Source organism: Mycobacterium sp. 134 (assembly GCF_048282715.1).
Taxonomy (GTDB): Bacteria; Actinomycetota; Actinomycetes; order Mycobacteriales; family Mycobacteriaceae; genus Mycobacterium; species Mycobacterium septicum.
The window spans coordinates 2,322,758-2,380,428 of the sequence record NZ_JBLVUN010000008.1 but is presented as its reverse complement, the minus strand read 5'-3'; the positions used below and the strand labels follow the sequence as shown (position 1 = coordinate 2,380,428).

Below are 57,671 nucleotides of genomic sequence, written 5' to 3'. Positions count from 1 at the left end.
CGTTCGGTGAACGGCGTTGGGCACGGTTGAGCAAGGCCGGCTCCTCATGTCGGGCGTAGGCGTCGACGATCTCGGACACCAGGCGGTGGCGGACCACGTCGGCACTGGTGAGTTCGGCGAAATGGATGTCGTCGATACCGTCGAGGATGTTCATCGCCGCGCGCAGGCCCGAGGTATTGCCGCCGGGCAGGTCAACCTGCGTAATGTCGCCGGTGACAACGACTTTGGATCCGAACCCGAGACGGGTCAGGAACATCTTCATCTGTTCGGCGGTGGTGTTCTGCGCCTCGTCGAGGATGATGAATGCGTCATTCAAGGTCCGGCCGCGCATGTATGCCAGCGGCGCGACCTCGATCACCCCGGCGCTCATCAGTTTCGGAATGAGCTCGGGGTCCATCATGTCGTGCAGTGCGTCATAGAGCGGGCGAAGATACGGATCGATCTTCTCGCTCAACGTGCCGGGCAGGAAACCAAGGCGCTCACCGGCTTCCACCGCGGGGCGGGTCAGGATGATCCGGCTGACCTGCTTGGTCTGCAGGGCGCTCACCGCCTTGGCCATCGCCAGGTACGTCTTGCCGGTACCGGCAGAGCCGATGCCGAACACGATGGTGTGCGCATCGATGGCGTCGACGTAGCGCTTCTGGTTGAGCGTCTTGGGCCGGATGGTCTTGCCGCGGCGGCTCAGGATGTCGAGCGTCAGCACCTCGGCCGGCGACTCGTCTTCGGTGCCGGTGAGGATCGCGACGCTGTGCCGCGCGGCCTCGGGCGTCACCGCCTGTCCACTGGAGGCGACGGCGATCAGCTCGGCAACCACACGTTCGGCCAATGCCACGTCGGCAGGCTCGCCGGTGAAGGTGATCTCGTTGCCGCGGGCGTGAATGTCGGCGGTCAGAAGTCTTTCGAGTGCCCGTAGATTCTCATCAGCGGAGCCGAGCAGGCCCACGATTATGTCGGGCGGAACGGTGATGCTGCTGCGGACAGATTCCGATGCGGTGGCCGACGAGTCAGCGGTCGTGTCGCGGGGCGTCACGTGGAGTTTGTGCCTGCTTTCCGTGTTTTCAAGACGGCTGGCTGCCGTCGTACTGTTGCCAGTTTACCGCTGGTCAACGACACGCCCCAATGGTTAAGCAGGCTGATGGCGATCGGTGCCGCGCGGTGGACGGGCCGAACTGGCCGGCCGGGTGAACACACAGGTCAGCGCGATGGCGCGGCCAATCCGGGTGGCTCGCGAACCTTCCGGTGTTGTGACCTGCCAGACCCTGCGCCGAGTGTGTCGCCTGTTGCGACGTTTCCGCCGCGTCGGCACAAAAAGCTGCACTCTCGTCGCAGTGCGCGGAGGCGACATCAGAACCTGGATCGGCGTCGGATCAGCCCGCGAAGGCGCCCAACGAAGCCTGCACCGCATCGTCGTCGGGCCTGGCGTACATCTTCCGAGACCCGCGATCGTAGGTGGCGATGAAGGGGCAGCTTCCGGCGGTACCGGTCACTGTTCCCCCGCTCTTGACCACCTTGCCGGTCTTGGCCTCGCGGAAGGTGACCTCATATTCGACCGAGTAATAGTCGACCGTGGTGCGGTTCCCGTCGTCGTCGTCGACGCACGACGTGGATTTCACCTCGCTGCCCTTTTTTCGATCCAGGCAGGCAACGACATTGATCTTGGTGAACTCGTCGGACGAGCTCCATTTGTCGCCGGCGACCGGCAGCCAGATTTCGTCCACGATGCCGAGACCTTTGAAGAAGGCGACGACGTTGTACGGCTTGCCATAGTCCGCGGCGTTGCTGATCCGGTCGTTCTCGCACACAGATGAGAAATCAGATGCCGAACTGGCAACCCGGTCCTGCCCCTCACCGGCCACCTTGACGACCTCGTACCCCATGAACCCGACGAACGAGATGCCCACAACAGCGATGACGGCAACGATCGCGATGGCGAGCCCCGATTTCTTGGGCCGTATCGGTGGCCGCGCCGGGGACCACTGCGGCGGCTGACCGTACGGGGGCGGGGCGCCCGCCTGCCCGTGCCACGCTTGGCCCTGCCACGGCTGCCCCTGCGGCGGTGGCCAGTGCGGGGGCTGCTGCCCGTAAGGAGGCTGTCCATAGGGCGGCTGCGGGCCTTGCGGCGGGAAACTCACAAATGGAGCGTAATGCCTGGCCAGGCCCGCAGTTGGCGCTAAATCTCCCAGCGCGCCGTCAGCGCACCGATCGCTCCCAGCGCCACGGCCGCAGCCGTCGACGTGCGCAGCACTGTCGGGCCCAGCCGAACAGCCTTCGCGCCGGCCCCGGTCAGCGCTGCGATCTCCTCGTCGGCGATCCCGCCTTCCGGCCCGACGATGAGCATCAGTGAATCCGCTTGGGCCAGTGGCAGTTCGGCAAAGGGCTCGGTGGCCGACTCGTGGAGTGCCAGCACCACCGCGCCGCCGGCCACAGCGTCGGCGACGCGCTGGGTGAGCGCCGACGTCGAGACCACGCCCTCGACAGCGGGGACGTACGCCCGGCGCGACTGCCGGGCCGCCGAACGAACCACCGCCTCCCAGCGCCGCAGGCCCTTGTCCACCTTCGGGCCGTCCCAGCGGGCCACGCACCGAGTCGCCTGCCACGCGACAAAGCCGTCCGCACCTGCCTCGGTCGCCAGCTCGACGGCCAGCTCTGAACGATCGGATTTGGGCAGCGCCTGCACCACGGTGACCGTCGGGCGCGGGACCGCGATGGCGACCCGCTCGGTCACCCGCGCCGACAACCGGCCCTTGGCGGTCTCTTCGACGACACAGTGCGCCAGCACCCCGGTGCCGTCGCTGAGATCGATCTGTTCGCCGACGCGAATGCGCCGCACATTGGACGCGTGGAAGCCCTCGTCACCGTCGACGACAGCGAGCTCCCCCGCGCCCGGCAGCGCGTCGACGTAGAAAAGCGCTGTGCTCATGGGGTGGCCCGCGGCGTCAGCGGCCGGAGAACGTCTCGCGCAGCCGGCTGAACAGGCCGCCGGAACTCGCCGCGGCCTGCGTCGAGCGCACCTCCGCGGCGTCGCGGCTGCGGTTTTCCTTCAGCTTGCGCAGCAGGTCGGTATCGGTGCTGTCCAGCCGCGACGGCACCACCACGTCGATGTGGGCGTGCAGGTCACCGCGCACCCCGGAACGCAGATGCGGCATGCCGTGGCCCCGCAGTGTGGTCACCGAGCCGGGCTGGGTGCCCGCGGCGATGGTCAGTTCGGTGGGCCCGTCGAGAATGGCGTCGACGGTGACCGTGGTGCCCAGTGCGGCGTCGACCATCGGTACCGAGACGGTGCAGTGCAGATCGTCGCCGTCGCGGACGAAGATTTCGTGCTGCTTCTCGTGGACCTCGACGTAGAGGTCACCGGCGGGCCCGCCGCCGGGTCCGACCTCGCCTTGCGCGGCCAGCCGTACCCGCATGCCGTCGCCGACACCGGCCGGGATCTTGACGCTGATCTCGCGTCGGGCGCGCACCCTGCCGTCGCCGCCGCAGCGGTGGCACGGATCGGGAATGACCTCACCGATTCCCCCGCAGACCGGGCACGGACGGGTGGTCATCACCTGGCCGAGCAGCGAGCGCTGCACGGTCTGGATCTCACCGCGACCGTCACAGGTGTCGCAGGCGACGGGAGTGGAATTGCCGTTGGTGCCCTTGCCGTGGCACAGATCGCACAGCACCGCGGTGTCCACGGTCACCTGCTTGGTCACGCCGGTGGCGCACTCCGCCAGGTCCAGCCGCATCCGCAGCAGCGAATCGGCGCCGGGCCGCACCCGGCCGACCGGGCCGCGCGACGCGGTGCCACCACCAAAGAACGCCTCGAACACATCGCCCAGACCACCGAACCCGCTGAATCCGCCGGGCGCTCCGCCCACCGATTCCATCGGGTCGCCGCCCATGTCGACGATGCGGCGCTTCTCCGGATCCGAGAGCACCTCATAGGCGACCTGGATCTCGGTGAACCGGGCCTGCGCTTCCTCGTCGGGGTTGACGTCGGGGTGCAGCTCACGCGCCAGCCGCCGGTAGGCACGTTTGACCTCCGAATCGCTCGCGCCTTTGCTCACTCCGAGCAAGCCGTAATAATCGCGTGCCACGCTGACCTTGCCTGACCTTTCTATGCCGGACGAACCGGCTGATTTACCGGGTTCCTAGGACTTCGCCGATGTACAGAGCAACCGCCGCGACATTGGCGATGGTTCCCGGATAGTCCATTCGAGTGGGACCCACCACACCCATTCCGCCGTACACCTTGCCCGAACTGCCGTACGTCGTACTCACCACCGACGTTCCCAGCATCTGTTCGGCCTCGGTCTCATGACCGATCCGCACGGTTACCTTGCCCGCTTCCTGCTGGGCCGCCAACAACCTCAGCACCACCACCTGCTCCTCCAGCGCCTCCAACACCGACCGCAGCGATCCGCCGAAATCAGCGGTGTTGCGGGTCAGGTTGGCGGTTCCGCCGAGTAGCAGTCGTTCCTCGGTGTGCTCGACGAGCGTCTCGACCAGCACGGTCGCCGACCGGCCGACAGCATCGGCCAGCGCGCCATGACCGTTGAGGTGCGTGGCCAGATCGCTGACCGCGATCGATGCCGCGGTCAGCGGCTTGCCCTCGAGCGCCTGCCCCAGCATCTCGCGCAGTTTGGCCAGCTCATGCTCATCGATGGCGTCACCGAGCTCCACGATGCGCTGATCGACCCGGCCCGAATCGGTGATGACCACCAGCAGCAGCCGCGCCGGGGTCAGCGCGACCACCTCGAGGTGACGCACGGACGAGGTGGACAGTGTCGGGTACTGCACGATCGCGACCTGCCGGGTCAGCTGCGCGAGCAGCCGCACCGCGCGCCGCAGCACGTCGTCCAGGTCGACCCCGGACTCCAGGAACGACAGGATCGCGCGACGTTCCGACGAGGACAACGGCTTGACGTTGTCGATCCGGTCGACGAACTCGCGGTAGCCCTTCTCGGTGGGCACCCGGCCCGAGCTGGTGTGCGGCTGGGCAATGTAGCCCTCGGCTTCCAGCACCGCCATGTCGTTGCGGACCGTGGCGCTGGACACTCCGAGGTTGTGACGCTCCACCAGCGTCTTGGAGCCGATGGGCTCCTTGGTGGCCACGAAGTCGGCGACGATGGCGCGCAGCACCTCGAAACGACGTTCGTCGGCACTCCCCACCAGTTCACCTACCCTTCGCCACAGCGATGACTTTGTTTTGCTCGGTTCATTTTACTGATCAGCAGCGGGTTTACCGATTCGCAGCGGGCGCTGGGGATAATTACGCCGAGCGATACCGGCGCAGGCAACAACCCGAGAACGTATTAGCCTAGGCACCTATGCCGATGGCAACACCGCGCGACAGTGCGACGGACGCGGGCCGGCGATGATTTTCAAAGGCGTCCAGGAGGGCAAACCCTACCCGGAACACGGGCTGTCCTACCGGGACTGGTCCCGTATCCCGCCGCGCCAGTTGCGCCTCGACGAGCTCGTCACCACCACCACGGTGCTGGCCCTGGATCGGCTGCTGTCCGAGGACTCGACGTTCTACGGCGACCTCTTCCCGCACGCCGTGAAGTGGCGCGGTGACATCTACCTGGAAGACGGCCTGCACCGGGCCGTTCGCGCGGCGCTGCGGAACCGCACCATCCTGCACGCCCGGGTGTTCGACATGGACGCGCTCGCGCCCAGCCCGGCGTAACCGCCGTCGGCCGGCTGTCCCCTAGTTCGCCATCGCCTCACGCAGGCTGCCCGGCCGCAGATCCGTCCAGTTCGCCTCGACGTAGCTCAGGCACTCGTCGCGGCCGGCTTCACCGAAGACCACGCGCCAGCCGGCCGGCACATCGGCGAACGCCGGCCACAGGCTGTGCTGCTCCTCATCGTTGACCAGTACAAGGAACGTGCCGTTCTCGTCATCGAACGGATTGGAACTCATCGAGTCTCCTCATAGAGGGGTGGGCCAGGTCTGCACCCAGCACCCGGTCGGACAACAGGCCAAGGCAGCTCAGGTTCGGGAAGCCGGGGCCCTGGGTGAGCCCGGCCAGCCCCGGAAGGAACAACTTGGGGAAGACATCGGTCAGAGCCAGGTCGTGACCGATGTGCTCCTGCAGGGATTCTCCGCTCAGCGGACCGCCCAGGCCCAGCTCGAGCAGGTCCAGGGCGTCCTGGCTGAACAACGGGGCGAACCACAACGCGTCGGCGCCCGACCCGTCGATCACCAGATCGAAGCCGTGCACGGTTTCGACCGCCTCGCCCCCGGTGTTGGTGGACAGCGTCAGCCGGATCCGCTCGTCACGAGCCACCGCGTGGGCGACCCTGCCGCGGAGATGGCGGATCCGATCGTCGGCCAGCAATGCATCTTGAACACGCGCCGAGAACACGCCACGATCGGTGCGGGCCAACGCATCCCGGCGCTCGGCCAGGGTGAGCCCGGTCCACCCGGTCGGATCGGAGAACAAGGTGTTCTCGAAGAATCCCTCGCCGCGGGTGAACAGGGTGACCGTCGGCGAGATCACCGTGATTGTCGAAACCCGGTGGCGGAAAAGCTCGTTCAGCATCGACGCGGCGGTCTCACCACCGCCGATCACCGCCACCCGCTCGGCAGTGATCATCTCGTGCTTGCCGGCCTGATGCCAGAACTGCGCGATGGACATCACCCGGGGGTTGCCCGGAAGCACCGAGCGCTCGGCCTGACCGGGCCCGGTGACCATCAGACCGTCGGCACTGACGGTGTCATCGGCGGTGTGCAGAACCCACCGGTGCGCATCGGTCGAATTGCCGGCGCCGGCGTCGACCGAGATCCGTTCCACGTCACCGGAAACCACCGTCATGCCGATGTCATCGGCCACCCAGCCCAGATACTGGCTCCACCGCTTGTGGGTCGGTGCGGGCCTGCCGCGGTCCACCCATTCGGCGAACCCACCCGTGGCGATCAGGTACGCCTGCCAACTGTGCCGGGTCATCCGCTCGTCGAGTTCGGCGTTGCGCCGCGGCACCAGCGCGGACCGGTACGGGAAGCCGACGTCCTTCTCGGGTCCGGTACCGAGGCGATGGTTGCCGTCGGTCCAACCGCCGACGGCCTGCCAGTTGGCGGCCACCCCGGCACGTTCGACTACGACGACCTCGGGGGCCGGCACACCCATCGCCCGCAACTCGGCGGCTTTGGCGGCCACCGCGATGGCCTTGGGTCCGGCTCCGATGACGGCCAGGGTAGGGGCCGATGGGGCACTCATTGGGTCACCTCTCGCAACACCTCTCGCAATGCGTCCTGCCACGTCGCCTGCAGGGCGGCGATGTCATCGGCGGACAGGATGTCTGGCAGGGACCGCCACTGGGTGCCGAGCACGGCTGACCCGTCGCGGTCGATCACCGCGGCCATGATCGTCAGTTCATGGCGCACAGCGACATTCGGTTCTGGAACCGGGGTCACTCCGGTCTGCAATGACCGGTCCTGCAGAAGGGCGTGATCGGATGCGTCCAGCTCGATCCGGCCCAGATAGTTGAGCAGCACCTGCGGGTCCCGATGCGTTCCCAGTCGTTCGGCGGTGTCTGCGCGCAGGTAACGCAGCAGCCCGTAGTCGATGGCATCGCCGGGGATCGCTGCCACCTGCGCAGCCACACCTCGGGCGCCGTCGGCGTCCAAGCGCAACGGGTAGATCATGCTGAGCAGACCGGCCGTGTCGCCGGTGTCGACCTCGTCGTGGTCCGACACCACCGCATCCGACCTGCCGTGGGTCTCCAGCGCCAGCAACGGCGCCGGGGTCGGCTGGCCGCGGTGCCGACGCCAGTCGGTCAGGGCGCGAGCGGTCGCCGCGGCCAGCACCTCGGTCACCGGGACCGCGCCGGTCAACAACTGGGCGGTCAATTCGGGTTCGGCGAAGGCCATCGTGATCGTCACGTCGGCCATTCGGTCGGTGTCGGGGTCGATCCGGCGGGCACCGATGTCAGGGTCGTCGCCCTCGAACTGCTGCTCCCAGAAGCCGCAAGTCGCGAGCCCGGCCGCCCGTTCGGTGAGCAGACGTGACCACTGCCGCAGCGAGGTGTGTTCGCGGACCGGGAGCGGATCACGTCCGGAAGCCAGTGCATGCCAGGCATTTTCGAGCTCACCGACCAGGATCCGCCACGATGCCGGGTCCAGCGCCAGCACGTGGGCGGTCATGATCAGCAGGCCGCCTTCGGCCTGTGGGTGATGCAACCAGACCGCGTCGAGCATCGACCCATTCTCCGGATCCATGCGCTGCACCGAGAGCTCGGCCTGCTCGGCCACCGCGGCGTTGAGGTCACCCGACCCCGTCGCCTCCGAAAGCACCTCGCGGGGTGGGTGCGCGACCAAGGCCAGGGCCTCATGGTCCAGCCGGGTGCGCAGCACCTCGTGTCCGTCGATCACGTTGCGCAACAGCGTTTCCAGTTGCGCACCGGTGATGCCCGCAGGCAGTCGGAACACCTCGGTCTGGGCGAGCCGGCGGGGGTCACCGTACTGGTAGAGCCACCGCCCGTTGGGCAGCAGCGGGATCGGGCCCGATCCCCCCGCCCCTTCGTCGGCCGCATCGCCAGCGCGCTCGACGGCGACCGCATCGGCGTCGATCGCGGCCGCGAGTTCGCGAACGGTCGCGCAGTCCAGCATCAACCGGGCCCGCAGTGCCACACCGCGGCGCCGCACTGCTTGCACGACCGACAGCGCCACGATGCTGTCCAACCCGAGATCGAGGAAGTCGGCGGTCACGTCGACACCCGAACCCTTGGAGGTTCCCAGGACTTCGGCCAGTACCTCGGCGAGCACGCGCTCGGTCTCGGTGGCCGGATGCTCGGACCCCTCGGCAGAGCCACCCGTGCTGACCGCGGCCAGCGCGGCATCGTCCACCTTGCCGTTGGTGGTCAGCGGGATCTCGTCGACGACGACGATGTGGTGGGGCACCAGATGTCTCGGCAGGGTGGCGGTCAGCATCCGGCGCAGCTCGGCGACCGTACTGTCGGTGACCACGTACGCGACGAGTCGCGGCCCGCTGCGATGCTGACGTACCGCCACATGGGCATGCCGCACCCCGGGATGGGTGTGCAGCGTCGCGGCCACCTCTCCGGGTTCAACGCGGAAGCCGCGGATCTTGACCTGATCGTCGCTGCGGCCGAGAAACTCGATGGCACTCGATTTCGGATTCCGGCGCACCACGTCACCGGTGCGGTACATGCGGGCACCCGGCGTGAACGGATCGGCGACGAACCGGCCCGACGTCTCGCCCGGCCTGCCCAGATAACCGCGCGTCAATTGACCACCGGCCAAATACAGTTCGCCGAACACACCATCGGGAACCGGACGCAGCCAGCCGTCGAGCACATAGGCCGCGGTCGAATCCGTGGGATGGCCGATACACGGCTGCTCGTGGTCGGCGATCGCCGCGACGACGGCTTCCACCGTGGTCTCGGTGGGGCCGTAGCAGTTGTGCGCCGACATCCAGGTGCGCTCGCACTCGGCCTGGATCCCCTGCCAGGTGGCGGTGTCGATGGCCTCGCCGCCGAGCGCGAGCACCGCCAGCGGGACCCGGCTGAGCAGCCCCGCGGCGCGCAGCGAGGCGAACATCGACGGCGTGGTGTCGATCATGTCGATCGCGAACTGCCCGATGGTGTCCACCAGCGCCTCGGCGTCGCGCTGCACCTCGTCGGAGACGATGTGCACGGTGTGCCCGTCGAGCAGGGCCGCCAGCGGCTGCCAGGCCGCATCGAAAGTGAAGGACCAGGCGTGCGCCACCCGCAACGGGCGGCCGAGACGCTTGGCCGCGGGTTGCAACACGTGGTGGGCGTGATCGGCGGCATAGGCGCGCAGCGCCTTATGGGTTCCGATGACTCCCTTGGGTTTTCCGGTGGTCCCGGACGTGAACACGATGTAGGCGGCCTGGCCGGGCTGAACCGGCGCGGGCCGGTAGTCGACACCCGGCTCGGAACCGGCGGACGCCAGGAGCGCGTCGTCGACGATGAGCTGTGCGGGCCGGGCCGCGCCGATCTGGCGCAGGATTTCGGCAACGCGTTCCTCGGGCATGGCCGGGTCGAGCGGCACGATCATCGCGCCCGCCTTGAGTACTGCGAGCATCGCCACCACGTAGTCGGGCCCTCGCCGCAACCGGATGGGGACCGGAGTCTCCGCGCGCGCACCACGGCGGATCAGCTCGGCGGCCAGGCGATCGGCGGCATCGTCGAGCTCGCGATAGCTGAGTTCTCCCCCGTCCCAACTCAAAGCCACCGAACCGAGCCGCTCCTCGGCGGTCTCACTGAACGCGGTGTGGAAGCCCGTGTGGAATCGGTCATCACCGGCAACGGTTGGCGCACCGATCGGCTGCGGATCGTCGTCGAGTGTGACGGCCACCTCGCGCAGCGGACGCTCCCAGCCGTCCAACAGTCGCTGGACGACGGCCAGCACCCGCAGTCCCAGCGCACGCGGATCGAGCAGTCCCAGTGCCCCGTCGAGGGTTTCGACGAGCACTGTGAGCCGGCCGTGGGTGGGATGGGCGGCAATGGTGACCGGGAAGTGCGACAGGCTCTCCAGCGCCGACGGCCGCAGCACCGCTCCGCCGAGATCGAACTCGTCGCTGCCGACCAGCCCGCCGGGCGGGAAGTTCTCGTAGACGAGCAAGGTGTCGTACAGCTCGCCGATGCCGCCGAGCGAACGCAACTCGGTGTGGCTGAGGTAGCTGTGGTCCCGCAATTCGGCGGCTTCGCGCTGCAGGGCAAGGCACTGGCTGCCGGCCGGAAGGCTGGGGTCGACCCGGACCCGCAGCGGCACCGTGTTGATGAACAGGCCGACCATCGACTCGACGCCCGCCAGCTCGTCCGGGCGCCCCGACACCGTGACGCCGTACACCACGTCGGTGCGGTCGGTGAAGACTGAAAGGATTGTTGCCCAGGCCATCTGGAACAGGGTGTTGACGGTGACGCCCCGGCGACGGGCTGCCTCGAAGATCGCGGTGGACTGCTGTTCGTCGAGACTCACCTCGGTGCGCGCAGGCAGGCCCGGCTGGGTCTCCCGCCCGGCCAGCACCGGAGACAGCAGTGTGGGCGCATCCATGCCGTACAGATGGGCCTGCCACCGTGCCCGGCTGGCCTGCTGGTCGCGCCCGGCCAGCCAGCCGATGTAATCGCGATACGGGCGCACCGCGGACGGCAGCGCGGTTACGTCGCCCTTGGCTCCATAGAGCGCCAGCAGTTCGCCGACGAAGACTGGCAGGGACCAGCCGTCGATCGCGATGTGATGGGCAACGATCACCAGACGCCAATGCCGGCCCGGCTTTTCGATGAGCAGGAAACGGATCAGCGGCCCGCGTCCGAGGTCGAACCGCCGGGCGCGTTCTTCGGCCTCGAGCGTGACCGCCTGCGCGTCATCGGTCCGCACATGCCGCCAGGGCAGTTCGATCGCGGACGGGACCACCGCCACCGGGCGGCTCAGGTTTCCCTGGAAGAAGCTGGCCCGCAGGTTCGGATGACGCACCAGCATCGCCTCGGCGCAGGTCCTCAGCAGCTCCGGGTCCAGCGCCCCGTCGACGTCGGCGGCCATCGCGATGACATACGGATCGGCGCCGTCGTCCCCCTCGGTCAGCCCGGCCAGAGAGTACAGCCCCTGCTGCAGTGGGCTGAGCGCCAGGACATCCTCGACGCCGGGCGGCGTTCCGGTTGTCGTCATGTCGAGATCCCCTGGTCCTGTCCCCATCCCGCGGTCAGCGCGGCCAGTTCGTCGGGAGACAGGCCCGATGCGGACATCGGCTCATGGCGTACGTCGGCCGCTGCGGCGCCGTCACCCGCCGCGTCGATCGCGGCGGCGAGGTCGGCCAGCCCGGGATGTTCGAACACCATGCGTGCCGTCATCGCCATGCCGGCATCGCGCGCACGCGCCGCCAGTTGCACGGCCAAGATGCTGTCACCGCCGAGGGTGAAGAAGTCGTCGTACCGCCCCACCTCGGTGGCACCGAGGAGATCCACCAGCATCGCTGCCACCGTGTGCTCGGTCGGGGTGGCCGGCGGCTCGGACGGAGCAGACGCGGTGGCTCGCGGACGGGTCAGAGTAGCGGGTTCGATGTCGTCGACCACGGTGAGCACGGCACCGGCGAACTCCTCGGGCAGCGCGGTCCGCGCGTTGTCCAGGAAGGTTTCGGTGTCGGACACTCCCGGCTCGAGCACCACGTAGCCCGCCAGTGTGACGGCGCCACGCCCGTCCCAATGCCTGGTCGCCGCGACCGCCACGCCGTCGAGCGCTTCCAGCGCGGCCTGCAGGCGGGACTCACCGGTGATGATCGGCTCAAGCCGGCCGTCGGTGGTCCAGCGACCACGATCCCCGGTTCGGTACAGCTGTCCCTGCCCGAAAGGATTGGGCGCGAAGCGCTGTGCGGCAATGCCGTCGGCGGCCCGGGCGGCCTCGTCGACCGCACCACCGGCGTAGTAGACGTCCCCGGTGACACCGATGGCCACCGGTTGACGCCATTCGTCGAGCAGGTAGACGCGGTCTGCGCCCTCGGTTTGCGGCAGCCCGGCCGGCGGTACCGCCTTGCGGCTCCAGTCATCGACCAGCAGGTCGCGTTCGGCCGCATCCAAGACGACGATGTCGCGCACCGTCTGGTCGGCGTCGCCGGCGAAAGCCTCGACGATGCGGTGCAGCCAGCCCACGAGACGCTGCGCGGTGGCCGCCTCGTAGAGCTCGGTGCGGTAGATGACGGTGGCCCGATACCCGGCGCCGGCTTCGGCGAAGAAGTTGAGCGACAGATCGGCGTGGGCCACATCGAAGGTGGGTTCCAGTGCGGTGAAACGGGTTTCACCCTCAGCACCGGAGTCGATGACCTGCTCGGCGGGCAGGTCCTCACGCACGTGCACCACGACCCCGAACAGCGGGTTGCGCGCCAGCGACCGCACCGGGCTGACCGCGTCGACGACCCGGTCGAACGGCAGGTCCTGATGCTTGTAGGCGGCCAGCGCCATGTCGCGGGAACGGCGCAGCACCTCGCGCAGGGTCGGATTGCCGGACAGGTCGTTGCGCAGCACCACGATGTTGATGAAGAACCCGATCAGCGCGTCGAGTTCGGGCGCGGTGCGCCCGGCCACCGGGGTACCCAGCGCGATGTCGCTGCCCTGACCGGCCTTGTGTAGAGCGATGGCGACGGCCGCCTGCAACACCATGAACTCGGTGACTTCGAGTTCACGGCTGAGCTCGACGAGCTTGCCCCGCAGTGCCGCGTCGATGGTGAAGTCGAGTGCCTTGCCCTCACCGGTCGGCACCGGCGGCCTCGGGAAGTCCGGCTGCAGGCCGTTCTCGACGTCCGGCTCCCCCGACAGCCCCGCCAATTGTTTTGTCCAGTAGGCGCGTTGCTCCTCGACACGCTCCTCGGCGCCCGAGAGTACCTCGGCCTGCCAGGCCGCGAAGTCGGCGTACTGCACGGGCAGCGCTGCCCATTGGGGCGCCTGGCCGGCCCGGCGGGCGTGGTAGGCGGTCAGCAGGTCGGTGAACAGCACTGTGCCCGACCAGTGGTCGGCGGCGATGTGGTGCACGATCAGCGAGAGCACTTGCTGCGGACGCGAGGAGCAAGAATCACTTGAGTATCGGGGCGATAGTATCGCGGCCCGGACCGGCCACTCGTTCTCCAGGTCGAAGCAGTGGCGCCGTTCGGCGTCGAGTTCGCCCTGTACCCAATCCTCGCCCGTGCCGTCGGCACGGCGCACCGTGACCGGAGCGGCGGGATGGACCACCTGATAAGGCACACCGTCGATTTCGCGATAGGTGGTGCGCAGGATCTCGTGGCGGGCGACCACGTCGCTGACCGCGGTGGCCAGTGCCTCGACATCGCAGGGACCGGTCAGTCGTGCGGCGAAGGGCACGTTGTTGACCGGGTTGGGTCCGTCGATGCGGAACTGGAACCACTGCCGGTGCTGGGCCGCCGACATCTGCGCGGGGCCGTCGTGGGGGGTGGCGACGATGGCAGGCAGGCCGCCACCGAGGCCCGATGCGCGCAGTTCGTCGACCTTGGCCGCCAAGCCCGCCACCGTGGCGTTCTCGAAAACATCGGCCACGCCGAGTTCGACACCACAGCGGGCCCGAACCGCGGCAACCAGTTTGGTGGCCAGCAGCGAGTGACCGCCCAGATCGAAGAACGAGTCGTCCGCGCCGACGCCGTCCCGCTCGAGCAACTCGCCGAACAGGGCGACGATCTCATGTTCGGTTTCGGTGTCCGGCGCGCGGAACTCGGTGGCCGAGCGGATCTCCGGCTCCGGCAGGGCCCGGCGATCGATCTTGCCGTGCGCGGTGATCGGGATCTCGGCCAGCTCGACGAACGCCGCCGGGATCATGTACTCGGGCAGTGCGGCGGTCACCCTGGCGCGGATGCGGTCGACCTCCACCTGTTCGGCATCGGCGGCCGGCGTGATGTAGGCGACGAGGCTCTTGCCCAGCGACGGCAGGTCGCTGACCACCACCACGGCCTGCCCCACCGACGGGTCGACGGAGATGGCCGCGGAGACCTCGCCCAGTTCGATTCGGAAGCCACGGATCTTGACCTGCTCGTCGGCACGGCCGACGAATTCGATGTCACCGTCGGCGTTGCGCCGGGCCAGGTCACCCGATCGGTACATCCGTCCGCCGGGATTGAACGGATCGGCGACGAACCGCTCCGCGGTGAGGCGCGGGCGGTCGTGATAGCCGTGCGCGACATGGGTTCCGCCGATGTAGATCTCACCGATCACGCCGACCGGGACCGGCTGCAGCGCATCGTCGAGCAGGTGGATCGTGGTGTTGATCTTCGGCGTGCCGATCGGCACGATCCGCGCGCCCTGCTTGCCCTCCACCTTGTAGCGGGTGCAGTTGAGCACCGTTTCGGTGGGCCCGTAGAAGTTGTGCAGCAGGGAGTCGAACGTGGCGAGGAACTTGTCGGCGATCTCCCCGGGCAGTGCCTCGCCACCGATCGGTACGCGCTGCAGCGTGCGCCACTCGTTGACACCGGGCAGCGACAGGAACAGCCCCAGCAGCGACGGGACGAAGTGCATCGAGGTGATGCCCTCGTCACGCAGCAGATCGGTGAGATATCCGATGTCGCCCAGCCCGCCCGGCTTCGGAATCACCAGGCGTGCACCGGCGGCGAGCATGCCGAAGATCTCGCCGATCGACACGTCGAAGCTCTGCGAGGCCACCTGCAGCAGTCGTTCGTCCTCGGTGACCTGGTAGTCGCCCCCGAACCAGACGAAGTACTCCGCGATCGGCCGGTGTGGCACCGGCACGCCCTTGGGCAGGCCGGTGGATCCCGACGTGTAGATCAGGTACGCGGTGTTGTCCGGGCGCAGCGGCCGAACCCGCTCTGCGTCGGTCGGATCCGTGGCCGGATAGTTCTCCAGGCCGTCGACCGGCTCGCGCAGAACGATTTTCGGATCGGAGTCCTCGAGAATGTAGGCGAGTCGGTCCTCGGGATAGGTCGGGTCGACCGGCAGGTATACCGCACCCGCCTTGACGATGCCCAGCGCCGTGATGACCAGTTCGGGTGACTTCTCCAGCAGCACCGCCACCCGGTCCTCGGTACCGATCCCCTGCCCGATCAGCCAGTGAGCCAACCGGTTCGCCGACTCGTTGATCTCGCGATAGGTGTAGTGGCGGCCCTCGTAGACCACCGCGACGGCGTCGGGGGTGCGGGCGGCCTGCTCGGTGACCAGCGCACCCAATGTGGTGGCCGGCGTCTCGAACCGCTCACCGGTGGACACCGCGCGCACCCATTCGGCGTCCTCGGCGGTGAACAGGTCCAGCCGCGACAGCGGCCGGTCGGGCTCGGCGAGCGCACTGTCCAGCAGCACGACGAAGTGCCGCAGCATCTGTGCGGCCAGCTCGGCGTCCATCACCTCGGTGAGATGCTCGGCCTCCACCACCGCACCGGCTGCGTCGAGTTCGACCATGAAACCCAGCGGCAGCTGGGTGTGCTGGCCACGCAGGTCGGCACGCTCGCTCGTCACGCCCTCCGGGGCGAACCCGCCGCCGTCGGGCTCACGGAACCCGAAGCTCACCCGCGTCATCCGCTCGGCACCGTGGCGCCTGTCCGGGTTGAGCTCGGCCACCACGCGGTCGAGGTTGACGCGTTGATGCGCGAAGGCACCGATGGCGGTGTCCCGGGTGGCCGCGACGAGTTCCCGGAACCCGGCCGAGCCCTGCGGCCGCAGCCGCATTGCCACGGTGTTGCCGTAATAGCCGATGGTTTCGTCGGTGTCGCGGTTGAGCACCGGGGTGGCGATCAGGAAATCGTCGGTGTGGGTGTAGCGGTGGATGAGCGCGCCGAACGCGGCCAGCATGACCATGTACGGCGTGGCCCCGGTTTCGCGGGCGAACGCCGACACGCGTGCAACCGTCTCGGCGGACAACCGCACCGCACTGCGCTGAGACCGAAAACCGTTGGGAACCACCGACCCCGACGGGCCGGGCAGTTCCAGCGGCTCCGGTGGGCTCGCCAGCACCTCACGCCAGTACGCCAGGTCCTCGCCGCCGTCCCCGGCGGCGGCCGACGTCACGCGCGGCGTCTCGTCAAGCTGCGCCCCGGAATAGGCCCGGGTCAAGTCGGCGAAGAAGACCCGCCACGACCCGTCGTCCCAGGCGATGTGGTGCGCCACGAGCAGCATCACGTGTTCGGCCGGCCCGGTCTTGATCAGCGAAATCCGTAGCGGGGAGTCGCTGCTCAGATCGAAGGCCGTGCCGAACTCGCGCTGGGCCAGCACCTCCAGCCGCAGCTTGCGTGCCCGCTCGGATTTGTCGGACAGATCGTGGACCGCCCAGCCCGGGGTCAGGTCATCGTGGACCGTCGCGGTGGGCTCGCCGTTCTCGTCGGCCCGATACGTGGTGCGCAGGATCGGGTGCCGACGTGCCACCGCATTGAGCGCATCGTGCAGCCGCTCGGCGTCGATCACCCCACTGAGCCGGTAGGACAGGCAGATGTTGAGCAGTACCCCGCTCGGGTCGAATCCCTGCACGAACCACATCCGGCGTTGCCCGTCCGACAGCACGGTCGGATCGACCGGCGAGCTTTCGGTACCCGCGGCGGCTTGCCCTGATTCCCCACCCGACGCCGAGGCCAGGCCCCGTTCGGCAAGCCTGCGCCGCATCAGCTCCAGACGCGCGTCGGAGGTGCGGGGGGCTGCCGAGTCGGCACTAACCATGTCAGTCACGCGAAAATGCTTCCTTTTCAGGTCTTTCCAAATGCCCGATCAATTCGGCGGCGGTGGCGCCACCGAGGATGGTGGCCAGCGGCACTGATCGGCCGGTGGCCTTCTTGAGCTTCTTGCGCAGATCGATCGCCAACAGTGAGTCGACGCCGAGATCCAGTAACGATGTGTCGAAATCAAGTGCGGTGGTGTCGGTCAGCTTCAACACGGACCCCAGTGCGATCCGCATCGCGCCCGTGGCGTCGGCCGCATCGCTGTCCGCTGTCTCGGGGGTGGCGCTGATCGCCGCAACGGCCTGTTCTTCGGTGTCTCCGAGGAACGTCCGCAGCCGGTCGGCATCGGCGGTGAACACCAGCGGATCGGCCGGGTAGTCCCGCAGCCCGGCCTCGACCGCAAGGTCGGGCGCCATGGCCCGCAACCCGGACTTCTCCACCCTGCTGACCTCAGCCGAGTCGATGATGCCGTCGCCCGGCCACAGTCCCCACCGCACCGCTGTGCAGCGCCGCCCCTCGGCCCGCAGCTGCCCGCCGAGCGCGTCCAGCAGCCGGTTGGCCGCCGAATAGGCGGCGTGGCCGTATCCGCCCCACAGGCCGGATACCGAGGAGCACAATACGATTCGGGCATCCGGACGCAGCGGCCATGCCGTCGTGAGGTTGGCCAGGCCGCCGACCTTGGCGGCGAACGTATCCCGCACCGTCGCGCCGGTGAGCTCGCCACCGGGGGCGAGAGTGGCGGATGCGGCCGCGTGGATCACCAGCGAGGCCGGTCCGACAGCCAGCTCGGCGACGGTTGCGGCGATCTGCGCCGGGTCGGTGAGATCGCATCGGGGCGCGAGGATCTCGGTCCCTGCAACAGCCACGTCGGCCAGGTCCGCCAACCGCTCTTCGTCGAGTCCGCTGCGGCTGAGCAGCACGATACGTCGCGCCCCCTGCTCGGCCAGGTGGCGGGCGTAGTGCAGGCCCACCGCGCCGGCACCGCCGGTGATGACCACCTCGTCGAAGATCCCCGACTCCGCAGTCCAGGTCCGAACCTCTGAGGTGTCGTCACGCATTCCCCGCTGCCAGAGGATCGGACCGGACTCGTTGTCCCGCAGGGCGATATCGCGCGCGGTCGTCAGCATGGCGGTGACGGCCGTGGCTGCGGCAGCCGTGCCGAGGGTTCCGGACGGCAGATCCAGGTGCCGGAAGTTCTGGTCCGGATGTTCGTAGCCCAGGCTGCGGTGCATCGCGGCCAGCGCGGCGGCCTCGGGCCGCGACGAGGCCTCGCCGGGGAGCTGCTCACCACTGACGGTGACCAGCCACACGTCGCGGGTCTCGGCGGCGATCGCCCCGACATAGCCCAGCAGCCCGTCATCGATGCGGCGGCTCACGGTTTCTGCCGCGGTCACGGTGTCGACCTCGCCGGACACCGGCGCCACCACCAGTAGGTCGGCGTCGGCGGGTGCGACAGCAGTGGTCTCGGTGATCTCCTCGATCGCGCGGCTCAGTGCGGCCGCCGATCCCTGCCCGGCCGCCAGGTCCAGCACAGCGATTCGGCGCTGCCCGGCCGGTGCGTTGAGCGGGGGCACCTTCTCCCAGTGCTCCACACCCACCGTCACACCGGCGACCGGAGGTAGCGGCTGCGATGTCGCCCAGAGATGTTCGGTCCGCATCGGCGCGAACGGGAAGTCGCGCAGCGATGTGGTGCCGTGGTTCGGAAGGTCGCCCCAGCGGTAGCCGGTGTCGGCCATCGCCACCGAGACGATGTTGGCACTGAGCCGTTCGGTGATCGGTTCATCGCGCCGGCCCGATCCCACCATCACCACCGGACCACCGGTGAGCTCGGCCGCGTCGTCGAGCAGATCCCCCATGGCGAACAGCAACGCCGGATGTGCGGAGAGTTCCACGAAGATCCGGGCGCCGCGCCGAGCCGCCGTCTCGATGGCCCGGTCGAAGCGCACGGTGCTGCGCAGATTCGTGTACCAGTAGTCGGCGAAACCGGTGCCTGCCTCGACGACATCAGCGGTGGCCGAGCCGATGAACTGAACCGGCGACTCACTGAATTGAGCTGTGGGAAGCATTGATTCGAGCTCGGCGCGAGCCGAGTCGAGCGCGGTCGTGTGCGCCGGGAACCACATCTCGATTTCCTTGGCGAACGATCCGCGGCCGGACACGGCGGCCACCGCCGCGGCCACCGCATCGGTATCCCCCGACACCGCGACCGATGACCGTGAGTTCACCACCGACAGTTCGAGCCAGCCCGGTGTCTCGGCAACGACTTTCGATGCTTCGTCGGGCGTGATCCCGAGCACCGCGACCCGGTAGGGGCCCGTCAGCCGGTCGAGTACGGTCGCGCGGGCCACCACCACGGCCACGGCCTCCGGCAGGCTGATGCTGCCCGCCACGTAGGCCGCCCCGATCTCACCCAGGCTGTGGCCCACGGTGATATCGGGCAGCACACCGCAGGAACGCCAGACCCGGGCCAGCGCCACACCGTGGACGAACTGGGCACCCTGAATCTGCACCTGGGAGAAGTCGTTGGTGACCGCACCCGAATCCGGATCGGCCAGTAGGTAATCCAGCGGGGAGGCCGCACCGGCAGCATCGAACTCGGCCGCGCACTTGTCGACCTCGGCCCGGTAGACGGGTAGCCGGTCGTAGGCCTGCACACCCATCGATGGCCACTGGCTGCCCTGGCCCGGGAACACTAACGCGATGCGCGCACTCGACCCCGATGCCGCGGACCCGCCCTGCACCCGGGTGACCAGCGGATGATCCGCGTCCTCGGTGAGAGCACGCAGACCCGCGGCGAGTTCGTCACGATCGGCGGCCCGGACCACAGCGCGGTGGCGCCGCAAGCGCCGCGTGGACAGCAGAGTGGCGGCGACGTCGCCGGCGCTCACCTCGGGACGCGAATCCAGATGGCGCAGGATGGCGGCGGCATCGGTGCCGATCAGGTCCTCTGCGTGCGCGCTGAGCAGGACAGGTGTGCGCCCGTCGGGCAGGGAGTGGACTTCGCACTCAGGCAGCATGATCCGCTCGCAAGCTTCGCTCATGCCGCGACCCCTGGGGCCTCGGGAACCGAGATGATCGCGTGGGCATTGGTGCCGCTCATCCCGAAGGCCGAGACTGCGCCGATGCGCTGCCCGTCGACGGCGGACCAATGGGTCAACTTGGTGGCCAATCGCAAACCCTGGGCATCCCAGTCGATCTCCCGGCTCACCTCGTCGACGTGCAGGGTGGCGGGGATCGACGCGTGCTCGGCGGCCAGGATGACCTTGGCCAGGCCGAGCCCGCCCGCGGCGGCCTGCGAGTGACCGACGTTGGATTTCACCGACCCCAACATGGCGCCGGCACCCGGGGCAGTGGCCCCGTATGTCTGTGCCAGTGAACGCAATTCAGTGCGGTCGCCCAGGCGGGTACCGGTGCCGTGGCCTTCGATCATGCCGACGTCCTGCGGGCGCACGCCCGCCTGCTCGATCGCCTTGGCGAACAGCCGCTGCTGGGCGCCGCCGCTGGGCGCGGTCAGACCGGTGGTCTTGCCGTCCTGGTTGACTGCGGTGGCGCGCACCTCGGCCAGGATGCGCCGACCGTTCCGCAGCGCAGCGGATCTGCGCTGCAGCACGAACATCGCCGCGCCCTCGGCCCATACCGTCCCGCTCGCGTGTGCGCTGTAGGGCCGGCAGTGTCCGTCGTCGGACAATGCGTGCTGTTTGGAGAACTCGACGAAGTACCCGGGTGTGCCCATCACGCAGACACCGCCGGTCAGAGCCATGTCGCAGTCCCCCGCCCGCACCGCGGCCACGGCGGTGTGGAACGCGGTCAACGCCGACGAGCACGAGGTGTCGATGGTCAGCGCCGGACCGCACAGATCGAGCGTGTAGGCGATCCGGCCGGAAATGACGCCCAGCGAGGTGCCGGTGATCAGATGACCGCTGTGGTGGGAGAACTCCGACAGCGGCGGCCCGTACTCCAGGCCGGAAGCGCCGACGTAGCAACCCACGTCGTGCCCGGCGAGGTCGTCGGGGTTGATGCCGCTGTTCTCCAGCGCTCGCCACGCGATCCGCAGCCCGATGCGTTGCTGCGGGTCCATCGCCACCGCCTCACGCGGTGAGATCCCGAAGAATGCGGGATCGAATGTTGCTGCGCTGGAAAGGAATCCGCCGAGGTCATGAATGCGCTTGAACCCGTCACGCCGGGAGCCGTCCAGCAGTTCGCGCACCGACCAGCCTCGGTCGGCGGGAAATCGGCCCAGCGCCTCCCGCTGCTCGGTCAGCAGCGACCAATAGCCGTCGGCGGTGTCGATCCCGCCGGGAGCCTCCAGCGCCATCCCCACGATCACCACCGGATCGCCGGCATCGAGCCCGGGTTGATACCCGCTAGAGCTCATTGACCAGCTCCGCCACATCCTCGAGCTGGGTATTGAGATAGAAATGCCCGCCGTCGAAGATCGAGCAGGTGAAGGCCCCGGCGGTGTGAGATTCCCAGCGCCGCAACATGTCCTCGCTGATGCGATGGTCACGCTCGCCACCGAGGGCGTAGATGTCGGCGGCGATCGTCACGTCGGCCTCACACGAGTAACGATTGAACGCCGCGTAGTCGGCCCGGACCGCCATCAGCAGCAGTTCGACGAAATCCTCGTCGGCGAGCAGCGCCTCATCGGTGCCGCCGAGATCGACCATCTCGGCGAGGATCTCGGACTCAGCCATCGGCAGTGCGGGCGCGGCCGCCACTGCTGACGGCGCTTCGCTGGCCGACACCCACAGGGCATCGATCGCTACACCGTTGCGTTCTGCGATCCGCGCGAATTCGAAGGCAACCACTGCGCCCATGCAGTGTCCGAACAGCCGTATCGATCCGATGCCGGCCCAATCAGCCGCGTCGAACAGATCTTTGGCGAGATCGCCCACCGTGGCCGAGGCCGGATGCGACAGCCGGTCGCCGCGTTGCGGGTACTGCATGACGTAGGCATCCGACCCGGCTGCGGCCAATGCCATACCGAATCCACGGTAGGCCACTGCAGCTCCGCCGGCATGCGGGAAAACCAATGTGGCTGTTGAACTTTGGGACCCTGGATAGCGCTTCACCCAGGGTTTGACGGTGATCTGGGTATCCGGCCCGGTCACGATGGCACAGCGGAGTCGAGAGCAGCCACCGCATCCCGATGCCGCACCGCCAGGGCGAACCCGTTCATCCCGCGCTCGAGGTTGCGCCGTGGCGCGTCATCGGCGACGACGACGGCTGCGCCCGCGGTCAATGCCACCAGCACCATCAGGATCGGAGCTGCAGCGCCCGCGGCGGAGAACGCATCGATTCGGTCACCACCGGTGACGCCGAGCCGGGCATTGAGTTCCGTCACGGCATCGTGCGCGGCAGTGTGAGTCACCACCGCATACCCACTCTCGTCGAGCGAGCCCAGGAAGGCGGGGTCACGCGGCGTTGAGCGCACCGGGGAGACGCCGCGGGTGCGCTCTCCGATGCGTAGCGCCTCGGAGACGGTGAGCGCAGGCAGCCAGTTGGGCGGTCCGTCGCCGGTGAACAGTGCCATCCGCACGCCCGTGTGCTCCAGGACCGGCTCGGACGGCTCGGCGGTGTCGATCGGGACGCACACGCCGCCGGCCGCCAGGATTCCCAGCGTGGCGATCACGGTGTCCAGGCCGGAGGGCCCCACCACGGCGACCCGGTCACCGACGCGTACCCCGGCCACCGCCAGCGCACCGGACACCGACAGCGCCTGGTCACGCAGTTGCCCATAAGTCCAGCGGGCGGTCGGACCGATCACCGCGATATCGTCGGGCGCAACTTGCGCATGCGTGAAAAACCCCTGGTGGAGCGGCTCGGCCGCCACCGCGTGCATGGTCTGTGTAGTCGTGCGACCTACAGCGTCCACAACGACCTCCTGACGATAAGCAAAGCCTGCCCTAACTGAAGTAACTCTAACCTTAGTTGCCGAACGCGGGTTCTGGGGCCGTGCGTTCCAACTCGGACGCCACATCTGCGCTGTCCATGCCCGCGACCTCGAGGTACAGCTCGGAAACCAGCTGCAGACGGTCCGAGCCCGACTCCCGGCCGGCCAGCAGCGCGGCCATCTCGGCGACCGTTCGGGCCGCGAAGACATCGGCGACCATGACTGTCGAGGTGTCCAGCCAGTCCCTGATCCGCGCCACCAGCTGGGTGCCCAGCACCGAGTCCCCGCCAAGGGCGAAGAAATCGTCGTCGACACCGACGCCGGACTGCTTGAGAACGTCGCCGACGATCGCGCACAGGGCCGTTTCCAGCGGGTCCGACGGCGCCCGGTAGCCCCTGGCCTCGGGGGCGCCCACCGCCGAGAGCATCCGGACCACCGCGGTGCGGTCGGTCTTGCCCCGGACGTAGGGAATCTCGTCGGCGACCAGCAACACCTGCGGAATCATGTGCGCGGGTACCAGCTCGGCCAATGCGGTCGTCACTGTCCGAGGGTCGAGGCCGCCATCCTGACCGTCCTGATCCGCGCGGACCACCGCGCCGAGCAGATCGTGGCCGCCGTCGACAGGCACCAGCACCGCGACGGCCGCGTCCACGCCGGGAACCCGACACAAGGCGCCCTCGACCTCACCCAGCTCGATACGGAAGCCACTCACCTTGATCCGGTGATCAGCCCGGCCGACAAATTCCAGCGTGCCGTCGGGCCAGGACCGCACCAGGTCCCCGGTGCGGTACCAGCGGCGCCCGTCGTGCTCGACGAACCGTTCGGCGGTCAGGTCGGGCCGGCCGCGGTATCCGCGGGCGATGCCGCGACCACCGACCCACAGCTCACCCGGAACCCAATCGGGGCAGTCCTCTCCACGAGCGTCGACCACCCGGCAGCAGTTGTTGGTCAGCGGGACGCCGAACGGCACCGAGGTCCAGTGCGGCGGCAGTGCGTCGTCACCGGATCCGACTTCGAAGATGGTGTTGTGCGTCGCGGTCTCCGTGGCCCCGCCCAGCCCGGCGAAGCGCACCCGGGGCGACGCGGCACGCAATGCGCGCACCATGTCCGGACGCACCCAGTCGCCGCCGGTGGGCACCACCCGCAGCGACGCCAGGGATGCCCCGGCGGTGCCCGTTTCGCCGGCGGCCACCAACATCTCCAGCCAGCCGGTCAGGAAGTGCAGGACGCTGACCTGGTGCTCGTCGATCAGCTTGACCCAGACGTCGGGATCGCGGCGGTGTTCCTCGTCGATGACCACCATCGAGCCGCCCGAACGCAATGTCCCGTAGACGTCGATCACCGACAGGTCGCACTCCAGGTGCGACAACGCCAGGCAACGATCCGCCGGACCGATCTCGAAATGGTCGTTGATGAATTCGATGGTGTTCATCGCCGCGTCGTGGGTGATCTCGACGCCCTTGGGCTCGCCGGTGGAGCCTGACGTGAACAACACGTACGCCAGGTCGGAGGGAGTCACCTCGACCGGCTCGAAATCTGCTGGGTCACCGATGATCTCGGCGTCGGCAACGGTCAGGTGCGGCAGGTCCGGATGCTCCGACCCCGAACCACAGACCAGGGCGAAGTCCACCCCACCGGTGTGCAGGATGCGCGCGGCCCGATCGGCGGGCTGATCCACGCCGACCGGCAGGTACGCGGCGCCGACCATCGAGATGGCCAGCAGCGCGATGGCCTGCTCGACGCTCTTCGGACCCAGCACCGCGACGACCTCGCCGTGGCACACCCCGCGGGACTGCAGGGCGGCGGCCACGGCCAGCACCTTCTCCCGCAGCTCGCCGTAGGTGAAGTTCCCGGCGCTGCAGAACACCGCCGGCGCGTCCGGGGTGGCGGCCGCGTTGGCCAGGAAACCGGTGTGCAGCACGTCGCCGCTGGGTGCCGAAGCCGTCGCGTTCAGCTCGGCCCGCACCCGGCGCTGCTGCTCGGACGCCGCGGGCGGGTCCGGGGCATCCCAGGCGGCGTCGTCGGTGGCCAGACGGCGCAGTTCGTCCAGGTGGTAGGCGAACATGGCCTCGGCCACCCCGGGCCGGAACGCCTCGACCCGGACGTCCCAGTTGATCATCAGGCCCTCGGCGATCGGGGTCGCCTGGGCGTCGATCAGCACCTGGGGTCCCTGCGAGATGGTCCACACCGGCGCCCCGAAGTGGTCGGTGACGTCACCGGCGAACAGATCGCCCAGCCCGAGCGCGCTGGTGTAGACGATGGTGGCCAGCGTCTGACTGCCGCGATGGCGGCTCATGTCGCGCAGCACGTCGAGCCCGGACACCGACGAATGCGCGGCGGTCGCGTGCAGCGTCTCCTGCACGACCCGGGCCCGGGCCGCAGCGGTATCGGCTCCGGTCAGGTCGATGTCGAGCAACAGCGAGGAGGTGAAGTCACCGACCAGCTTGTCCACATCGGGGTGATACAGCTCCCTGCCGAACATCGGCAGGTTGAGCAGGAACCGCGACTGCGTCGACCAGTGCGCCAGCGCGTTGGCGTACGACGCCCCGACCGCCATGGCCGGGGTGATCCCGCGCCGGTGCGCCGCCGCGAACAACGCGTCGCGGGTCGCCACGTCGAGGGTTTCCCACAGCCGGATGCTGCGGTGCGGGTTGCGCTGATCGGACAGCGGAACCAGCGGCAGCGCAGGCGGATCCGGCAGATCAGGGACTCTTTCGGCCCACCATTGCAGGTCCTGCTCCGAGGGCGGCGGCACCGAAGCCGTCAGCTGGGCCCGGTATTCGCGGTAGGTGTAGCCGAGATCGGGCAGGTCGGCGCCGCGGTAGAACGCCGCCAGATCGGCCATGAAGTTGCGGTAACTCACCGCATCCGCGCACTGCATGTCCATGTCGACATGCAGACGTGTGCGGCCGTCCGGCAGCAGCGACAGGCTCAGCTGCAGCACCTCGTCGTGCAGCATCTGATGCGACTTGGATTCTCTGGTCAATTCCAATTGCGCTTGTGCCGCAGCCTCATCCAGGTCGCGGAGGTCATAGACGGTGACCGGAAGCGGGCGGTCACCGATCCGCTGCGTGCCGTCGGGAAGGATCTCCACCCGCAGCATCGGGTGGCGCGCGGCCAGTTTCGTCGCGGCCGCCTGCAATCGCTGCGGATCGACATCGGCACCGTCGAATTCGACGTACAGATGGGCACCGACTCCGCCGAGTTGCTGATCCTGGTTGCGTCCAACCCAGAAGGCGTGCTGGATGGGTGCCAGGGGAAAGGGTTCGCCTGCATCATCGGCGACGTGACCCGCGATTTCGGCGACGGAGTCCTGGACCGGGGCGTCGGGCGTGTGCTCAGCGACCAGGTCGATCCAGGCTGCGACGGTGGGATTGGCTGCCAGAGCGGCGAATCCGACGTTGATGCCCTGCTTACGCCACCGCCCCGACAGCGACATCATCCGAATCGAGTCGAGACCGGATGCGATCAGGTCGGCGTTGGGATCGACGTCGTCTGCGCTGACCCCCAGGAGTTCGGCGACCTCGTCGCGGACCGTCCGGGAACTCGTCGCCACCACGCTTCATCCTCCAAAATAATTAGTACAGGCTGCCCTAACTTTGTGGAGGTTACCCTATATTCGATCTGCTGACACACCCACCCGACGGGAGCCGAGACCACCGATGACCACCGGTTTTGACCGCGAACAGGACGAACTGGCAAACGGATTCACCCCCTTCCCCGAGGACCGCGCCGAGGTATACCGCCGGGCCGGGTACTGGCAGGGCAAAGCGCTGGACAGCATCCTGCGCGAGGCCGCCGAACGCTGGCCGGACAAGCCGGCTGTCGTCGACGCCACCGGCAGTCACACGTTCGCCGAACTGGACGCACTCGCCGACCGCATCGGCGCCGCGCTCGCCGCCCGCGGGATCAAACCCGGCGACCGCTTCCTGGTGCAGCTGCCGAACACCCGCGAATTCGCAGTCGCCACCTTCGCACTGCTTCGGGCCGGAGCGGTCCCCGTCCTGTGCCTGCCGGGCCACCGGTCGGCCGAGCTGGGCCATTTCGCCGAAGTCAGCGGCGCGGTCGGGCTGGTGATCCCCGATGCCATCGCCGGATTCGACTACCGCGAGCTGGCCGCCCAGGTCTCCTCCGAACACCCACGGCTGAGTCACATCCTCGTCGACGGCGACCCGGGTTCCTTCGAACCCTGGTCGGCCCTCAAAGATTTCGACGACACCCCGCTGAACGTCACCGTCGACAGCAGCGGTCCCGCGGTCCTGCTGGTGTCCGGCGGAACCACCGGGCTCCCCAAGCTCATCCCCCGAACCCACGACGACTACATCTACAACGCGGCCGCGTGCGCACAGGCGTGCGAAATGGTGCACGACGACGTGTATCTCGCGGTACTGCCGGCTGGACACAACTTCCCGTTCGCCTGCCCGGGCCTGCTCGGCTCGATGACGGTCGGCGCGACCACCGTCTACACCGACGACCCCAGCCCCGAATCGGTCTTCGCCCTGATCAACACCCACGGCGTGACGGTGACCGGACTCGTCAACGCCCTGGCCAAGCTGTGGGCCCAGGCCTGCGACTGGGAACCGGTCCTGCCGACGTCGCTGCGGGTGGTCCAGGTGGGTGGATCCCGGATGTCGCCGGACGAGGCGCGATTCGTGCATCAGGGCCTGAGCTCGGGGCTGCAGCAGATCTTCGGAATGGCCGAAGGGATGCTGAATTTCACCCGGCCAGGCGATCCGGTGGACGTGGTGGAGCACACCCAGGGCCGGCCGATGTCGCCACATGACGAGGTGCGCGTGGTGGACGAGGACGGCCATGAGGTCGCCCCCGGGCAGGAGGGTGAGCTGCTGGTGCGCGGCCCGTACACCATCAACGGGTACTACCGCGCCGAGGAGGCCAATGCCCGGTCCTTCAGCCCCGACGGTTTCTACCGGACGGGCGACCGGGTCCGGATCTTCGCCGACGGGCCGCGGGCCGGCTACGTCGAGGTGACGGGCCGGATCAAGGACGTCATCCATCGCGGCGGCGAGACGGTGTCGGCCACCGATCTGGAGGACCATCTGCTGTCCCACCCGGCTGTCTTCGCGGCCGCGGCCGTGCCGCTGCCCGACGATTACCTCGGTGAAAAGATATGTGCTGCCGTGGTTTTCAAAGGTGCACCGATCAGCCTGGTTCAGCTCAACGAGTTCCTCGACGAACGCGGGGCGTCGGCCCACGCCCGGCCCGACGTACTGGTCCCGATGTCGACCCTGCCCGCCACCGCGGTGGGCAAGGTCGACAAGAAGAAGCTGATCGCCGCGATCACCGGGTGAGTGAGCGGCCCGCCTCGGGATCGAGCAGCTCGATGATCCGGGCCGTCACAGCCGCCGCGGTGGGATGCTCCCACAGCAGGGTCGGCGGCAGTGACAGTCCGGTCTGCTTCTCCAGCTGGCGGCGCAGCCGGACCGTCATGATCGAGTCCACGCCCAACTCCACCAGCGGAAGGTCGACGTTCACGTCGGCCTCCGCGAGCCCCAGTTGGCTTGCGACCGCGGTCAACACATGGGCCGCGAGCTGATCGGGGTCGTACTCCCCCGCACTCGACGACGACGGCTCCGACGCGTCGTCGGGTTCGTCCTCTGGCGCCACGTCCGCCAGGATCGGCACCGCCGCGGCTGCGGGCAGTACCGGCAGCACCACGATGTTGGCCGCGTCCTCACGCATCGCCAGATCGAGTGCACCCATCGCGTCGTCGGCGCCGACGGTGCCCATGCCGAGTGCATCCAGTTGAGCCGCAACGAACTCCGATGCCGAACCCATCCCCAGCCCGCGCCATGCGGTCCACGCGACTGCCGTGGTGCGGTCGCCCAGACTGCGCCGGTGCCGGGCCATCGCGTCCAGGAACGAGTTGGCGCAGCCGTAGGCCGCCTGGCCCGGGAACCCGGCCAGGTAACCGCACGAGGAGAACAGCACCATCCAGTCGAGCTGCTCGGGCGGGAACACCTCATGCAGGACGAGCGTCCCGTGCACCTTCGGGTGCATGGCGGCGGTGAAATCATCGGAAGTCGTATTCACCAGCAGCGCACCGGCTTCCACACCGGCGGCGTGGATGACACCGCGCACCGGCGGCAGCGGGCGCAGCACGTCCCGCAGGGCGTCGGCCGATCCGGGCGCGCCGACGTCGACGGCGGCGACGGTGACCGACACGCCGCGCTCTTCGAGCGCGGTGACCGCACGGACCGCAGCCGACTGCGTGTCCTCGGCCCAGCCCGATCGGTCGGCCAGGCCCGAGCGTGACAACAGGACCAGACGGCGCGCCCCGAGATCGGCCAGCCGTTGGGCCATCCGGAGACCCAGCACGCCGGTCCCCCCGGTGATCAGATACGTACCGCCCGGCACACACTGCATCGGGGCCGCCTGTATCGGGGCAGCCGGGCCCGTGCCGGATGCCGAGAGACGCGCGGCCATGGCCACCCCGTCACGGACCACCAGCACGCCGTGTCCGGCCAGCGATCCCAGCGCTGTCAGCGGCAGGCATCCATCGGCCACATCGATGACACCGCCCCACAACTGCGGATGCTCGGCGGCGGCGACCCGGCCCAGTCCCCACAACGGCGCGTGGGTCACATTGGCTCCCTCGTGGACGCCGACGGTGAGCGCCCACAGTCGTGCCGACAGCCCCAAGCGCTGCTGCAGCGCCAGCGTCCTGGTCACCAGGTCGACGGCGGCCTCGGGCGAGTCGTCGTCACGCGGCAACACCAGTACCACCGCGGAATCGCCGAGTTCGCTTGGCAAAGCGCCGAACTCGACGTTCGACTCCAGTTCGGCGGGGTCTTCCAACGCCAGGTAGGGCACCGAGGCCGCGGTCAGGTCGTCGACCGCGGTTTCCAGCCGGTCGACGTCTCCGCCGACGAGCACCACCCCACTGGGACGACGGTCGTCATGGGCCGGCACCGCTTGCCACGACACCCGGTGCACGATCCGGCGGATGTCGGTCGGCGACCATTCGCGCCCCGAATTCTCCAGCTCCTCGAACGCCATCCCGCCGATCGACAGCAGCACCGATCCGGATTCATCGGTGATCGCCACATCGGTCGTGGTGGTATCCGGCCTGCGCCGGACCGACAGCATCGCGATGGCCGGCGGTCCGCCGTGAACACGAACCCGTTCGATCCGGGCAGGCATCCGCAGTCGTGGCGGTCCGTCGAAGCTCGTCGAGGCGGCCGAGGTGGCCGCGTCCACCAGCGAGGCCCAGGTGTTCGGCTGCGCGCCGTCGGACTCGGAGCTCACGCGGGCCAGCAGTTCACCGTCACCGCGACGCAGATCCTTGATGTCCCAACCGAACCCCATGGCGGCGACCCCGAGTTCGGCCAGGGTGTCGATCACGTGACGTGGCGGCAGCTGCTCGGTACAGTGCGCGCGGGCCCCAGCCAGGTCGACGGAAAGGTCGACGTTCTCGTCGTCGTCAAGAGCGACCACCGCACTGCTGTGCGTCAACCAGCCGCCGTCCTGATCCTCGGCAGTGTCTGCCAGCCGTGACGCCAGGGTCAGCTCACGGTCGGCCAGCACCACCTGGAGATCGCGGGCGCGCCCGGGTGCCACCGGCGTGCGCAGCCGGACGTCCGTCAGCCCGGCGCCACTTCCGGCCGCCGTCAGAAAGGTGTTCAACAGCACCGCGGCCGGCACGATTTCGGTGCCCTGTACCGGATGGTCGCCGGGGTACGGCCGGGTGTCGAAATCCAGCCGTGTCTGCCACATGCGGGTCGCGACGGTTCCGGCCACCTCGGTGCGGCCACCCAGCAGCGTGTGACCGGTGGTGTCGTGCACTGCGCGCCCGCCGGGCGCCGCAGTGGGCACCCGCCAGAAGTGCCTGTGCTGCCATTGCGTGAACGGGAGGTCGGCGGTCCACGGATCAGCCTCGGCGACACCATGTTCGACGCCGGCGCCGTGGCAGTACAACGAGGCGATCGCGGTCATGACGGCCGGCGACTCCGGCGTGTTGCGACGCAGCAGTGGCACCACCGCGTGCTCGTCCATACCGAGGTGCAACAGCGTCTCGACGATCGAATGCGACACGACCGGATGTGCGGAGACCTCCAGGAACAGCCGGTGCCCGTCCTCGGCAGCCGCGGTTACGGCCTCGGCGAACCGGACCTGCCCGCGCAGGTTGTGCACCCAGTAGTCGGCGTCCCGCGGTGCTGTGGAGCGGGGGTCTGCCAAAGCCGTGGTGTAGAGCGGGATCACCGCATCCCGGGCCGGGGCGAGCCCGGCGACGTTCTCGGCCAGGGCGCCGGTCAGATCGTCCATCGCGGGACTGTGGAATGCCACGTCCGTGTTTACCCGGCGCACCACGATGCCCTGCTCGCCCCAGGACTCGCAGATCTCCTCGACCGCATCGGTGATGCCCGAGATGACACAGGATTCGGCCGAGGCGCTGATGGCCGCCACCACATCGGTGCGACCAGCCAGCCGCTGGGCCGCCTCCGCGAGCGGCAACCGCACCAAAGCCATCGCACCGCAACCCATCACGGACCGGAAGCCCCGGGCCCGGTAGCAGGCCACGGCCGCGCCCTGGCGCAACTCGAACACGCCGGAGACCACGCAGGCCGCCACCTCACCGACCGAGTGCCCGATCACCGCGGCAGGCCGCACACCCCGCTCCCGCAGTACCGCGGCCAGCCCGACCTGCATCGCGAAGGTCAGCGCCTGGATCCGATCGGTACCGCCCAGCTCACCTGTGCTCAGCGCCCCGCGCGCGGAGAACCCGAGCTCACGCCCGAAGACCTCGTCGACCTCGTCGATCACGCGGGCGAAAGTCGGCTCGGCCGTGAGCAGTTCGCGGCCCATGCCGGCCCAGTGTGAACCGTGGCCGGAGAACACCCACACCGCGTCCCGGGCCTGCCCACCCGGAAGCTCACCGGTGACCAGCCCGGCACCGGATTCACCGCGGGCCAAGGCGTCGAGGCCGGCGATCAGTTCATGCCGATGCTCGGCGACGACCGCGGCCCGCACCGGCTCGTGCCCGCGCCGTGCCCACAGCGTGGCGGCCACCGGCGCCATCTCCTGGTGCCCGGCCCGGAGGTGGTCGGCGAGCGCTTCGGCCTGACGGGCCAGGCGCTGTCCGGACCGTGCCGAAAGCGGGACGATCAGCGGACCGGGCACATCGTGCGACGTCGTATTCTGCTGTGCTGGAGCCTCTTCGAGCAGGATGTGCGCGATCGTGCCGCCGTAGCCGTAACTGCACACCGCAGCCCGGCGCGGGGTGTCGGTGCGCGCCCAGGGTTCGGCCTCGGTGGGCACCCGAAGCCCGCTGTTGGCCCAGTCGACCGCACCGGTGAGTTGCCGTAGTCCGGCGGTGGGCGGGATCGCCTCGTGATGCAGGGCCAGCACCGTCTTGATCAGGCCCATCACCCCGGCGCCGCCCTCGAGGTGGCCGATGTTGGGTTTGACCGACCCGATGCGGCACCGCTCCGCCTCTGCGCGTCCCGCGCCGTACACCTCGGCGAGAGCACCGACCTCGGTGGGATCGCCTGTGGGAGTTCCTGTTCCGTGCGCCTCGACATATCCGACGCCGGCCGGATCCACACCCGACATCCGGCACGCCAGCCGGAACATGTCCGCCTGGGCCGCGCCGTTGGGAGACATGATGCCCACGGTGCGCCCGTCCTGGGCGGTGGCACCGCCACGCACCACGGCGAGGATACGGTCACCATCGCGTTCGGCGTCCGCGAGCCGTTTGAGCACCACCACGCCCGCACCCTCGCCGCGCCCGTAGCCGTCCGCGGCGGCGTCGAAGGTCTTGCAGCGGCCGTCGGGGGCGGTGGCCCCGGCTTCGTCGAGCACCCGGGTCAGACCCGGGCCGATCAGTGCGCTGACCCCGCCGGCCAGGGCCAGCGACGTCTCGCCGGCCCGCAGCATCTGGCACGCCTGGTGCACCGCGACCAGTGAGGCCGCGCACGCGGCGTCCAGCGCCACGCTCGGCCCGCGGAGATCGAGCAAATGCGAGACCCGGTTGGCGATACCGCACAACGAGGTTCCGATGCCGGTCCACGCGTCGATCCCGGGCAGGTCCTCCATGATCAACTTGCCGTAGTCGTCGGAGTTGACGCCCATCAGCACAGCGGTGTCGCTGCCCGCCAGCGCCCTCGGCGAGACTCCGGCGTGTTCGAGCGCCTCCCAGCTGACCTCGAGCGCCAGCCGCTGCTGGGGATCCATCACCTCGGCCTCGCGCGGTGAGACACCGAAGAACTCGGCGTCGAATCCGGCCAGGTCGTCGAGAAAGGTGCCCAGCCGGGTGACCTCGCGCAGCACTGCCGCATTCCGGGGATCGCGCCGCAGGTAGGGCTCCCACCGCTCCTCGGGCACCTCGGTGATGTTGCTGCGCCCTTCCAACAGGAAGTTCCAGAAGTCCGAGGGCGTGGCAACGTTGCCGGCGACACGGCAGCCCAGTCCGATGACGGCGATGGGTTCCGGGGTCGAAGTCTCGGGTCCCATGTCAGCAGGACCCCGCCGCAAGGTAAGTCTGGATAGGCTTGCCTAAATACGCTGCCGACATGCGGACAATAGTGGCACACGATCCGAGACGGCAGGAGTTCTACCTCAGAACCAGCTGTGAATGTCCTGGGAAGCCCCCAGGCGGCGATGACGTGCAGGTTTGCCGGTCGAGGCGGCGGTTTTGACTACCCGTTGGCCCTCGCGGACGACCGCCGTCGGCGTGTTAGCTCACTCACATGCCGGCTCGGCTCCTTCGACGAGGTACGGCGACAACGTGCTCAGCTTTTCGCAGGTCTCCTCGAACTCGCGGTCGGGCGTGGACTCGGCGATGATGCCGGCGCCGGCCCGAAGCCAGGTGTGTCCGTCTGCTTCATACGCCGCCCGCAGCGCGAGCGCTGCGTCGAGGGAACCGTCGGCCGAGAACATCGCCACCGCCCCCGAATACAGCCCGCGCGGCAGTTCGTCGAGCCGCAGGATCGCGTCGACACCCTCGGCCTTGGGAATTCCCGATGCCGTCACCGCCGGGAACAGCGCTTCCAGCGCGTCCATGCGATCCATCGACGGGTCGAGGCGGGCCCCCACCGTGGACCCCAGGTGCTGCACGCTTCCCCGCTCACGAATGGTCATGAAGTCGGTGACCGTCGCCGTGCCGGGTTCGGCGACCTCTGCAATCTCCTTGAGCGAACTACGCACGGATATCGCGTGTTCGACGATTTCCTTGGAGTTGGACTCAAGATCGTCGCGGGCGGCCTGATCGTTGGCCGCGCCGCGACCGAGCGCCCGGGTTCCGGCCAGTGGTTCGGTCACCACGAGCCCGTCCTGGTGCACGGCGGCGACGAGTTCGGGGCTGTAGCCGAGCGCACGAAGTGAGCCGAGCCGCAACAGGAATGACCGCGCCGGGTTGTTGTGCCGGCGCCCGAGCCGGTAGGTCGACGGGAAGTCGAGCCGGAACGGCACGTCGAAGCGCCGCGACAGAATGACCTTCTGATACTGACCTCGGCCGATCTCGTCGATCGCCGACGCCACCCGGTCACGGTAGCCACTGCCGTCCTGCCGGATGTCGACGCCGCGAGGGTCGGCCGTGGGCGGGAGGCCCTCGGCGATCAGCCGCCGCACGACGTCGTGGTCGCTCTCGCGGCCACCGAGCACGGTGACCCGCTCCGCGGTGACCTCGATCTGGGTCAGCGGACTGAAGACCCGCGCCAGTGGCGTCTTCGGCGGCAATCGGTCCTCGAGGCCGAACTTGAATGCGCCGAATTCGAATGCGACCCAGCCGAATGCGGTGTCGGCGTGGGTTTCGGAGTCGGCGAGCATCAAATCCACCGCTTCGCCGAGCACGGCACCCGGCCTACCGGTCCATGGCCGGCGGGCCGCTACGGCCCCATCCCGGGTGAGCCGCAGTTCATCGCTGTCCAACTCGACACCGCACTGCGCTCCGGAAGCCAGAATCCACCGGTTTCCCCGCTCGTACACCACGTAGTCACTGCCGTCGCCGGACAGCGCGCGAGCGATTTCGGCGACCAGGTCGGCTGGGCCGGTCGAGTTGTCACCCACAGGCAGCTCGAACGAGGCGAGCGCGGCCGAAGCATTGCAGTCAGCTTGGTCGTTCTTGGTGAGCATTTGGCAAAGCGTAGCCTCGCCTTACCCATTGCGCAGACCTACGTATTTACTACGGAATCAATATCTTTCGCACAGCAGTCACCCGATACAGACACAGTCAACTCACAGACAACTCACAGATTGTCTCGCCAGCGGGCTCCGCCGCCTACGCCAGCAGGTCCCGGACGACCCCGTCCGCGAGCAGGCGGCCACGATCGGTCAGCACCAGGACTTCTCGCTGCCGCAGGAGAAGCCCTTCACCACAGAGAGTTTCGGCGCGAACCTGTTCGCCGGCATCGAGCAGCGCCACCGGGAGACCGTCACGAAGCCTGACCCGCAGCATCACTTCCTCCACATGCCGGTCCCGAGCATCGAGCTTCTCGAAATCGGCGATGGGCAACCGGTCTTCAGCCAAAGTCTGCGCATAAGCATTGGGGTGCTTGACATTCCACCACCGGGTATCCCCCAGGAAGCCGTGTGCTCCGGGGCCGGCGCCCCACCACTCGCCACCGCCCCAGTAGCCGAGGTTGTGCCGGCACTCCCCGCCTTCGGCGCTCCAGTTCGACACCTCGTACCAGTGCAGGCCCGCCGCCGAGAGCCGGCTGTCGAGCAGTTCGTAGCGCTGCGCGAGCACGTCGTCGTCGGGCCGGGCGATCTCGCCGCGACGCACCCGCCGGGCCAGGGCGGTGCCGTCCTCGACGATCAGCGAATACGCGGACACGTGGTCGACACCGGCACCCACCGCGACGTCGATCGAGCGCCGCAGATCGTCGTCGGTCTCCCCCGGCGTGCCATAGATGAGATCGATGTTGACGTGTTCGAACCCCGCGGCCCTGGCCTCCTCCGCCGCCGCAGGCGCGCGCCCCGGGGAGTGCGTGCGGTCCAGCACCGCCAACACCTGCGGCGCAGCCGACTGCATGCCCAGGGACACCCGGGTGTAACCGGCCTCGCGCAGCGTCGCGAACATCTCCGGCGAGGTGGACTCCGGGTTGGCTTCGGTGGTCACCTCGGCGCCGACCGCCAGGTCGAAGTTGTCGCGGACGGCTCCGAGCACCTCTGCCAGGCCGGTGCCGCCGAGCAACGAGGGCGTGCCGCCGCCGACGAACACCGTCTGCACGGGCACGGAACCGACCCTCTCGGCCGCCAGCCGCAGTTCCACGCGCAACGCGGCCAGCCAGCCGTCGGGGTTCGCACCACCCAGTTCGGCGGGTGTGTAGGTGTTGAAGTCGCAGTATCCGCACCGCGTCGCGCAGAACGGGACGTGGATGTAGATGCCGAACGGGCTGCCTTCCGATGAGCGCTCGCGCGAAGAGCATGATCCAGCGCGGGCCAACTCCGGTTGGCCGACAGGCGCGGTACGGGTGCTCATGATTTTGATTTTCCCAGACTGTCCAGCGAGGACTTTTGCTCACCCTGAGCGCAAATATGGCCCGGTTAGGGCAGGTGACGACAATCGTGGCACAATGGCGTCGTGACTGCCGCCCACAACAGCACCACCCGCATTCAGCTGGTGGCCCGTCGGCATGTCGATTTCAAGCGCGTCTGTAGCTGTTGCTGTCTGCCTTAATCGTGCGTTGATTTCGGAACCCGCCCGCCCAATACATTCAGCTGGCCGCCGGATCTGCGCCGCCGGACAGCCCCACCGGCGATAAGCGCATTCCAGCGGTCGGTTCCATAAGAGGAGCCAAGCAATGACCGAGGTTCAAGCCCAGCCACGACCCGCGAAGACTCGCGACGAGGGTCAGTGGGCGCTGGGTAGCCGCGATCCGCTGAACCCCAACGAGGTGTTCAAACAGGAGGATGACGCCCTCAACGTCCGGGCCCGCATCCTCGACGTCTACTCCAAGCAGGGCTTCGACAGCATCGACAAGACCGACCTGCGCGGCCGGATGCGCTGGATGGGCCTGTACACCCAGCGTGAGCAGGGCTACGACGGCACCTTCACCGGTGACGACAACGCCGAACTGCTGGAGGCCCCGTACTTCATGATGCGGGTGCGTTCCGACGGCGGCGCGCTGACCGCGAAGTCGCTGCGCACACTCGGCGAGATTTCGACTGAATTTGCCAGGGACACCGCTGACATCACCGACCGGGAGAACATCCAGTACCACTGGATCCGCATCGAGGACGTCCCCGAGATCTGGCGCCGGCTCGAAGAGGTCGGTCTGCAGACCACCGAGGCCTGCGGCGACTGCCCCCGCGTCGTCCTGGGTTCGCCGCTGGCCGGTGAGTCCCTCGACGAGGTGCTCGATCCGACGCCCGCGCTGGAAGAGATCGTCCGCCGCTACATCGGCAACCCGCTGCTGTCGAACCTGCCGCGCAAGTTCAAGACCGCGATCTCGGGCCTGCAGGACGTGGCGCACGAGATCAACGACGTGGCGTTCATCGGCGTCAACCACCCCGAGCACGGCCCCGGCCTCGACGTGTGGGTCGGCGGTGGCCTGTCCACCAACCCGATGCTGGCCCAGCGCCTGGGTGTGTGGGTGCCGCTGGACGAGGTGCCCGACGTCTGGGAGGGCGTCACCTCGATCTTCCGCGACTACGGCTACCGCCGCCTGCGCAACAAGGCCCGGCTGAAGTTCCTGGTCAAAGACTGGGGCCCGCAGAAGTTCCGCGAGGTGCTGGAGACCGAATACCTCAAGCGCAAGCTGATCGACGGTCCTGCGCCCGAGCAGGTGCCCCACAACATCGACCACGTCGGCGTGCAGAAGCTCAAAAACGGCCTCAACGCCGTCGGCGTCGCACCGATCGCCGGCCGGGTGTCCGGCACCATCCTGACCAAGGTCGCCGAGCTGGCCGAGGCCGCCGGATCCGATCGAATCCGGTTGACCCCGTACCAGAAGCTGATCGTGCTCGACGTGCCCGACGACAAGCTGGCCGAACTGCGCGCCGGTCTCGACGCGCTGGGCCTGTCCTCGACCCCGTCGCGCTGGCGGCAGAACGTGATGGCCTGCACCGGCATCGAGTACTGCAAGCTGTCCTTCGCCGAGACCCGGGTGCGGGCACAGAGCCTGGTACCCGATCTGGAGGAGCGCCTCGCCGACCTGAACTCGACGCTGGACGTGCCGGTGACGGTCAACCTCAACGGCTGCCCGAACTCGTGCGCCCGCATCCAGATCGCCGATATCGGCTTCAAGGGGCAGATGATCGACGACGGCGACGGGCCCGAGGAGGGCTTCCAGGTCCATCTGGGCGGCAGCCTCGGCCTGGACAGCGGATTCGGCCGCAAGCTGCGCCAGCACAAGGTGTTGTCCACCGAGCTCGGTGACTACGTCGAGCGGGTTGTCCGCAACTTCGTGAAACAACGCGAGGACGGCGAGCGTTTCGCCCAGTGGGCCGTTCGGGCCGACGAGGCGGACTTGAGGTGAATGACGTGACTGAGACCGAATTGCAGGAGCTTGCGGAACGCGCTGCCGCCGAGCTGGCCGACGCCGGCGCCGAGGAGCTGCTGCGCTGGACCGACGAGCACTTCGGTGGCAATTATGTGGTGGCCTCAAACATGCAGGACGCCGTGCTCGTCGAGATGGCCGCCAAGGTCCGCCCTGGCGTCGATGTGCTGTTCCTGGACACCGGCTATCACTTCGCCGAGACCATCGGGACCCGTGACGCCGTGGAGCAGGTGTACGGCGTGAACGTGGTGAACGTCCGTCCCGAGAACACGGTTGCCCAGCAGGATGAGCTGCTCGGCAAGGACCTGTTCGCCCGCGACGCCGCTGCCTGCTGCCGGATGCGCAAGGTGGAGCCGCTGGGCAAGGCCCTGGCGGGCTACACCGCCTGGGTCACCGGTATCCGCCGGGTGGAGGCGCCGACCCGCGCCAACGCCCCGCTGATCAGCTGGGACGCCGCCTTCGGCCTGGTGAAGATCAACCCGATCGCAGCCTGGTCCGACGACGACATGCAGGCCTACATCGAGGCCAACGACATCCTGGTCAATCCCCTTGTGTACGACGGCTATCCGTCCATCGGCTGCGCCCCGTGCACGAGCAAGCCGGCGGAGGGCGCCGACCCGCGCAGCGGCCGGTGGGCCGGCCAGGCCAAGACGGAGTGCGGGCTGCACGCCTCGTGAGGTCTCTGTGACGCTCGTTCTCACAGCACACGGCAGCGCGGACCCGCGTTCGGCGGCCAACGCGCACGCCATCGGCGGGCATCTGCGTCGCCTGCTTCCCGACACCGAGGTGCGGGTGGCGTTCTGTGAACAGAACGCACCCAACCTCACCGAAGTGCTGCCCGATGTCGAACCCGGCGCCGTGGTGGTGCCGCTGCTGCTGGGCAGCGCCTATCACGCCCGGATCGACATTCCCGAGCTCATCGCCAACTCGGGCGCCGAGGTCACCCAGGCCGATGTGCTCGGCGACGATCCCCGCCTGCTGCAGGTGGTGCGGGAGCGGCTGACCGCGGTGGGAGTGTCCCGCTTCGACGCCGACCTCGGCGTGATCCTGGCCGGAGTCGGCTCGTCGCATCCTGCCGCCAATGCGCGGACCGCCGCCCTGGCCGGCGCGCTGGCCGAGGGCACCCGCTGGGCCGGTACCCAGGTGGCGTTCGCCACAGGACAGACCCCCTCCCTGCCGGAGGCCGTCGATCGCTTGTATCGACGCGGCGCCCGGCGGCTGGTGATCGCGCCCTGGTTCCTGGCGCATGGTCGTATCACCGACCGGGTCGCCGAATTCGCCTGCACCGCAGGGATTCCCATGGCGGAACCGCTTGGCCCGCACCGCCTGGTGGCGGCCACGGTACTGGATCGCTACGAAGAGGCGCTGGCCGTGCGCAGCGCCGGCTTCGCCGCCTGACCCCCGCTCTTTCTCAGGGCGATCACGCCCCCGGGTACCGCCCGGGGGCGTCTTCATCGGCTTGACTCCTATACCCCAAGGGGTATATTCGGGTTTATTGGTATACCCCCCTAGGTATATAGACCGCCCACCTGAGGAGTTGAACAATGAAGTTCATCCAGTACTACCTGGACTGTCTGTCCCATGCGTCGTACCTGATCGGCGATGAGTCCACGGGCCGCGCCGTCGTCGTCGACCCGCAGCGCGACGTCTCCGAGTACGTCGCCGACGCCGAGAAGCTCGGCATGACGATCACCCACGTGATCGAGACCCACTTCCACGCAGACTTCCTGTCCGGCCACCTCGAGCTGGCAGAGGCCACCGGCGCCGAGATCGTGTACTCATCGGTTGCCCAGCCGGAGTTCGACCACATGGGAGTCGAAGACGGCCAACGCATCTCACTGGGTGAGGTGGTGCTCGAATTCCGCCACACCCCGGGACATACGCCCGAGTCGATGAGCATCGTGGTCTACGAACATGCCGACGACGCCGTGCCCTACGGCGTCCTGACCGGAGACACCCTGTTCATCGGCGACGTCGGCCGGCCCGACCTGCTGGCGTCGATCGGTTTCACGCGAGACGAGCTGGCCGACAAGCTCTACCACTCGTTGCACGAAAAGCTGTTGCCGCTGCCCGACGCCACCCGGGTCTTCCCGGCCCACGGCGCGGGTTCAGCCTGTGGCAAGAACCTGTCCACCGAGCTGTCGTCCACCATGGGTGAGCAGAAGCAGACCAACTACGCGCTGCGCGCTCCCGACAAGCAGTCGTTCGTCGAGCTGGTCACCGCCGGCCAGCCGCCCGCCCCGGGCTACTTCGTGTACGACGCGATCCTCAACCGCAAGGACCGCGCGCTGCTGGACGAGGAGGCGATGCCGGAGGCACTGGACTACCGCCAGGCCACCGACGCCGTGGCCGGTGGCGCCATGCTGATCGACGGCCGCAGCCCCGAGGACTTCGCGATGGGTCATCTGCGCAACGCGATCAACATCGGGCTGGCCGGGCGCTACGCCGAGTTCGCCGGCTCGGTGGTCAAACCAGACGCCGACATCGTGCTGGTCACCGACCCGGGCGAGGAACGTGAAGGCAAGAACCGGCTGGCCCGCATCGGATTCGACCGGGTGCTGGGATACCTGGACAACCCGGAACGGACGATGTTCGAGCACCAGGACGATGTGACCGTCGCCTCACGGTTGACCGCCACCGCCTTCGGTGAGCGGGCCGCCACCGTCGAGAACCTGCAGATCGTCGACGTGCGCAATCCCGGTGAAACCGAGGCGGGCATGATCCCCGGCGCGGTCAACATTCCCGTGGGTCAGTTGCCGGACCGGACCGGCGAATTGGATCCCGCCCGCCCGACCGTGGTCTACTGCGCCGGCGGCTACCGCTCTTCTGTGGCGGCCAGCCTGCTGCGCCGGCGCGGCTTCACCGATGTCAGCGACATCCTCGGTGGTTACGGCGCCTGGGCCGACAGCGCCCAGACCGCCTGAGCCAGCCCACCCGCGCAAATCGTCCGAGAGACAGGAAAACACAACAAGTATGTCCACCCCACTCAAGCACGAGGTCCTGATCATCGGCGGCGGCACGGCCGGGATCACCGTGGCGGCCCGGTTGCTGCGCAAGCACTACACCGACGTGGCGATCATCGAGCCGTCCGACAAGCACTACTACCAGCCGCTGTGGACCTTGGTGGGCGGCGGCCAGGCGACGGCCGCAGAAACCGAGCGTGCCGAAGCATCGGTGATGCCGCGCGGCGCCACCTGGATCAAGAGCGCGGTGACATCAGTCGACCCGGACGCCAACACGGTCACGTGTGCCGACGGTGCGACGTACTCCTACGACGTACTGGTGGTCGCCCCCGGCATCCAGTTGGACTGGGAACGCACCGAGGGTCTGACCGACGCCCTCGGCAAGGACGGTGTCTCGTCGAACTACCGCTTCGACCTCGCCCCGCGCACATGGGAATTCATCCGCGACACCCGATCCGGGACCGCGGTGTTCACCATGCCCTCTGGCCCGATCAAGTGCGCCGGCGCGCCCCAGAAGATCGCTTACCTGGCCTGCGACCACTGGCGGCGCCAGGGTGTGCTCGACGACATCGACGTGCATCTGGTGGTCCCGACCCCGCGGATCTTCGGCATTCCCGCGATCGCCGACAACCTGGACAAGGTCATCGCCGACTACGGCATCACGCTGCACACCGGAAGTGAGGTGCGGTCCATCGATTCGGCGTCCCGCAAGGTCACCATGACCAATGTCGCCGAAGGTATCGACACCGTTCTTCCCTACGACGTACTCCACGCAGTCCCGCATCAGTCGGCACCGGACTGGATCAAGACCAGTCCGCTGTCCACGAGCCATGTCGGCGGGGACGCCAACGGGTACGTCGACATCGACAAGCACACGATGCAGCACGTGCGCTACCCGAATGTATTCGCACTCGGCGACGCGGGATCGTCACCGAACTCGAAAACCGGTGCGGCCATTCGCAAGCAGGCACCCGCCGTGGTCGAGAACATCGGCGCGGTCCTGAGCGGACGCCCGCTGTCGGGATCCTACGACGGCTATGCGTCCTGCCCGATTGTCACCTCCTCACGGGAGATGCTGCTCGCCGAGTTCGACTACGACTTCGCACTCAAACCCTCCTTCCCCCTGCTCGATCCGGTCAAGCCGCACCGGCCGTACTGGCTCCTAAAGAAGTACGGGCTGCCTGCCATGTACTGGAACCTGATGTTGAAAGGTCTTGCCTGATGTCCACCTCGTCGATCATCGACGCCGCCGAACTGAACGAGCTTAAGCAGACCGGCAACGGCCCGCGGCTCATCGATGTCCGCACCCCCGGCGAGTTCGAAACCGCCCATATCCCAGGCGCTTACAACGTGCCACTGGACCTGCTGCAGGAGCATCGGGACGAGATCGCCCAGCACCTCGACGAGAACGTCGTGCTGATCTGTCGCTCCGGGCAGCGGGCGAGCACCGCCGGCCAGACGCTGCGCGACGCGGGCCTGCCGAATGTCTCGATCCTCGACGGTGGCATGACCGCCTGGCAGGACAAGGGATTCGGGGTGCGCCGCGGCGCACAGCGCTGGGACCTGGAACGCCAGGTCCGCCTGGTTGCCGGTTCGATCGTGCTGAGCAGCGTCCTGGGCAGCCTCGCCGCTCCCAAGCTGAAGTGGATCGCCGGGGCGATCGGGGCCGGGCTGACCACCGCCGCCCTGACGAACACCTGCGCGATGGGCATGATGCTGGCGAAGCTGCCGTACAACCGGGGTGCATCCTGCGATGCCCAGAGCGTCGTTGAGCAGCTGATCGGTTCCACGCAAACGCCTTCCGGCGCGTTGGCATGATCGCCGTCGCTGTCGCGCTGGCCGTCCTGGTCGGGGTGTCCCTCGGACTCCTCGGCGGGGGCGGCTCGATCCTGACCGTTCCACTGCTGGCATATGTGGCCGGCATGGAGGCCAAGCAGGCGATCGCCACCTCGCTGCTGGTCGTCGGGGTGACCAGCGCGGTCAGCACCTTGTCACATGCGCGCGCCGGCCGGGTGCAATGGCGCAGCGGCCTGATGTTCGGGGCGGCCGGCATGGTCGGCGCGTACCTGGGCGGACTGCTGAGTTACGTCGTACCCGGATCGGTACTGCTGACCGCCTTCACGGTGGTGATGATCGCCACCGGCATCGCAATGATCAAGGGCCGCAAGGCATGCGACCCGACAACCCGGACGATGCCCGCTGCCAAGGTCCTGCCGATGGGGCTGGGGGTCGGCGTGGTGACCGGAGCCGTCGGAGCCGGCGGCGGGTTCCTGGTGGTGCCCGCCCTGGCGCTGCTGGGCGGCCTACCCATGCCTGTCGCGGTGGGAACCTCCCTGCTGGTGATCACGATGAACTCGGCCGCGGGCCTGGCCGGGCATCTGAGCACCGTGCCGATCGACTGGACGATCGCCGGCGCCGTCACCGCTGCCGCGGTGCTGGGCAGTCTGATGGGCACCCGGCTGACCACGCACGTCGACCCCGACGCGGTGCGCCGGGCCTTCGGCTGGTTCGTGTTGCTCATGGCGTCGCTGATCCTCGGCCAGGAAGTTCACCCCGCCGTCGGGCTCACCGCAGCCGGCCTCACCCTGCTGGCCGGCCTCGGCAACCTCAGCTGCGCCCGGCTCGGGTGGTGTCCGCTGCGATGGATCTTCGGTCCACCCGCTACGACAACATGACCATACACACATACCCCCACGGGTATGATGACAAGCAACTGACCCAACCGTGAAGGGGGACAACATGATCTGCGACGAGGAATCGATCGCCGCCATCCTCAACCGGCTCCGGCGCGCGCAAGGACAGCTCGCGGGCGTCATCTCCATGATCGAGCAGGGTCGCGACTGCAAGGACGTCGTGACCCAGCTCGCCGCGGTGTCCCGCGCGCTGGACCGCGCGGGATTCAAGATCGTCGCCACCAGTCTGCGCGAGTGCATCAACGGCAACAGCGACGAGACCATGGACGTCGCCGAGTTGGAGCGGCTGTTCCTGACCCTGGCCTGACCGGGTGGGGCCTGACCGTCTCAGCTGACGGTCAGCGCCTCGTCCTCGTCGTTGGTCTTCTCGGAATCCTTCGAGGGCTCTTCGCCACCCGCCGGAATCTGCACTCCCCCGGCGATCTGAGGAACGCGCGTCGCGCGCACATAGACCGTGTCGCCCTCCCGCAGCCCCAGCGCCTCGGCGTCACCGCGGGTGATCTGCGCGGTGAACGGGACATGGGTTGCGGCGCCGGTCAATTCGACCCGCACCTCGAAGCCGAGCATCACGATCCGGTCAATGGTGGCCCGCAGTACCCCGGTGGCCTCGGCGGTGCCGTCCCCGGCCGCGACGGCCAACTCCGGGTTGCGGCCGACCCGAATATCGTGCGGGCGCACCAAGATCCCGTTCAGCTCCGAGACCGCACCCAGGAACGACATCACGAACGCGTTCGCCGGCTCGTCGTAGACCACGGTCGGTGAGCCGACCTGCTCGATGCGCCCCTTGTTGAGCACCGCGATCCGGTCCGCCACGTCGAGCGCCTCGGCCTGGTCGTGGGTCACCAGCACGGTGGTGACGTGCACCTCGTCGTGCAGGCGACGCAGCCAGGTGCGCAGGTCGTCACGCACCTTGGCATCCAGCGCCCCGAACGGCTCGTCGAGCAGCAGCACCTGCGGGTCCACCGCCAAGGCCCGCGCCAGCGCCATGCGCTGACGCTGGCCACCGGACAGCTGGTTGGGATAACGGGTCTGAAAACCGGCCAGCCCCACAACTTCCAGCAGGTTGTCGACCTTCTCCTTGACCTCGGCCTTGGGACGCTTACGGATCTTGAGGCCGAATGCCACGTTGTCGCGGACGGTCAGGTGCTTGAACGCCGCATAGTGCTGGAACACGAACCCGATACCGCGGCGCTGCGGCGGCACCCCGGTGACGTCGCGCCCGTTGATGGTGATGGTCCCGGTGTCGGGCTGGTCCAGGCCCGCGATGGCGCGCAGCAGGGTGGACTTGCCCGAGCCACTGGGGCCCAGCAGTGCGGTCAACGAACCTGACGGCACCTCGAAGTCGATGTTGTCGAGCGCCGCAAAATCGCCGTAATGCTTGTTGGCGCCCCGAACCACGATCGCGTCGGTCATAGCTCTTGTCTCCTTCTCGGGCCTATTGCGCGGCCTTGATTCGGCGTCGGTCGAGGACCACCTGGACAACCAGGACGATCACGGCGACAGCCATGAGCAATGTCGAGATGGCGTACGCCCCGTACACCGATTCGGCGGTACCGCGGTTGTAGCGGTCGGCCACCAGCAGGGTCAGCGTCTGGGAGGTGCCCGGCAGGTTCGATGACACCATGATCACCGCGCCGAACTCCCCCAACGTGCGGGCGATGGTCAGCACGATGCCGTACGTCAGGCCCCACCGGATCGAGGGCAGGGTGATCCGCCAGAACGTCTGCCACCAGGTCGACCCCAGCGTCGCGGCAGCTTCTTCCTGATCGGTGCCGATCTCGTGCAACACCGGCTCGACCTCGCGGATCACGAACGGGACCGTGACGAAGATGCTGGCCAGCACGATGCCGGGGAAGCCGAAGATGATCTTGAATCCGAGGTTGTTCTCGACGAAGCCGAGCAGCCCGGCCGAACCCCACAGCAGGATCAGCGCGACACCGACGACCACCGGCGATACGGCGAACGGCAGGTCGATGATCGCCTGCAGGGCACTCTTGCCGCGGAAGCGGTTGCGGGCCAGCACCAGGGCCGTGGGTACCCCGAACAACACGTTCAGCGGCACCACGATCGCCACCACCAGCAGCGACAGCTGCAGGGCCGAGACCGCCGCGGGCGTGCCCACCGATGCGAAGAACGCTCCGACCCCTGGACTGAAGGTCCGCCACAGGATCAGCCCGACCGGCACCACCACCAGCACCGCCACATAGGCCAGTGCCAGAAAGCGCAGCAGGTAACGCACCGACGGTGAGAGCGTCATGCCGAAAGCTCCTCACGTTTGGCCGCACGCGAACCCACCGCCCGCAGCACGAACAGCACCACGAACGAGATCACCAGCAGCACAATGGAGATAGCCGCGGCGCCGGTCCGGTCATCGTTCTCGATCAGGGTCCGGATCCACTGCGAGGACACCTCGGTCTCGCCGGGAACCGCACCACCGATCAACACCACCGATCCGAACTCGCCGATGGCTCGGGAGAACGCCAGTCCGGCGCCGGAGAGTAACGAGGGCAGCAACGCAGGCAGGATGATCTTGGTCAGGATGGTGAAGGTGTTGGCGCCGAGCGACGCCGCGGCCTCCTCCACATCGCGGTCCAGTTCCAACAGCACCGGTTGCACCGAGCGCACCACAAACGGCAACGTGACAAACAGCAACGCAACACCGACACCCCATTTGGTGTGCTGCAGGTGCAGGCCGACCGGACTGGCCGGGCCGTACAGCGCCAGCATCACCAGGCTCGCCACGATGGTCGGAAGGGCGAACGGCAGGTCGATCACCGAATCGACCAGCCGTTTGCCCGGGAAGTCGTCACGGGTCAGCACCCAGGCCACGATCAGGCCGAAGAACAGGTTGACCACTGTCACGCCGGCCGAGATGGTCAGCGTCACCCGGAACGACTCCAGCGCCGCGTTGGACATGACGGCCAGCCAGAAGGCGTTCCACCCACCGCCGGCCGCCTGCCACAGGATCGCCGCCAACGGCAGCAGCACGATGACGCTCAACCAGATCGACGCCGCCCCTACGCGCAGCGAGGTGCTGCCGTAGCGGCCGGGCCGCGCGCCGGGGGTGGAATCCCCCGGCGCGGGCGCAGCCGAATCAGGCTCGGCTGCATCGGTCTGCGTTACTGAAGTCATCCAGTCGCCTGCTTGTAGATCTTGGTGATCGAGCCGTTCTCCTTGTCGAACAACGCCGGGTCGGTCTCTTTCCATCCGCCGAGATCGGCGATCGTCCACAGCTTCTCCGGCGTCGGGAAGTCCTTGGCGAAGTCCGCCGCCACTGCCGGGTCGACCGGACGGAAGCCGGCCTCGGCCCACAGCTTCTGGCCTTCGGCGGTGAACAGGAAGTTCTCCAGGGCCTTGGCCTTGTCGGCGTGGGCGCTGGTCTTCACGACGGCCACCGGGTTCTCGATCTTGAAGGTCTGCGGCGGGTTGATGTGCTCGACGGGCTTGCCCTGGCGTTCGACGTTGATCGCCTCGTTCTCGTAGCTGATCAGGACGTCGCCGGTGCCCTGCAGGAACACGTCGGTCGCCTCACGGCCCGAACCCGGGCGGGTCTTGACGTGCTCGGTCACCAGCTTGTTGATGAAGTCGAGACCGGCCGCGGAATCCTTGCCGCCGTTGCTCTTTGCCGCATACGGGGCCAGCAGGTTCCACTTGGCCGAACCCGAACTCAGCGGGCTCGGGGTGACCACCTCGAGTCCGGGCTGCAGCAGGTCATCCCAGTCTTTGATGCCCTTGGGGTTACCCTTGCGCACCACCAATGACACCACAGAACCGAACGGGACGCCCTTCGTATTGCCCGCACTCCAGTCGTCGGCCACCTTGTCGGCCTTCACCAGTCGGGTGACGTCGGGCTCCACCGAGAAGTTCACGATGTCGGCCGGCTTGCCGTCGGCGACGGCGCGGGACTGGTCGCCCGACGCGCCGTACGAGGTTGTGACCGCAACGCCCTTGCCCTCTTCGGTGGCGGCGAATGCCGGGATGATCTTGCTCCAGCCCGGCTCGGGCACTGCATAGGCGACGAGCGTCAGCGTGGTGTCGGCGCCCGCGGCACCGTGGTCACCGCCGGCGACATCACTGGCACCGCCGCCGCAGCCGACGGCGAGCACGCCAGTGGTGGCCAGGACGGTGGCAGTTCGCCAGAGGCGCACACGCGAGGAGGACCATGGGAACCGTCTGACGTTGGACTTGTAAATGGGCACTGATGACCTTTCTTACGGACAGCGGACAAAACGAGGTCCGTCATGCGGAAAGGCTAGGGAGGCGAGGAGGCGAGAGAAGAGCATCCGGGCACAGAACCGCCACCGACACCAAACCGCGGACGGGTTGGAGTCAGCGACAACAGGCGACGTCAGCAACAGCGCATGAACCCACGGCAATGAGAGCCAAGACATGGCTCTCACTCTTGCCGGACGCTGAATGCATGGCGCGAAGAATAACAGAATTCCGCCGTCGCGCCCGCCGAGCGTCCTGTGTCCCTGTCAGCGGGTCAGCAACCACATCACGATGACCAGGACGACCAGCAGAATCAAGATCAAGGTGACACGTGAGCGTGGCATACCGTTCACTCGGATTCCACCTCGTCTGCCGGGGCGTGGCGCAGTCGGTGCAACCCGGTGATTCCCCAGCCCAGCGCGCCGTCGAGCACCAGCGCACTGCCATAGGCCAGCGCCAGAACCACCGGCATCACGACAGCGGTCTGCACGACGAACGGCAGCCCGGTCAGCCACAGTTCGACGCCGTCCCACCAGTTCAGGATTGCCGCCATGGGGCAAGCGTAGGCGATCGACAAGTGGGCCCGTTATTAGTCCCGTCCCGCCCGTAACATTCGACACGCGTGTCTTGGGTAGACGACACCTGTATCCACGCACGATGATGTGCGGATGGTTCTGCAACACACCGAGCCCACGGATGTCGTCGCGGCACTCGACAAGACATCGGACACTTCCAAGGCGCCCGAGGCGCCGTTGACGGTGACCGCCCCGGTGCCGTACTCCTCCGGCGGGGCACTGCGGAACCCGTTCCCGCCGATCGCCGACTACGGCTTCCTGTCCGACTGCGAGAACACCTGCCTGATCTCCTCTGCCGGATCGGTGGAGTGGCTGTGTGTCCCCCGGCCCGACTCCCCCAGCGTGTTCGGCGCGATCCTGGACCGCAGCGCGGGCCATTTCCGGCTCGGTCCCTACGGCGTGACCGTTCCGGCGGCGCGGCGCTATCTGCCGGGCAGCCTCATCCTGGAGACCACCTGGCAGACCCACACCGGCTGGCTGATCGTGCGCGATGCGCTGGTGATGGGCCCATGGCACGACATCGACACCCGCTCCCGCACACACCGGCGCACCCCGATGGACTGGGACGCCGAGCACATCCTGTTGCGCACCGTGCGCTGCGTCAGCGGCACCGTCGAACTGGTGATGAACTGCGAGCCGGCGTTCGACTACCACCGGGTCAGCGCGTCGTGGGAGTACTCCGGACCGGCCTACGGCGAGGCCATCGCCCGCGCCAGCCGCAACCCGGATTCGCACCCCACACTGCGGCTCACCACCAATCTGCGGATCGGCATCGAGGGCCGCGAGGCCCGCGCCCGCACCCGGCTCACCGAGGGCGACAACGTGTTCGTCGCGCTCAGCTGGTCCAAGCATCCGGCGCCGCAGACCTTCGAAGAAGCCGCCGACAAGATGTGGAAGACCAGCGAGTCGTGGCGGCAGTGGATAAACATCGGCGACTTCCCCGACCACCCGTGGCGGTCGTACCTGCAGCGCAGCGCGCTGACGCTCAAGGGCCTCACCTACTCGCCGACCGGCGCCCTACTGGCCGCGCCCACCACGTCGCTGCCGGAAACCCCGCACGGCGAACGCAACTGGGACTACCGCTATTCATGGATCCGGGATTCCACCTTCGCGCTGTGGGGTTTGTACACACTCGGCCTGGACCGGGAAGCCGACGATTTCTTCTCGTTCATCGCCGACGTCTCCGGCGCCAACAACGGCGAACGGCACCCGCTGCAGGTGATGTACGGGGTCGGCGGCGAGCGCAGCCTGGTCGAGGAAGAACTGCACCACCTCTCGGGTTACGACAACGCCCGGCCCGTGCGCATCGGCAACGGCGCCTACAACCAGATGCAGCACGACATCTGGGGCACCATGCTCGATTCGGTGTACCTGCACGCCAAGTCGCGTGAGCAGATTCCCGAGGCGCTGTGGCCGGTGCTGAAGAACCAGGTCGAGGAAGCCATCAAGCACTGGAAGGAACCCGACCGGGGCATCTGGGAGGTGCGCGGCGAACCGCAGCACTTCACCTCGAGCAAGATCATGTGCTGGGTGGCACTGGACCGTGGTTCGAAGCTGGCCGAACTGCAGGGTGAGAAGAGCTACGCGCAGCAGTGGCGGGCGACAGCCGAGGAGATCAAGGCCGACATCCTGGCCCGCGGGGTCGATTCGCGCGGCGTGCTGACCCAGCGCTACGGCGACGACGCGTTGGACGCGTCGCTGCTGCTGGCGGTGTTGACGCGGTTCCTGCCATCGGATGACCCGCGGGTGCGGGCCACCGTGCTGGCGATCGCCGACGAGCTCACCGAGGACGGCCTGGTCCTGCGCTACCGGGTCGAGGAGACCGACGACGGCCTGTCCGGCGAAGAGGGCACCTTCACCATCTGTTCGTTCTGGCTGGTGTCCGCCTTGGTCGAGATCGGCGAGGTGAGCCGGGCCAAGCATCTGCTGGAGCGGTTGCTGTCCTTCGCCAGCCCGCTGCATCTGTATGCGGAGGAGATCGAGCCGCGCACGGGCCGCCACCTGGGCAACTTCCCGCAGGCGTTCACCCACCTGGCCCTGATCAACGCCGTGGTGCACGTCATCCGGGCCGAGGAGGAGTCCGACAGTTCCGGGGTCTTCCAGCCCGCCAACGCGCCGATGTAGGCCGGGGGCCCACGTTTTACCGATGTAGCCGCTAGGCGCTGCGGGTCAGCGTGTCCGCCGATGCGGCGTCGAACTGGACGTCGAACTCGACCTCCAGCTGGGCCGGGGTCACCAGCACCACCGGTGTGAGTCCGCTCGCGCCATCCTGGGCGATTCCGGTGATCACGCGCCCGCCGAATCCGTCCGGGGTGGCCGGGACGCGCACGGTCAGCGTGACCTGATCGACGCCCGGGGGCACCTGCAGGAAGAACTCGTCACCGGGTTGCACCGCGCCGCTCAGTTCCCGGCCGGTGCGATCGACAACGGCCCCGTGCGACACCTCGAGCGCCGCACTGTCGGTCGCCCGCAACCGGAACGGCCCGATCAGCCCGGCCTCGACCACCGCCTCGTCGGCCGACAATGCGGGCGACGTCGTGGCCCGCCGGGCCGCCCGGGCCCCGGCGGTCAGGTAGTTGTACAGATGCACCACGCGGTCGGAGTTGGCGTACGCACCAGAACCGTTGAGCCAGAACCGGATATCGGTGACCCGAACCAGCGCGTCACGATCGGACAGGACGGCCAGCCGGTAGTACCGGTAGCCCTGCGGGCCGCGGCCGGGCCGCGTCGAGGACACCGTGCTGCCGACCCCGAGAGTCCTGCGATGCGTACCCTGGCCCGCGGCGACATTGAGTCCCGAGGCCGCCACGTCCTCCCACAGCACGCCGTCGTTCGACTTCTGCAGCACCAACGACACCGCGGCGGTCGATTCCAATTCGACCGTGTAGCCGCCCAACTGGGGAGCCCCGTCGAAGTCGAACACGATGCCATCGGCATCAGGGTAAGCCCGCGCCGGTTCGTTGCGCGCCCGATTGTCCAGCGCCAGTCCGTTGGTGAACAACCAGATGGCCGCCTGAGTGGCCGCGATCGCCTCGTGTTCGGCCAGATTGGCCGACCCCAGCGGCACCCCGGCCGCCCGCACCCGGCGGCTCAGCTCAGCCGTGCCGAGGGTGGGAAACGAGTTGCGGACGATCCAGTCCACCTCGGCCTCGTAGGACCTGGCGCGCAGGTTGCGCACCGCCGACCAGGTGGCGGCCTCATACCGCGACGGCCGGGTGGGTGCGATGCCGGCGAAGTCCAGCGAGTAGGCCTCGACATTGGGATTGAGCCTGATCAGATCGGTACGCGCCGAGGTGCCGTCGGTGAACACCACGGTGTCCACGGTGTGCGAATAGGTGCCACCGCGATACCGGGTCATCGGGACCGGGTCGGTCCGGCGGGGACGGATCCGGGTGCGCACGGCCACCGGGCCGGACGCCCCCTGGGAATCCACTGGGAGTTCGCCGCGGGAATCAGCAACAGACAGGACAGACATGACGGGTTGACTTTCTTGAAGGCCGGATACGCGCGCATCAACGCACCGCGAGAAAGGCGGGCGGACGACGCAGAGGAGGGCGTCAGAAAATCAACAACAACAACGCACGTCGAGGCAGCGCACGATGGCGACGCGCAGCGACTCGACGTGTTGCATGGGGCCCACCATACGGCAAGCGGACAGCAATGCCCAGTTCACATCGTCGTGACAAGTTTGAATCGTCCGCGCACTAAACACTGTCGTGGACAGATTTTGGCCGTATCGTTGCCGCCCACACCCACATTGACCGGTTGGAGGTAGGACCCCGTGACGTCCGCGCAGAACGAATCACAGGCACTCGGTGATCTCGCCGCCCGCCAGCTGGCGAATGCCACCAAGACCGTTCCCCAGCTGTCCACCATCACCCCGCGGTTCCTGCTGCACCTGCTGAGCTGGGTGCCGGTCGAGGCAGGCATCTACCGGGTGAACCGGGTGGTCAACCCCGATCAGGTGGCGATCCACTCGGAGGAAGGCGCGGGTACCGAAGAGCCGCTGCCCGAGACCTACGTGGACTACGAGACCAGCCCGCGCGAATACACGCTGCGCTCGATCTCGACGCTGCTCGACGTGCACACCCGGGTGTCGGACCTGTACTCCAGCCCGCACGACCAGGTCGCCCAGCAGTTGCGGCTGACCATCGAGACGATCAAGGAGCGTCAGGAGTTCGAGCTGGTCAACAACCCCGAGTACGGGTTGTTGTCGCAGGTGACGCCGGAGCAGACCATCCAGACGCTGCGCGGCACTCCCACCCCTGATGACCTGGATTCGCTGATCACCAAGGTGTGGAAGACCCCGGCGTTCTTCCTGACCAATCCGCTCGGAGTGGCGGCGTTCGGCCGCGAGGCCACCCGGCGCGGGGTACCGCCGCCAGTCGTCAGCCTGTTCGGCGCCCAGTTCATCACCTGGCGCGGCATCCCGATCGTGCCCTCGGACAAGGTCCCGGTCGAGAAGGGCAAGACCAAGTTCATCCTGGTGCGCACCGGCGAGGAGCGTCAGGGCGTCGTCGGCCTGTTCCAGCCGGGATTGGTCGGCGAGCAGGCCCCGGGACTGTCGGTGCGGTTCACCGGCATCAACCGGTCGGCGATCGCGTCCTACCTGGTGACCCTGTACTCGTCGCTGGCTGTGCTCACCGACGACGCGCTGGCGGTCCTCGAGGACGTCGGAGTGGACCACTTCCATGAGTACAAGTGAGTTCCGCTCGCTAGACGCCGAAAGTGATCTTCCGGTCAGCGCGGCCGAACTGGCGGCGCTGGCCACCCAGCTGTACGCGACCAGCATCCGGCCCGGGCCCGACAGCCCGCCCTCGGCCACGCAGGTCGCCCCGCGCGGGGTGGCACCGGATACCACCTCGGCGGCGTCGGCGGGCTCAGCCGCGGCCGGCCTGGCACATCCGGGCACTCCGGCCGAATTCGTATCAGTGCCCGAGGTCTTCGTACCGGCACCGAGCACGCCCGAACCGGAAGGCATTCCGGGCGTGGTCCCGCTAGCGCCCAGGTTTTCCCCGTCGCTTCGCTCGCCCCAGGAACGCGGCAGTGCGGCCAGTCCCATCGCGCCCATCGGTGGGCTGGAGGCGTTCGCGGTCCCCACCGGCCTGGTGCCGACGGTGCCCGGCGTGCTGGCAAGCGCTCCCCCGTCGGCACCGCCGGCACCCCGCGGCTCCGCCCCGACCTGGCCGGGCGCGGTCCCCGCGGTACCGGACCTGGGCTGGTCGGGATCGCCCGCACCATCCGAGGATGCGGGGAGCTACTACTTCCTGCAGGCTCCCGCGACCGATTCTGTTGCAGCCGAGCCGGTTCCGTCAGCACTGGCCCTTTCGGCGCCTCCGGCACCGGCTGACCACGAGATCTTCGACGTCAATGCGATCCGCGCGGATTTCCCGATCCTGCGTGAGACCGTCAACGGCAAACCGCTGATCTGGTTCGACAATGCGGCCACCACCCAGAAGCCCCAGTCGGTCATCGACCGGCTGTCGTACTTCTACGCGCACGAGAACTCCAACATCCACCGTGCCGCCCACGAACTGGCGGCCCGCGCCACCGATGCCTACGAGGACGCGCGGGAATCGGTGCGTCGCTTCATCGGGGCGGCGAAGGCCGAGGAGATCATCTTCGTCCGCGGCACCACCGAGGCGATCAATCTGGTGGCCTACGCATGGGGCGGCAAGCATCTGGGACCGGGTGACGAGATTGTCATCACACACCTCGAGCACCACGCCAATATCGTTCCGTGGCAGCTGATCTCGCAGCAGACCGGCGCGGTGCTGAGGGTCGCGCCGGTGGACGACGCGGGCAACCTGTTGCTCAGTGAGTTCGAGGATCTGCTCGGGCCCCGCACGAAACTCGTTGCCGCCACGCAGGTGTCCAACGCGCTGGGCACGGTGACCCCGGTCAAGACCATCGTCGAACTCGGGCACCGCTACGGCGCCAGAGTGCTCATCGACGGCGCCCAGTCCATTCCGCACATCCCGATCGACGTGGCCGAACTCGGGGCCGACTTCTTCGTGTTCTCCGGCCACAAGATCTACGGGCCCACCGGAATCGGCGCCCTGTACGGCCGCGAGGACGTGCTCGCCGAAACCCCGCCGTGGCAGGGCGGCGGCAACATGATCGCCGATGTCACCCTCGACCGGTCGTTGTATCAAGGCCCGCCGAACAAGTACGAGGCCGGCACCGGCAACATCGCCGACGCGGTCGGACTCGGAGAGGCACTGCGCTACGTGGAGCGGGTCGGTATCGAACGCATCGCAGCCTACGAGCACGCCTTGCTGGAGTACGCCACCCCGCGACTGGCCGCCATCCCGGGCGTGCGGTTGGTCGGCACCGCCGACGAGAAGGCCAGCGTGCTGTCGTTCGTGCTGGCCGGGCATGAGCCCCTGGAGGTGGGCAAGGCACTCAACGCCGAGGGCATCGCGGTGCGGGCCGGGCATCATTGCGCCCAGCCGATCCTGCGCCGCCTGGGCCTGGAAGCCACGGTGCGGCCGTCGTTCGCGTTCTACAACACCTTCGAGGAGATCGACGTGTTCATCGACGCGGTGCGCCGGATCGCAGAGGGCAGCGCCTAGCACCCGCTACCGGCCGACCCGGCGCGCCCGTCGGGTGGTGAACCTGCCGCGCCGCTTCCGGGCGGCTTCACGGCGTCGCGTACTCCACCAACGCGCTCACCTGAGGCCGAACACCTGCCGGCGGATTCAGCGTGACCGACACTGCCTGGTCATCCGCATGCAGGAACGTGAACCACTTGCGCCCGACTTGGATGTTGACGTTGATCGTCGCGGTGGGCCCGCTGCCTCTCAGAATCCTCACCACGGCGGGGATGGTGGCGGGCCCGGTTCCGAAGTTGTCGTATGCGAGCGAGAAAGCGACGGTGGTGAACCTGACCCCACCCGACTCCTCGGGAGGCGGGATGGGTACGACGCGCTGCAAAGCGCCGGCAGGGCCGCCACCGGCCTGCTGGTCGATGTAGACGGAAAACGCACCTGAACTCATGACGATGTCCCCCTTGATCTTGATGTTGCGGATAGCCGAAATCAGTGATTTGACAACGCCTCCGCTGAATTGTGGACACCTGAAGCATGGATCGGTCTTCGGCGCCTTGACGCGAGTAGTCGGCTACTTGGATTAGTGGGCTTTTCCGACGCGAGGCCGACCGTCAGGACACAATCACGGTGCGCCAATCTCTGGATCCATCGTTGCGAGCACGGCACCATCGGACCATGAGCTACAACCGCCTCCGTGCAGACGACACCTCACGCATCAAGATCGACGTGGCGATCGGTGTTCTGGTCGCCCTGCGCGGCTGCGCGCCCGATCAGGCCTTCGCCGAGCTGGTGCGGGTGGTGCAGCGCACCGGCATCGGAATCGGCAGCATCGCAAGGGCGTTGGTCGACCTCGCCGGTGGCAGATCGGGCACCTCCGCCGAATACGCCGAGGCCTTCAATGCCTGGGGCGAACTGCTGGCGCAGGCCCGGCGGGTGCCCGTCAACACCGCCCAGTGACCGCGCAGTCGCGGGCCACCGATGGACCGGTCATCCTCAACGGTTTCTCGATGGACGCGGTCTCCCACGTCAACTACGGCCTGTGGCGCCACCCCCGCGACCAGACCCACCGCTACAACACCATCGCCTATTGGCTCGAGCTGGCACGCATCCTCGACGAGGGACGGTTCGACACGTTCTTCCTCGCCGATGCGGTCGGCTTGCTCGACACCTACGGCGGCAGCGCGGCCACATCGTTGCGGACGGGCACCCAATCTCCGCTGAGCGATCCGCTGCTACTGGTGTCGGCGCTGGCCGCGGGGACCACGCATCTCGGATTCGGTGTCACGGTGTCGACCACCTACGAGCATCCGTATCTGCTGGCCCGCAAGTTCACCACCTTGGACCATCTCACCGGCGGGCGAGTGGCCTGGAACATCGTCACCTCCCAACTCGACAGTGCCGCACGCAATCTGGGCCTCGACACCCAGATTCCTCACGACGAGCGCTACGAGCGCGCCGACGAGTTCCTCGACGTCGCCTACAAGCTGTGGGAGGGGTCCTGGGAGGACGACGCCGTGGTGCGCGACCGCGACAGCAACGTCTACACCGATCCGGACAGAGTGCACGGGATCGGCCACCGCGGCAGGTACTTCAGCGTGCCCGACGCCCACCTGTCCGAACCGAGCCCGCAACGCACCCCGCTGCTCCTGCAGGCCGGCGGCTCGCCGCGCGGCCAGCACTTCGCCGCCAAACACGCCGAAGTGGTGTTCGTGGCCGGGGCCGACGCCCCGGGAATCCGGCGCAACGTCGAAACCATCCGCGGGCTGGCGGCCCACCACGGACGCGATCCCGACTCCCTGAGCTTCGTCAGCGCGCTGTCGGTGGTGGTGGACGACACCGCGGCCGGCGCCGCAGCCAAACTCGCCGACTATCAACGGTATTTCGACGTCGAAGGGGCGTTGGCGCACTACTCGGCGAGTACCGGCGTGGATTTCTCCGGGCAGGACCTCGACACCGTGATCGGCCACCACGACACCGATTCGAACCGCTCGCTGCTATCGATGTTCGCCGACGCCGACAAGGCCTGGACCCTGCGTCGCGCACTGGCGCCGGCCGCGGGATTCGGACGGTCCCACACCCTGGTCGGGGATGCCCGATCGGTCGCCGACCAGTTGGAGCAGTGGTTGCGCGACACCGGAACACAGGGCATCAACCTGATCCACATCGTCAATCCGGAGAGCTATCGGGACTTCGCCGAACTCGTTGT

At 68.1% G+C, this 57,671-nt stretch carries 41 protein-coding genes (2 of these 41 running past the window's edge); 16 read left to right on the top strand and 25 right to left on the bottom strand.

The features are described 5' to 3' along the window. From ACNQVK_RS16105 to hrcA, 5 genes are all read right to left on the bottom strand, one after another. A protein-coding gene (locus ACNQVK_RS16105) for a PhoH family protein (RefSeq protein ID WP_418030307.1) crosses the window boundary here: on the bottom strand, positions 1-1,030 show its 5' portion. Its footprint begins 17 nt before the window's first position; 1,030 of the gene's 1,047 nt are visible here — the first part of the coding sequence; the start codon lies at positions 1,028-1,030; its stop codon lies off the left edge, out of view. A 337-nt stretch (positions 1,031-1,367) separates the two neighbouring features. After that, positions 1,368-2,132: a hypothetical protein gene (locus ACNQVK_RS16100; RefSeq protein WP_418030306.1), complete on the bottom strand. Its 765-nt coding sequence runs from the start codon at positions 2,130-2,132 to the stop codon at positions 1,368-1,370. Positions 2,133-2,170: 38 nt separating this feature from the next. Continuing rightward, positions 2,171-2,920, bottom strand: a complete 750-nt coding sequence (locus ACNQVK_RS16095) for a 16S rRNA (uracil(1498)-N(3))-methyltransferase (protein WP_418030305.1) — start codon at positions 2,918-2,920, stop codon at positions 2,171-2,173. A gap of 16 nt (positions 2,921-2,936) precedes the next feature. Next, on the bottom strand, positions 2,937-4,079 hold the full coding sequence (gene dnaJ, locus ACNQVK_RS16090; RefSeq protein WP_418030304.1) for a molecular chaperone DnaJ: 1,143 nt from the start codon (positions 4,077-4,079) through the stop codon (positions 2,937-2,939). A 43-nt stretch (positions 4,080-4,122) separates the two neighbouring features. Continuing rightward, the gene (gene hrcA / locus ACNQVK_RS16085; RefSeq protein WP_090431583.1) at positions 4,123-5,154 is read right to left on the bottom strand and encodes a heat-inducible transcriptional repressor HrcA; all 1,032 of its coding nucleotides are present in this window, start codon (positions 5,152-5,154) and stop codon (positions 4,123-4,125) included. Between the two features lie 205 nt (positions 5,155-5,359). Between hrcA and ACNQVK_RS16080 the strand changes: the two genes are divergently transcribed. Next, positions 5,360-5,674 (top strand): type II toxin-antitoxin system VapB family antitoxin, encoded by a 315-nt coding sequence (locus tag ACNQVK_RS16080; RefSeq protein WP_039322059.1) that lies wholly within the window; start codon positions 5,360-5,362, stop codon positions 5,672-5,674. Between the two features lie 21 nt (positions 5,675-5,695). Here ACNQVK_RS16080 and ACNQVK_RS16075 read toward each other — a convergent pair whose 3' ends face one another. Genes ACNQVK_RS16075 through ACNQVK_RS16035 form a run of 9 tightly spaced genes read right to left on the bottom strand, consistent with a single transcriptional unit; the run spans position 5,696 to position 26,572 of the window. Beyond that, positions 5,696-5,908: an MbtH family protein gene (locus ACNQVK_RS16075; protein ID WP_090431585.1), complete on the bottom strand. Its 213-nt coding sequence runs from the start codon at positions 5,906-5,908 to the stop codon at positions 5,696-5,698. After that, positions 5,886-7,205 (bottom strand): NADPH-dependent L-lysine N(6)-monooxygenase MbtG, encoded by a 1,320-nt coding sequence (gene mbtG / locus ACNQVK_RS16070; protein ID WP_418030303.1) that lies wholly within the window; start codon positions 7,203-7,205, stop codon positions 5,886-5,888. Before mbtG ends, ACNQVK_RS16075 begins: the two co-directional genes overlap by 23 nt. Further along, positions 7,202-11,638, bottom strand: a complete 4,437-nt coding sequence (locus tag ACNQVK_RS16065) for an amino acid adenylation domain-containing protein (protein WP_418030302.1) — start codon at positions 11,636-11,638, stop codon at positions 7,202-7,204. The genes mbtG and ACNQVK_RS16065 overlap by 4 nt, the downstream gene beginning before the upstream one ends. Continuing rightward, complete coding sequence (locus ACNQVK_RS16060; RefSeq protein ID WP_418034182.1) at positions 11,635-17,121, bottom strand: amino acid adenylation domain-containing protein; 5,487 nt, start codon at positions 17,119-17,121, stop codon at positions 11,635-11,637. The genes ACNQVK_RS16065 and ACNQVK_RS16060 overlap by 4 nt, the downstream gene beginning before the upstream one ends. A gap of 1 nt (position 17,122) precedes the next feature. Continuing rightward, on the bottom strand, positions 17,123-20,161 hold the full coding sequence (mbtD, locus tag ACNQVK_RS16055; protein WP_418030301.1) for a mycobactin polyketide synthase MbtD: 3,039 nt from the start codon (positions 20,159-20,161) through the stop codon (positions 17,123-17,125). Beyond that, a complete protein-coding gene (locus ACNQVK_RS16050; RefSeq protein ID WP_418030300.1) occupies positions 20,158-21,495 on the bottom strand; it encodes a polyketide synthase in 1,338 nt (445 codons plus the stop codon). The genes mbtD and ACNQVK_RS16050 overlap by 4 nt, the downstream gene beginning before the upstream one ends. Then, the gene (locus ACNQVK_RS16045) at positions 21,485-22,231 is read right to left on the bottom strand and encodes a thioesterase II family protein (protein ID WP_418030299.1); all 747 of its coding nucleotides are present in this window, start codon (positions 22,229-22,231) and stop codon (positions 21,485-21,487) included. Before ACNQVK_RS16045 ends, ACNQVK_RS16050 begins: the two co-directional genes overlap by 11 nt. Then, positions 22,228-22,995 carry an AMP-binding protein gene (locus ACNQVK_RS16040; RefSeq protein ID WP_418030298.1) on the bottom strand — a complete coding sequence of 256 codons (768 nt, stop codon included), beginning with the start codon at positions 22,993-22,995 and terminating at the stop codon, positions 22,228-22,230. The genes ACNQVK_RS16045 and ACNQVK_RS16040 overlap by 4 nt, the downstream gene beginning before the upstream one ends. 52 nt (positions 22,996-23,047) lie before the next feature. Next, complete coding sequence (locus ACNQVK_RS16035) at positions 23,048-26,572, bottom strand: amino acid adenylation domain-containing protein (protein WP_418030297.1); 3,525 nt, start codon at positions 26,570-26,572, stop codon at positions 23,048-23,050. Between the two features lie 103 nt (positions 26,573-26,675). On the opposite strand from ACNQVK_RS16035, the gene ACNQVK_RS16030 reads away from it, so the two are divergent. Beyond that, on the top strand, positions 26,676-28,322 hold the full coding sequence (locus ACNQVK_RS16030) for a (2,3-dihydroxybenzoyl)adenylate synthase (RefSeq protein WP_418030296.1): 1,647 nt from the start codon (positions 26,676-26,678) through the stop codon (positions 28,320-28,322). On the opposite strand, the gene ACNQVK_RS16025 is transcribed toward ACNQVK_RS16030, so the two are convergent. From ACNQVK_RS16025 to hemW, 3 genes are all read right to left on the bottom strand, one after another. After that, complete coding sequence (locus ACNQVK_RS16025) at positions 28,312-33,483, bottom strand: beta-ketoacyl synthase N-terminal-like domain-containing protein (protein ID WP_418030295.1); 5,172 nt, start codon at positions 33,481-33,483, stop codon at positions 28,312-28,314. The two genes, ACNQVK_RS16030 and ACNQVK_RS16025, sit on opposite strands and share 11 nt — an antisense overlap. A 228-nt stretch (positions 33,484-33,711) precedes the next feature. After that, entirely contained in the window at positions 33,712-35,103 is a 1,392-nt protein-coding gene (locus ACNQVK_RS16020) for a salicylate synthase (protein ID WP_418030294.1), read from the bottom strand. Between the two features lie 145 nt (positions 35,104-35,248). Then, positions 35,249-36,451 (bottom strand): radical SAM family heme chaperone HemW, encoded by a 1,203-nt coding sequence (gene hemW / locus ACNQVK_RS16015; protein WP_418030293.1) that lies wholly within the window; start codon positions 36,449-36,451, stop codon positions 35,249-35,251. 102 nt (positions 36,452-36,553) lie between these two features. On the opposite strand from hemW, the gene ACNQVK_RS16010 reads away from it, so the two are divergent. The 9 genes from ACNQVK_RS16010 to ACNQVK_RS15970 all read left to right on the top strand — a co-directional run bounded on the left by ACNQVK_RS16010 (position 36,554) and on the right by ACNQVK_RS15970 (position 44,434). Further along, a complete protein-coding gene (locus ACNQVK_RS16010; RefSeq protein ID WP_407939279.1) occupies positions 36,554-36,649 on the top strand; it encodes an Ms4527A family Cys-rich leader peptide in 96 nt (31 codons plus the stop codon). A 124-nt stretch (positions 36,650-36,773) separates the two neighbouring features. Further along, a complete protein-coding gene (locus ACNQVK_RS16005; RefSeq protein WP_418030292.1) occupies positions 36,774-38,450 on the top strand; it encodes a nitrite/sulfite reductase in 1,677 nt (558 codons plus the stop codon). Between the two features lie 5 nt (positions 38,451-38,455). Further along, positions 38,456-39,148 (top strand): phosphoadenylyl-sulfate reductase, encoded by a 693-nt coding sequence (locus ACNQVK_RS16000; protein WP_418030291.1) that lies wholly within the window; start codon positions 38,456-38,458, stop codon positions 39,146-39,148. 7 nt (positions 39,149-39,155) lie between these two features. Then, positions 39,156-39,869: a sirohydrochlorin chelatase gene (locus tag ACNQVK_RS15995; RefSeq protein ID WP_418030290.1), complete on the top strand. Its 714-nt coding sequence runs from the start codon at positions 39,156-39,158 to the stop codon at positions 39,867-39,869. Between the two features lie 146 nt (positions 39,870-40,015). Then, the gene (locus ACNQVK_RS15990; RefSeq protein ID WP_418030289.1) at positions 40,016-41,395 is read left to right on the top strand and encodes an MBL fold metallo-hydrolase; all 1,380 of its coding nucleotides are present in this window, start codon (positions 40,016-40,018) and stop codon (positions 41,393-41,395) included. Positions 41,396-41,444: 49 nt separating this feature from the next. Further along, entirely contained in the window at positions 41,445-42,656 is a 1,212-nt protein-coding gene (locus ACNQVK_RS15985; protein WP_418030288.1) for an NAD(P)/FAD-dependent oxidoreductase, read from the top strand. Beyond that, entirely contained in the window at positions 42,656-43,252 is a 597-nt protein-coding gene (locus tag ACNQVK_RS15980; protein WP_418030287.1) for a rhodanese-like domain-containing protein, read from the top strand. Before ACNQVK_RS15985 ends, ACNQVK_RS15980 begins: the two co-directional genes overlap by 1 nt. Beyond that, entirely contained in the window at positions 43,249-44,109 is an 861-nt protein-coding gene (locus ACNQVK_RS15975) for a sulfite exporter TauE/SafE family protein (RefSeq protein WP_418030286.1), read from the top strand. Before ACNQVK_RS15980 ends, ACNQVK_RS15975 begins: the two co-directional genes overlap by 4 nt. 64 nt (positions 44,110-44,173) lie before the next feature. Beyond that, positions 44,174-44,434: a metal-sensitive transcriptional regulator gene (locus ACNQVK_RS15970; RefSeq protein ID WP_044523023.1), complete on the top strand. Its 261-nt coding sequence runs from the start codon at positions 44,174-44,176 to the stop codon at positions 44,432-44,434. A 20-nt stretch (positions 44,435-44,454) separates the two neighbouring features. Here the strand turns inward: ACNQVK_RS15970 and ACNQVK_RS15965 are convergent, their stop codons facing one another. The 6 genes from ACNQVK_RS15965 to ACNQVK_RS15940 all read right to left on the bottom strand — a co-directional run bounded on the left by ACNQVK_RS15965 (position 44,455) and on the right by ACNQVK_RS15940 (position 48,892). Further along, positions 44,455-45,540 carry a sulfate/molybdate ABC transporter ATP-binding protein gene (locus tag ACNQVK_RS15965; protein WP_418030285.1) on the bottom strand — a complete coding sequence of 362 codons (1,086 nt, stop codon included), beginning with the start codon at positions 45,538-45,540 and terminating at the stop codon, positions 44,455-44,457. Between the two features lie 22 nt (positions 45,541-45,562). Continuing rightward, positions 45,563-46,384 carry a sulfate ABC transporter permease subunit CysW gene (gene cysW, locus ACNQVK_RS15960; RefSeq protein WP_211155036.1) on the bottom strand — a complete coding sequence of 274 codons (822 nt, stop codon included), beginning with the start codon at positions 46,382-46,384 and terminating at the stop codon, positions 45,563-45,565. Next, positions 46,381-47,259, bottom strand: a complete 879-nt coding sequence (cysT, locus tag ACNQVK_RS15955) for a sulfate ABC transporter permease subunit CysT (RefSeq protein WP_418030284.1) — start codon at positions 47,257-47,259, stop codon at positions 46,381-46,383. The genes cysW and cysT overlap by 4 nt, the downstream gene beginning before the upstream one ends. Further along, positions 47,256-48,275 (bottom strand): sulfate ABC transporter substrate-binding protein, encoded by a 1,020-nt coding sequence (locus ACNQVK_RS15950; RefSeq protein WP_418030283.1) that lies wholly within the window; start codon positions 48,273-48,275, stop codon positions 47,256-47,258. The genes cysT and ACNQVK_RS15950 overlap by 4 nt, the downstream gene beginning before the upstream one ends. 181 nt (positions 48,276-48,456) lie before the next feature. Beyond that, positions 48,457-48,549, bottom strand: a complete 93-nt coding sequence (locus ACNQVK_RS15945) for an Ms4533A family Cys-rich leader peptide (protein WP_418030282.1) — start codon at positions 48,547-48,549, stop codon at positions 48,457-48,459. Positions 48,550-48,688: 139 nt separating this feature from the next. After that, the gene (locus ACNQVK_RS15940; protein WP_090431635.1) at positions 48,689-48,892 is read right to left on the bottom strand and encodes a hypothetical protein; all 204 of its coding nucleotides are present in this window, start codon (positions 48,890-48,892) and stop codon (positions 48,689-48,691) included. Positions 48,893-49,007: 115 nt separating this feature from the next. Here ACNQVK_RS15940 and ACNQVK_RS15935 point away from each other — a divergent pair, with 115 nt between their 5' ends. Next, on the top strand, positions 49,008-51,038 hold the full coding sequence (locus tag ACNQVK_RS15935; protein ID WP_418030281.1) for a glycoside hydrolase family 15 protein: 2,031 nt from the start codon (positions 49,008-49,010) through the stop codon (positions 51,036-51,038). Positions 51,039-51,069: 31 nt separating this feature from the next. On the opposite strand, the gene ACNQVK_RS15930 is transcribed toward ACNQVK_RS15935, so the two are convergent. Then, the gene (locus ACNQVK_RS15930) at positions 51,070-52,389 is read right to left on the bottom strand and encodes a thioester domain-containing protein (RefSeq protein ID WP_418030280.1); all 1,320 of its coding nucleotides are present in this window, start codon (positions 52,387-52,389) and stop codon (positions 51,070-51,072) included. 306 nt (positions 52,390-52,695) lie between these two features. Between ACNQVK_RS15930 and ACNQVK_RS15925 the strand changes: the two genes are divergently transcribed. Both ACNQVK_RS15925 and ACNQVK_RS15920 read left to right on the top strand, forming a co-directional pair. Then, on the top strand, positions 52,696-53,619 hold the full coding sequence (locus ACNQVK_RS15925; RefSeq protein ID WP_044523008.1) for a family 2A encapsulin nanocompartment shell protein: 924 nt from the start codon (positions 52,696-52,698) through the stop codon (positions 53,617-53,619). Next, on the top strand, positions 53,606-55,489 hold the full coding sequence (locus tag ACNQVK_RS15920; protein ID WP_418030279.1) for a family 2A encapsulin nanocompartment cargo protein cysteine desulfurase: 1,884 nt from the start codon (positions 53,606-53,608) through the stop codon (positions 55,487-55,489). Before ACNQVK_RS15925 ends, ACNQVK_RS15920 begins: the two co-directional genes overlap by 14 nt. A gap of 67 nt (positions 55,490-55,556) precedes the next feature. On the opposite strand, the gene ACNQVK_RS15915 is transcribed toward ACNQVK_RS15920, so the two are convergent. After that, positions 55,557-55,913 carry a hypothetical protein gene (locus tag ACNQVK_RS15915; RefSeq protein WP_409552468.1) on the bottom strand — a complete coding sequence of 119 codons (357 nt, stop codon included), beginning with the start codon at positions 55,911-55,913 and terminating at the stop codon, positions 55,557-55,559. Positions 55,914-56,140: 227 nt separating this feature from the next. On the opposite strand from ACNQVK_RS15915, the gene ACNQVK_RS15910 reads away from it, so the two are divergent. Next, complete coding sequence (locus ACNQVK_RS15910) at positions 56,141-56,422, top strand: ANTAR domain-containing protein (protein WP_044523000.1); 282 nt, start codon at positions 56,141-56,143, stop codon at positions 56,420-56,422. Between the two features lie 50 nt (positions 56,423-56,472). Then, positions 56,473-57,671, top strand: partial view of an LLM class flavin-dependent oxidoreductase gene (locus ACNQVK_RS15905; protein WP_418034181.1) — the 5' portion only. 160 nt of this gene lie beyond the right edge of the window; the window shows 1,199 of its 1,359 coding nt (coding positions 1-1,199); the start codon lies at positions 56,473-56,475; its stop codon lies beyond the right edge, outside the window.

What these genes read in the sequence shown, in the direction of transcription:
- ACNQVK_RS16020 (WP_418030294.1), bottom strand. Translation starts at nt 35,103, where the DNA reads ATGCTCACCAAGAACGACCAAGCTGACTGCAATGCTTCGGCCGCGCTC.
- ACNQVK_RS15940 (WP_090431635.1), bottom strand. Translation starts at nt 48,892, where the DNA reads ATGGCGGCAATCCTGAACTGGTGGGACGGCGTCGAACTGTGGCTGACC.
- ACNQVK_RS15920 (WP_418030279.1), top strand. Translation starts at nt 53,606, where the DNA reads ATGAGTACAAGTGAGTTCCGCTCGCTAGACGCCGAAAGTGATCTTCCG.
- ACNQVK_RS15930 (WP_418030280.1), bottom strand. Translation starts at nt 52,389, where the DNA reads ATGTCTGTCCTGTCTGTTGCTGATTCCCGCGGCGAACTCCCAGTGGAT.
- mbtD (WP_418030301.1), bottom strand. Translation starts at nt 20,161, where the DNA reads ATGAGCGAAGCTTGCGAGCGGATCATGCTGCCTGAGTGCGAAGTCCAC.
- mbtG (WP_418030303.1), bottom strand. Translation starts at nt 7,205, where the DNA reads ATGAGTGCCCCATCGGCCCCTACCCTGGCCGTCATCGGAGCCGGACCC.
- ACNQVK_RS16060 (WP_418034182.1), bottom strand. Translation starts at nt 17,121, where the DNA reads ATGGTTAGTGCCGACTCGGCAGCCCCCCGCACCTCCGACGCGCGTCTG.
- ACNQVK_RS15915 (WP_409552468.1), bottom strand. Translation starts at nt 55,913, where the DNA reads ATGAGTTCAGGTGCGTTTTCCGTCTACATCGACCAGCAGGCCGGTGGC.
- ACNQVK_RS16065 (WP_418030302.1), bottom strand. Translation starts at nt 11,638, where the DNA reads ATGACGACAACCGGAACGCCGCCCGGCGTCGAGGATGTCCTGGCGCTC.
- ACNQVK_RS15945 (WP_418030282.1), bottom strand. Translation starts at nt 48,549, where the DNA reads ATGCATTCAGCGTCCGGCAAGAGTGAGAGCCATGTCTTGGCTCTCATT.
- ACNQVK_RS15990 (WP_418030289.1), top strand. Translation starts at nt 40,016, where the DNA reads ATGAAGTTCATCCAGTACTACCTGGACTGTCTGTCCCATGCGTCGTAC.
- ACNQVK_RS15985 (WP_418030288.1), top strand. Translation starts at nt 41,445, where the DNA reads ATGTCCACCCCACTCAAGCACGAGGTCCTGATCATCGGCGGCGGCACG.
- ACNQVK_RS16075 (WP_090431585.1), bottom strand. Translation starts at nt 5,908, where the DNA reads ATGAGTTCCAATCCGTTCGATGACGAGAACGGCACGTTCCTTGTACTG.
- ACNQVK_RS16080 (WP_039322059.1), top strand. Translation starts at nt 5,360, where the DNA reads ATGATTTTCAAAGGCGTCCAGGAGGGCAAACCCTACCCGGAACACGGG.
- ACNQVK_RS16095 (WP_418030305.1), bottom strand. Translation starts at nt 2,920, where the DNA reads ATGAGCACAGCGCTTTTCTACGTCGACGCGCTGCCGGGCGCGGGGGAG.
- cysW (WP_211155036.1), bottom strand. Translation starts at nt 46,384, where the DNA reads ATGACGCTCTCACCGTCGGTGCGTTACCTGCTGCGCTTTCTGGCACTG.
- ACNQVK_RS15935 (WP_418030281.1), top strand. Translation starts at nt 49,008, where the DNA reads ATGGTTCTGCAACACACCGAGCCCACGGATGTCGTCGCGGCACTCGAC.
- cysT (WP_418030284.1), bottom strand. Translation starts at nt 47,259, where the DNA reads ATGACTTCAGTAACGCAGACCGATGCAGCCGAGCCTGATTCGGCTGCG.
- ACNQVK_RS16050 (WP_418030300.1), bottom strand. Translation starts at nt 21,495, where the DNA reads ATGAGCTCTAGCGGGTATCAACCCGGGCTCGATGCCGGCGATCCGGTG.
- ACNQVK_RS16005 (WP_418030292.1), top strand. Translation starts at nt 36,774, where the DNA reads ATGACCGAGGTTCAAGCCCAGCCACGACCCGCGAAGACTCGCGACGAG.
- ACNQVK_RS16025 (WP_418030295.1), bottom strand. Translation starts at nt 33,483, where the DNA reads ATGGGACCCGAGACTTCGACCCCGGAACCCATCGCCGTCATCGGACTG.
- ACNQVK_RS15970 (WP_044523023.1), top strand. Translation starts at nt 44,174, where the DNA reads ATGATCTGCGACGAGGAATCGATCGCCGCCATCCTCAACCGGCTCCGG.
- ACNQVK_RS16030 (WP_418030296.1), top strand. Translation starts at nt 26,676, where the DNA reads ATGACCACCGGTTTTGACCGCGAACAGGACGAACTGGCAAACGGATTC.
- ACNQVK_RS15975 (WP_418030286.1), top strand. Translation starts at nt 43,249, where the DNA reads ATGATCGCCGTCGCTGTCGCGCTGGCCGTCCTGGTCGGGGTGTCCCTC.
- hemW (WP_418030293.1), bottom strand. Translation starts at nt 36,451, where the DNA reads ATGAGCACCCGTACCGCGCCTGTCGGCCAACCGGAGTTGGCCCGCGCT.
- ACNQVK_RS15910 (WP_044523000.1), top strand. Translation starts at nt 56,141, where the DNA reads ATGAGCTACAACCGCCTCCGTGCAGACGACACCTCACGCATCAAGATC.
- ACNQVK_RS15980 (WP_418030287.1), top strand. Translation starts at nt 42,656, where the DNA reads ATGTCCACCTCGTCGATCATCGACGCCGCCGAACTGAACGAGCTTAAG.
- ACNQVK_RS15965 (WP_418030285.1), bottom strand. Translation starts at nt 45,540, where the DNA reads ATGACCGACGCGATCGTGGTTCGGGGCGCCAACAAGCATTACGGCGAT.